Source organism: Rhodanobacter sp. sgz306013, assembly GCF_057031145.1.
Genome location: NZ_JBXCIJ010000003.1, coordinates 112,252 through 167,100 on the forward strand (window position 1 = coordinate 112,252; position 54,849 = coordinate 167,100).

The following is a 54,849-nucleotide window of genomic DNA, read 5'->3' on the forward strand; positions in this document are numbered from 1 at the left end:
GTTGTCGGCGATCAGCACGACGAAGAACACCGCGTAGGCCGGCCACACGTAGGCGGCATAGCCGCCCATGGCAAGGAAGTGCTGCAGCGCGTTCATCGTGGGACCTCGGCCTCGGCGATCCGGCGCACCCAGTCCTTGCCGCCCTCCAGCGCCAGCAGGTCGGTGCGCGCGCGGCGGCACAGGCTGGCCACGTAATAGGCCTTGGTGGCCAGCGTCATCACCAGCAGCGGCCACAGCATGTCCCAGGCCATCTTCGAATGGCCGAACACGTTCACCGTGCTGCCCTGGTGCAAGGTGTTCCACCACACCACCGAGTAGTGCACGATCGGCACGTTGATCACGCCGATGATCGCGAGGAAGCTTGCGGCGCGTGCGCCCTGCCGGCGATCCTCGAACGCGTGGTAGAGCCCGATCACGCCCAGGTACAGGAACAGCAGCACCAGCTCGGAAGTGAGCCGCGCATCCCAGGTCCACCAGGTGCCCCACATCGGCTTGCCCCACAGCGAACCGGTGGCCAGGGTGATGAAGGTGAAGGCCGCACCGATCGGCGCCGATTCCATCGCCACCACCTCGGCCAGCTTCATGCGCCATACCAGCGCCATGAAGCCGGACATGCCCATCACCGCGTAGACGAACATGCTCATCCATGCGCTGGGCACGTGGATGAAGATGATGCGGTAGGCGTCGCCCTGCTGGTAGTCCGCCGGCGCCAGCACCAGGCCGCCGTACAGGCCGATCGCGCCGGCGAGCAGCGCCAGCCCCATCGCCCACGGCCGCACCGCGCCCGCGAAGCGGTAGAACGTCGGCGGCGAGCCGAGCTTGTGCAACCAGAGCGGGATCCAGCTAGACATCGCTTTACGAGTCCAAGGCAATGCGCAGGGCCGCCGCGCAGGCCAGCGGCGCCAACACCACGCAGAGGATGAGTGCGGCACCCAGCCAGGCGACCGGGGCGAACCACGGCAGGCCCTCCTGGGCGGCCGCCACCGCGCCGGCCGCAAAGATCACCACCGGCACGCACAACGGCAGCAGCATCAGGGCCAGCAGCATACCAGAGCGCCGCGTGCCGGCCGTCAGCGCCACCAGCACCGCGCCAAGCAGGCTGAGCAGCGGCGTGGCCAGCAGCAGCGCCAGCAGCAGCGCGGGCATCGCCGCGGCCGGCAGGTGCAGCATGCCGGCCAGCAGTGGCGCGATCACGATCAGCGGCAGCGCGGTGGCGAGCCAGTGGGCGAGGATCTTCATGCCCAGCATCGGCGCCAGCGGTTGCGGCGACAGCACCAGCTGCTCCAGCGAACCATCCTCGATGTCGCTGGCGAACATCGCATCCAGCGCCAGCAGCATCGCCAGCAGCACGGTCACCAGCACCACGCCGCCCGCGATCCGCTGCAGCAATGCCAGGTCGGGCCCAAGCGCAAACGGAAACAACACCACCACGATCACCGCGTACAACACCGGCATCGCCAGGTCGCCGCGCCGTCGCCACGCCAACAGCAGGTCCCGCCGCAACATCGCGGCGCAGGCCCGCGGCAGCGGGGCGCCGCTCACGGCTTCACTCCCTGGTTCGGGAGGGAGCCCCGGCGATGGCGGGCGCCCGGACGGCCACGGCGGGTGGACAGCCGCGTGCCAGGCCCTGAAGTCTGCCGGAGGCCGCCCTGCGAGAAAAACTCACGCATGCATGCGTATCCGCTGCGGCTCGCCGCCATGGAACCCCACCGCTCCATGGCTGCTCACCAGCACCGCACCGCCAGCCGCCACATGCCGCTCCAGCAGGCGATTGACCAGCGCGATGCCGTGCCGGTCGAGGTTTGCGTACGGCTCGTCGAGCAGCCACAGCGCCGCCGGCTGCAGCAGCAGGCGCGCCAGCGCGGCGCGCTTCTTTTGCCCGGCGGAGAGTCGCCGCAGCGGCTCGTCCTCGTAGCCGGCGAGGCCCACCTCGTCGAGCGCGGCATCCATCAGTATGCCCTCGCGCCGACCGTGGACGCCGGTCGCGAAGACGAGATTCTCGCGCGGGCTCAGCTCCAGCTTCTGGCCCAGTTGGTGGCCGAGGAACAGGATCTCGCCCGCACAGGCCTCGCGTTGCCACGGCGCGCCCCGCCACAGCAGCCGGCCCTCGCTCACATGCAGCAGTCCGGCCAGCAGGCGCAACAAGGTGGTCTTGCCGCTGCCGTTGTCGCCCTCGACCAGGGCCAGCTCGCCCGCGCGCAGGCGGAAATCCAGCGGCGCGAACACCGGTTCGTCCTGGCGGTGGAAGCTCAGGCGGTGCGCTTCAAGCAACGGGGCGGAGGCGGCTGCGGTCATTGCTTCCATTTTCCGCAATGCCTCGCGGGCTTGTCCATGCGGCGCGCTGCCGCGACTCGGTTCAATCCAGCACGCGCAACGTGGCGTGGCCGCCCGCCTCGCCGTGCACGTAGGCCAGCTGGCCGTGGGAACGGGTCAGCCGGTCCAGCGCCGCGACCTCCATCCCGGTCACGAACAGGCTGGGTTCGCTCCAGCCGGAGGTGCCCACGCCGATGGCCGGGTACACGTTCACGCCAGCCTGCTGCCTGAGCGAGGCCAGCAGTTCGCGCTGCGCGGCCTCGTTCTCGGCCTGCGCGCGCCGGCGCGCCTGCGGGTTCCAGGCCGTGACGAAGGCCCAGGGCTGTGCGCCTGTCGCGGCGGCGAGCGGGGCGGGCAAGGGCAGGTCCACGCGGATGACGGCCCAGCGCACCGTATCCAGGCAGACGTGGTAGGTGGTGGTACGGAATGCTTCGAGCAGGGCTTCATCCATGGCGCAACTCCGGCAGAGGTTCCAGGGTGGACTGGAAAAGCCGGGCCGCGGCATCGAGGTCGATGGCCTCCACGTCCGCGGCGCCGCGCAGCAATTCCTCCAGCAGTGCATCCTGCCGCCGGCCGCGTTCCAGCGCGTAGGCGTAGGGCAGGTGGGTGAAGGTGACCAGCCGGTAACGCGCCATGTAGTGGCCTGGGATGCGCTCGGCCAGCTTCGCGCCCAGCGCGCGCTTGGCGAGGTAGTGCGGATCGGCCACCGAGTCGCGCATCTCCACGTAGTTTTCCAGCGCCATCGCGGCGATCGCGTTGGCGTTCGGTTGGCGGATGCGCTGGAACTCGGCGAACGCGCCGGCGCTGTCGCCGGGCGCGGCAGCGAGCAGCTCGGTCAGCGTCACCGTGTCCTCGAAGCCGCAGTTCATGCCCTGGCCGTGGAACGGCACGATGGCGTGCGCCGCGTCGCCCACCAGCAGGGCGCGGCCGTCAAGATGCCAGCGTTCCAGGTACAGCGTGGACAGCGTGCCCACCGGATGATCCGCGAAGTCCGCGTCGAAACGCGGGATCAGCGGCAGCAGGTCGGGGAAGTCCGCGGCGAAGAACCCGCGCGCCGCGGTCGCGTCGGGCAGCGTGGCGAAGCTGGGATGCGCCCCGGTGGCGGGCAGGAACAAGGTGACGGTGAAGCTGCCCTCGGCGTTCGGCAGGGCGATGCACATGTAGCCGCCGCGCGGCCAGATGTGCAGCGCGTGCGGCTCCAGCGCGAAATGGCCGTGGCCGCCGGACTGTTGCACCAGCACGGACGGCAACGTGCCGGCATCGGGTATCTCAAGCTCCTTGTAGCCGTGGCCGAGCGGCTCGATGCGCTCGCCCAGCGGCGCATAGGCATTCATCGCCGCGCGCAGCGCCGAACCCGCGCCGTCGGCGCCGATCAGCAGGCCGGCGTCGTGCTCGCGCGTGCCGCCTGCGTCGTCGGCGAGCCGGATGCGGCCCTGGTCGAAATCCGCGCCAAGCAGCGACTGGCCGAAGTGGAACCGCACGCCGGACGCCTCGGCGGCATCCAGCAGCAGCATGTTCAGCGCGCCGCGCGACACCGACCAGATCACCTCGCTGTCGTCCACGCCATAGCGCTGCAAGCCGCGGGTGCCGTCCTGCGCATGCACCATGCGCCCACGCATCATCACCGCGCGCAGCAGCACCTCGTCGGCCAGCCCTGCCTTACGCAGCGCCTGCAGGCCGCGCTCGGCCAGCGCCAGGTTGATCGAACGCCCGCCGAGGAAACCCGCGCGGCGCGGATCGGGCCGCTTTTCGAACACTTCCATCGCAAAACCGCGCTGCGCCAGCCGCCGTGCCAGCAAGGCACCGACCAGGCCGCCGCCGATCAGGGTGATGCGAGGAGCTTGCGTCATGTCGCGTACCGGAAAAGTGGTTCGCCCACTGTTCCGCAAGCGGCGTGCGACTGCAATACGCGTTGCGCTACGAGCCTCAGAAGCTCATGAAATACCCGCCATTCACCGGCAGGTTGACGCCGGTGAGGTAGTCGGCGTCGTCGGCGCTGAGGAACGCCACCGCGCGGGCGATGTCGGCAGGCTGGCCGAGCCGGCCCACCGGGATGCCGGCGACGATCTGGGCGCGGATCTCGGCGGGCACCGCGGCCACCATGGGCGTGTCGCAATAGCCGGGCGAGACGGTGTTGACGGTGACGCCCTTGCGCGCGGTCTCGCGCGCCAGCGCCATGCTGAAGCCATGCACGCCGGCCTTGGCGGCCGAGTAGTTGGTCTGGCCGAACTGGCCGGTCTGGCCGTTCACCGAGCCGATGTTGACGATGCGGCCGAAGCCGCGCGTGGCCATGCCTTCCACCACGGCATGGCAGGTGTTGAACAGGCCGTCGAGGTTCACTCGCATCAGCTCGTGCCATTGCGCGGGCGTCATCTTGCGCAGGCTGGCGTCGCGGGTGATGCCGGCGGCGTTGACCAGGATGTCCACGCCGCCGTGCTCGCGTTCGAGGCGGCCAACCAGCGCGGCGCAGGCGCCGTGGTCGCTGACGTCCATCGCTTCGTGGCTGATCGCTTCGCCGAACTCGGCAACGGCCTGGCGGAAGCCGTCGAGCCGCGCTTCGCTGGCGGGCAGGTCGGCAGCGACCACGCGCCGGCCGGCCCTGGCCAGCTGGCGGCAGATCTCGGTGCCGAGGCCGCCGAGACCGCCGGTGACGAGGGCCAGGCGGGAATGGAGGGATGCGCTCATGGTGGTTCCGTGGTCTTTGCGATCGTCCCTGGTCGCGAAGTTCACGCGGGCGGCCGTCCGTGGCCGCACTTCTGAGTTTCTTTACGACCGTCCTTGATCGCGGAAATCACGCGGGCAGCCATCCCTGGCTGCGCATTTCGATGCTTTTGCGATCGTCCTGATCGCGAAAATCAAGTGGGCGGCCATCCATGGCCGCACTCCAATGAAAAACAAAACGCGCCGCTTGGGGCAGCGCGTGATGGAAGGCGAGAGGTGGGCTTCAGCCAGTCTTTTTGTGGCCGCCGCGGCTGCCGCCCTGCGGGGTGATCTGCGCGGCCGCGTCGAGCAGGCCGCGCTGCATGGTCTTCCAGGCGTCCATGTTGCGCTCGGTCAGCTCGTTCACCATCGCCCACGGGGTCTGCCCCATCAGGCTGTTGAGCTGGGTGCGGAACTGCTGCTGCTGGTCGAGGAACACCTGCAGGCTGCGCTCCAGGTACGGCCCCATGAAGCCCTGCAGCGAGTCGCCGTAGAAGCGGATGATCTGGCTGAGCAGCTGGGGCGACAGCATCGGCTGCCCCTTTTCCTCGTGCTCGGAAATGATCTGCAGCAGCACGGAGCGGGTCAGATCCTCGCCGGTCTTGGCATCGCGGACTTCGAAGTCTTCGTTGTCCAGCACCAGCTGGCGCACCTCCTCCAGCGTGATGTAGCTGGAGATCTCGGTGTCGTACAGCCGACGGTTCGGATACTTCTTGATGGTGCGCTTGGTTTGTGCCATGCGGCGAAACTAGCAGAAGATATTGCGCCGCACCAGTAGACCAGTGGCACGCACATGCCGAAATTGGTCTGCACCGCCACGGGTTGCTGCGCGGCGATGTGCGCAAGGGTGGTCTGCAGCAAAGCCCGGTTGCTCAGTGGCCCACGGCCCCGCCCGCGCTGCCGAACGGCGGCCTGGCGAGCCACAGGATGGGGATCAGCAGCAGGAACAGCACGGCGCAGCCCCAGAACACGTCGTTCACCGCGAGGGTGAGCGCTTCGCGGTTCACCAGCTGGTCGATCAGGCCCAGGCTCTGTGCATGCGGCATGCCGCGCCGGGCCAGGTCCTGCAGGAACTGCGTGGCCGCCGGGTGGCCTGGGCTGACGAATTCGGTGAGGTTGGCGTGGTGCAGCTCGCTGCGGTGCTGCCACAGCGTCACCGTGATCGCGGTGGACATCGACGAGCCCATGGTGCGGCAGAAGTTCGACAGGCCCGAGGCGCTGGCGATCTCCGAGGCGGGCAGGCCGGCGAGGTAGATCTGGTTCAGCGGGATGAAGAAGCAGGGGATGGCCAGGCCCATCACGAAGCGCGGCAGCACCAGGGTGGAAAACGAAGCGTTGCTGTCGAAGCTGGCGAACCAGTAGGAGGTGAGCGCGAAGATCACGAACGCGAACGTCACCACCGCGCGGAGCTCCAGCCGGTGCATGTTCTTGCCCAGCACCGGCGACAGCAGGAAGGCCAGCACGCCCACCGGCGCGCTGGCCAGGCCGGCCCAGGTGGCGGTATAGCCCAGGTCGATCTGCAGCCACAGCGGGAACACTACGTTGATGCCGAAGAACGCGAACATGCCCAGCGTCAGCGCCACCACCCCCACGGTGAAGTTGCGTTGCCTGAACAGCGAGAGGTCGATCACCGGATGCTTGGCGTGGATCTCCCATACCACCAGGAAGGTGAGGCAGACCAGGGCGACGATGCCGAGTGCGAGGATCAGCGGCGAGGCGAACCAGTCGTGGTCATTGCCGTTGTCCAGCATGAACTGCAGGCAGCCCACGCCCACCACCAGCAGCACCAGGCCCACCATGTCGATCGGAGCCTTGAAGGTCCTGGTCTCGCGCTTGTGCAGGATCGTCCAGGTGATCGCCGCAGCGGCGATGCCCACCGGCAGGTTGATGTAGAAGATCCACGGCCAGGAGAAGTTGTCGGTGAGCCAGCCGCCCAGGATCGGGCCGAAGATCGGCGCCACGACCACGGTCATCGCCCAAAGAGCCAGGGCGATGCCCTGCTTCTCCTTGGGGTAGCTGGTCAGCAGCAGGGTCAGCGAGAGCGCCACCATTGGGCCGGAACCGGCGCCCTGCAGCAGGCGGCAGACCACCAGCATCGGCATGCTGGTGGCCAGTCCGCACAGCATCGAGAACACCACGAACAGCAGCACCGAGATGACGAAGGTGCGCACTTCGCCGAAGCGCCGCGCCACCCAGCCGGTGAGCGGCTGCATGATCGCGCTGGCCAGCGCGTACGAGCTGATCGTCCAGGTCCCCTCGCTGGGGCTCACGCCGAGGCTGCCGGAGATGTGCGGCACGGCCACGTTGACGATCGTCATGTCCAGCACCTCCATGAAGGTGCTGAACGCGACGGCGATGGTAAGCAGCGCCAGCGGGCCGCCGTGCAGCGGTTTCAGCGGGGCGGCGTTCTCGGGCGTGGTGGCCATGCGGTGCTCGCGCGGGTGTCTGGTGCGGGGCTCTGGGAGCTTCCGGGGTCCCCGTCATTCCCGCGAAAGCCGGGACGACGGGCAAAACTCAATGCGACCTGCCGGCGGTGCCAAGATTGGCTTCGATCACTTTCGCGGCCTCGGCGTCGGCCTGGCTGGCGATGCGGTCGTACACCGTGGTCTCGGCGGCCGGCATCGCGGGGCCGGCGGCCAGCACCTTGCCCTGGTCGTGGCTGATATCGACGGTGACGTCGGCGGACAGGCCCACGCGCAGCGGATGCTGGTCCAGCTCCTTGTCGTCCAGCGCGATGCGCACCGGCACGCGCTGCACTACCTTGATCCAGTTGCCGGTGGCGTTCTGCGCCGGCAGCAGCGAGAACACGCTGCCGGTGCCGGCGCCGAGGCCGACCACCTTGCCGTGGTATTCCACCTTGCCGCCGTAAAGGTCGGTGGTGACCTTCGCCGGCTGGCCGATGCGGATGTGGCGTAGCTGGTTCTCCTTGAAATTCGCGTCCACCCACAGGTCGTGCAGGGGCACCACGCTCATCAGCGCCTGGCCGGGCGCCACGCTGTTGCCCAGTTGCACGCTGCGCTCGGCGACGTAGCCGGACACCGGTGCCACGATGGTGTTGCGCTGCGCAGCCACCCAGGCTGCGCGGAAGTTCGCGCGCGCCTGTTGCACGGCGGGGTTGTTCGCGATGTCGGTGCCGGCGATGGCGGCGTGCGCGGCCTGGGCCTGGGCCTGGGCGGTGTCCAGCGCGGCCTGCGCACCGGCCACCGCATCGCGCAGGTGCTGCACGATCTCGGGCGATTCGGCCTGGGCGGCGACCAGCGGCAGGTGGCGCCTGAGGTCTGCCTCGGCCTTCTGCAACTCCACCTTGCGCACCGCGACCGCGGCGTCGGCGCCGCCGGCGCTGTCGGTCTGGCCGCGGACCTGGCGCACCGCCAGCGCGAGCGCGCTGCGCGCCTGGCGCAGGCGCACGTCGGCGTCGGTGGGGTCGAGGCGCACCAGCACCTGGCCGGCGTCGACGTGCTCGGTATTGTCGGCCAGCACCGCGACCACGGTGCCGGGCACCTGGGCGGAGATGCCCACCAGATTGCCGCCCACATAGGCGTTGTCCGTGCTCTCGCGGGTGGAGAACACGAAGATCCAGAGCAGGAGCCAGACCAGTGCGGCGAGCACGAACACCGCCGTCACGATGGCCAGCGCGCGCCGGCGCTTGGGCGGATCCTTGGCGGCGAAGCCGCTGTCGTTGCGGTCCTGCGGCTGGGCGGACTCGGTGGCGCTCATGGGCGGGGGCTCCGGCTGATGTTCTGGGAAGTGGGAGGCGTGCTGGCGGTGTCGGCGGGCATGCGGTAGCCACCGCCCAGCGCCTTGATCAGGGCGAGGTCGGTGGTGAGCGCCTGCGCGTGCAGGCTGACCGCCTGGTCCTGCTGCTGCAGCAGCTGCGCCTGCGCGGCCAGGCCTTCGCGGGCGTCGCGAACACCCTGGCGCAGGCGGGCCTGCGCGCTGGCGACGAGACGCTGGTCGGCGTTGACCTGTTGCGACTGCTGCTGGCGGGTCGTGGCCAGCTGCCCGGCGGCGAGGGCCTGGCTGGCGACTTCGCGGGCGGCATGGAACACGGCGGCGTCGTACTGCGCCACGGCATCGTCGAGCTGGGCGCGGCTGATGCCGTAGGCGGCTTTCAGCCGACCGCCCTCGAAGATCGGCAAGTGCAGCGCAGGGGTGAGCCCGAACACGCGGCTGCCCGCGCTGAACACGTTGCCCAGGTCACCGGAGCTGCCCCCGCCGAACAGTGCGGGGGCGCCCTGGTTGGTGCTGGACAGGCCGGCCATCGCGGTGATGCTGATGTCCGGGAAAAACTGCGCGCGGGCCACGTCGGTCTGCTTGAGTGCCGCCTCCACCTGCCAGCGGCTGGCGGCGATGTCGGGGCGGCGGGCGATCAGGTCGAGCTTGGCGTCGGCGGGGAGCATCCCGCTGGTCGCAGGCAGCGGCCGCGGCACGAGCGGCGGCAGCTGCGCCGGCGCCACGCCCAGCAGGGCGGCCAGCGCCACCTTGCGGATCTGCGCCGAGCTTTCCAGCGCGGTCTGCACCTGCTGCGCGGCGACCAGGCGCGAACGCGCCTCCTGCACGGTGTCGGGAAGGTCCACGCCTTGCCGCACGCGCAGCTCGGCGATCTGCAGCAGCCGTTGCTGCACGGCAAGCGACCGCCGTGCCAGCGCCAGCCGCGCCTCGTCGGCCAGCCAGCCGAAATAGGTGTCGGCCACCGCGTTCTGGATCGTCAGCGCCGCTGCGGCGCGCTGCGCCTCGGCGGCGTGCGCCTGGTCCAGCGCGCTCTCGATCGCCGCGCGCTTCTTGCCCCACCAGTCGAAGTCGTACTGGAACTGCAGGCCAAGGTCGGCCTGGTTGTACCAGGTGAAACCGAGCAGCTTGGGCGGCATCAGGCCGTGTTCGCTGATGCGCTGGCGGGTGAGCTGGGCATTGCCGTTGATGCTGAGTCCGGCCTGCGCGGCGGCAAGCTTCACCGACTGCTCGGCGGTATGCACGCGGCTCTGCGCTTGCACCAGGTCGGGCGATTGGCCCAGCGCCGTAGCCATCAATCCATCGAGTTGCGGGTCGCCGTAGCCGCGCCACCAGTCGGTGGCCGGCCAGCCGGCACGGGCAGGCAGGTCGAGCCCGGCCAGCGGCGCGTCGTCGCGCAGCGCGGGATGCTGCAGCTTCGGCGGCGCAAACGCGCAACCGGCGAGCGTCAGCGCGACGACGAGTGCCAGTGCCGCACGCGGGCGGGGCGGGGCGGGGGTCATCTCAGCACTCCTTCACGACGCGTCGTCCGCATCGAGCTGGTCGAGGTTGTGGGCGAGCTTGCGCAGCAGGCGGCTCAGCTGGCGCCGGTCGGTGGCGCTGAAGCCGGCGAACATCGCCTCCACGCGGGGAAACATCGGCGGCAGCAGCTTCTGCACGAAGCGACGGCCGGCGGCGGTGATGCGGATAACGACGCGGCGGCGGTCCTCGGCGCTCGCGCCGCGCGAGATCAGGCCGCGCTTGACCAGCGCGTTGCCGATGCGGGTCATGTTGGTGCTGCCCTGCGAGGTGAACTCGCACAGCTCGCCGGGGGTGGAGCTGCCGTCCGGGCGGCTGTGCAGCATCACCAGGGTGAGGAACTCACTGTGGTTCAGCTGGTGCTGCCGGATCTGCTCCCCCAGCCCGTCGTCGAGCCGGGTGCCCACCATCACCATCAACCGGCACAGCGTGACCTGTTCGGCGGGCAGCTGCGGGACGACCTCGTGCATCCGCCCGACGCCTTCGTCCATCATCGCGATGCAGTTTTCCAGGTGAGCCATTTCACCAAATCATATTTCACTGATGAAATAAATGTAGACGCAGGCTGGCGCGTGACGCAAGTGCCTTGCCGCGGTCAGCCGCATGCGGGGCCGGGCAGGCGGAACAGGCGGCGGGTGTTCGCCGTGGTGGCGGTGGCCACTTGCTGTGCCGCTTCGCCGCGCAGGGTCGCCACGCATCGCAGCACCTCGGCGACGCGCGCCGGTTCGTTGCGCTGGCCGCGGTGGTTCGCGTCGGGCTGGTCCGGCGCGTCGCTTTCCAGCAGCAGGAATTCGATCGGCATGCGAGCCACGATGCGGCGCAGGCGCTGCGCCCGTTCGTAGGTCACCGGTCCGCCGATGCCGACCAGGAAACCGAGTTGCCACAGCCGGTGCGCCTGCTCCTCGCTGCCGGAGAAGCTGTGCACCGCGCCGCGCACGCCGGGGTGGCGGCGCAGGGTGAGGATCACCTCCTCCAGCGCCTGCCGCGCATGCACGATCACCGGCAGGTCCAGCTCGCGGGCCAGTGCCAGCTGTCGCGTGAAGTAGCTGCGCTGCAGCACGGGATCCAGTTCGGCGGCATGGAAATCCAGGCCGATCTCGCCGACTGCCACGGCAGCGTTCGTGTCACACCATGACAACAAGGCATCCACATCAGCGGGCGCATGCTGCCGCAGGTACAGTGGGTGCAGGCCGTAGGCGGGAAACAGCGTGTCCCGATGCGCCGCGCAGAGGTCGCGGATGCGCGTCCAGCTGGACGCGTCGACGGCCGGCACCACCATCTGCCCGACACCGGCGTCGCGTGCCCGCTGCAGCACCTGGGCGCGGTCGGCGTCGAAAGCGCGGTCGTCAAGGTGGACATGGCTGTCGACTAGCACGGGCGTGATGCGTCTCTCGTTTTCCGATACTGGGGGGCGGTGCCGGCTGAAGCAACCTCAACGTGAAGTTAGTGTAACGGCGGCGGTCTAGGCAGTATTCAGATACGTGAAGGTTCAATGGCGCTGCAGGTCGCAGGCGGGTGCATGTCGCACCCTGTCACGGCCGGACACTGACAGAGGAGGATGGTTATGAACAAGTTGATGGTCAATGCACTCAATGTGGGGATTGCTGCCGCGCTGGCCGTTGGCTTGTCGGCCTGCAACCGCAGTGCCGATGCCGGTACCCAGGGAGCGCAGGCGGACGCTTCGGCTGCCGCCGCGCAGCAGCCGGCCGGTCCGCAGTACGCCCAGGTGGTCAGCGTGACGCCGGTGCGTTCGTCCGGTACGGCTGCGCATGAGGCCTGCCGCGACGAGGTGGTGAATCACACGGCGCCGCCGAAGGACCAGCACAACATTGCCGGCACCGCGATCGGCGCCGTCGCCGGCGGCCTGCTCGGCCACATGGTCGGCGGCGGCAAGGGCAAGACGCTGGCCACGGTGGCCGGTGCGGTGGGTGGCGGCTATGCCGGCAACCGCATCGAGAACGCGCATCACCAGCCGCAGGTGACGCAGTCGGTCGAGCGCCGCTGCAGCACGGTCGCCGGCACCAGCGGCAAGATCATCGGTTACGACGTGCAGTACGTGTACAACGGTGTCACCCGCACCACCCGCATGGATCACGACCCGGGTGATCGCGTGCAGGTGCAGGAGGGCGTGACGGCCGTTTCGGACGCACGCTGATCACCCCTCCCGCAGCCCTCGAAGGAGCAGTGCAATGAACATCCCCATGCGACGCATCGTTCCGGTGGCCGTGCTGGCGGCAGGGCTGGCGCTGGCCGGTTGCGCCACCGGTCCCGGATACGGCAACGGTGGCTACCGGCAGGGTTACGGGCAAGGCTACGGCGGCGGCTACGGCCGCTGCCAGAGCTGCGGCGTGGTGCAGGACGTGCAGCCGGTGTATGTCGACAATGGCAATGGCAACGGCGGCGTGCTGGGTGCGGTGATCGGTGCGGTGGCCGGCGGCGTGCTGGGCAGCACCATCGGCAAGGGCGACGGCCGCAAGGCCGCCACGGTGGCTGGTGCGGTGGCCGGCGGTGTGGTCGGCAACCAGATCGGCAAGCGTTCCGACGGTGGCGGTAATGCCTGGCGGATCGTGGTGCGGTTGGACAACGGCCAGTACGCCACGGTGACCCAGCGTGAGAACCCGAATGTCCGCAACGGCGATTACGTGCAGGTGCGCGACGGACAGGTCTACCCGATGTAATTCGTGCAGAGATGGCGTCCGTAGGCATGGACGTCTGGACGTCTGGACGTCCAAAAGAAAAGGCCCTCGAAAGAGGGCCTTTTTTGTGTCCGCTTCCGCGGTTTTGTCAGTTCACCGCATAGAAGGTGTGGTCGCCGATGGTGATCGACGGCTTGTTGCGTGACCATGCGGGCGCCACCGCAACGGTGGCGAAGTGGTCGGCGCGCGGCACCAGCACGCTGCGCTGGTTCGCCGGCAATTGCCAGACGTGGATCATCCGTCCGGCGATCTCCCATGCCTTGTGGAAAGCCTCGACGTTGGTGATCTCGAACGAGCCGGGAGTGGTGGTGGTGGCGAACTGGTGTGGTGCCATCACGACTTCGCACACCGTGTTGCCCCACTGGCCGCGTTCGCGGCGGCGCATCGCCACTTCGGCGACAGCCATCTGTCCCACAGTGGGTTGGCTGCGCGCTTCCAGGTACACCGTCGTGGCCAGACAGGCCTGGTTCGCGACGGGTTGTGGCATCAGGGATGTCATCCACAACAGCATGGAAAGTTTCATTGTCTGCCTCCAGCGTGCTGTACGCGCAGACCAACGAACTGTCCGGGCGCCATTGCGGTGGACGGGCTGGCAGGCCGTTCCACCTGGATTGATCGCACAGCCGAAACTTGTGGCTGGGCGAATGCCACGGGATTGTGGCTTTCGAGCGGCGGCATCTGCGCCGATCGAGGATGTTGTCGAGGCGCTGCGCGACAGTGGTGCCGTGTAGCCTGCAACTTGTTCCGCACTCGGCGGATGTTCCATCCGGTGTTGTTCAACCGGGTCGCGCCGATACGGAATCTTCCGGTTCGTCGCGTGCTTCGGCAGCCGTGGGTAGCGGATGCCGCACTGATAGGGTGGGCGGAGCCTAACGGCGGATTTTTCTCGCGGCAAGTGCCGGGTCGTTCCGATTCAACACACGCTCATGCAAAACATCGACAAACGTGAACGACTGTTCACGAAAGCGCGGCGATCCTCGCGCATCAGTTTTCCCAGCGTTGCCGCACGTACAACGCGAGCCCGTCGTCGAGCTGCAATGCGACGTCCGCCGCCAACGTCGACGTGACATCGTCGTTCAACACCGCGAGTGCATTGATCGTGTCATCGACGATGACGACATCGAGCAGCGCGCCGATCTCGTTGCCGGCGCGCCGCAGGATGTCGCCGGGTGTCGCGGCGTGCGTCAAGCGCACGTTGCACAGGTGTCGCTTGTGTCCGCCGCGCCAGTGCAGGCGCGCAACGATTTCCTGGCCTGGGTAGCAACCCTTGTCGACCGCGACGGCTTGCAGTCGGTGCAGCGACAACGCCGATGGCAGCAAGCTGTCGAGCGCGGAGGCGGGCAGCCATGGCCAGCCGAGTCGCAGTTGTGGCCGGCGCCACCCGTCGTCGCTTTCCCCTCCGCTGGCAAGGCGCAGGCTGTGCGTTTCGCAACCGAGCACGATGGCGTCTGGTGCGATGCGCACCGCATGCAGCGGCGACGCGGCATCGGTGGCGAGCACGCGCCAGGGCGAGGCCTGCAGGGTGACCCGGCTGCGGAACACGAATCGACGCAACGCTTCGCCCAGCACCGCCGCGTCGCCGCCACGCAGCAGCAGCAGCAGTCGTTGCTCGTCGAGCCGCGCGAGATGGAACAGTGCGCGCACGCGGCCTTGTGCGCTCAGCCACGCGCTGAACTGCCATGCGCCAACGGCGAGCGGTTGCAGGTTGCTGCTGAATTGCGCATGCGCGAAAGCGAGCGCGTCGGGGCCTTCGATCAGCAGGGTTTCGGCTTGGCGGGGAGTAGGCATAGAAGAGTTAAGGTGTGGTCGGCGGAGGCGGGGCGCAAGTCGGTGCCGCACGCGGCGTATGCCGTGTTCGCGCCGTTCGTCAAGGTTGTGCGGCATTGCCGCAAGTATTAACCTTCCGCGGCTTGTTAACGACCATGCCCGACACCTTGCGTCCAGCCGAATCCAAACCCGCTTCCGTTCCCGCGGAGCCCGTCGCCGTGCCCATGCAGCCGGCGGGGGAGAAGGGGGAGACGGCGACGGAGCGGCCCGCCCCCGATCCCACCCGCTACGGCGACTGGGAGAAGAACGGACGCTGCATCGACTTCTGATGCGTCGCGTGGCGGCATCTTGTCGTCGCGCGATTGCGGTTCGGCTTGGCAGACAGTTCCAGCGATTCCACTTCAGGATAGCCGCCATGGCAGACACGCGACGACCGCTCTCTCCGCACTTGCAGGTATACCGGTGGCAAGTGCAGATGGTGACTTCCATCCTGCATCGCGCCACGGGCATCGCCCTGGCCGTGGGTACGCTGATGGTGGTCTGGGGACTGCTGGCGCTGGCCGCCGGCGAGGCTGCTTTCACCCAGTTCAAGACCTGCATGGGCAGCCCGCTGGGCATCCTTCTGCTGGTCGGCTGGAGCTGGTCGCTGTTCTATCACCTGTGCAACGGCATCCGTCACCTGGTGCAGGACACCGGCGCGGGTTACGCGATTCCGCAGTTCGTGCGTTCGAGCTGGCTCTCGGTGATCGGCAGTTTCGTGCTCGTGGCCCTCGTGTGGGCCTGCGTGCTGCTTCAGGGAGGTGCGGCATGAACCTCCGCGCCGGTACCGACGACGTGCGCAGTCAGCTGCGCAATCCCTTGAAGCAGGCGCGCGGGCACGGCTCGGCCCAGGCGGGCGCGGGCCACTGGTGGACGCAGCGCAGCACCGCCGCCGCGCTGGTCCTGCTCGGCCTGTGGTTCGTGGTCACCGTGCTGTCGTTGCTGCATGCCGACTACGCCATGGCCAGGGCCACGGTGGCGAAGCCGTGGAACGCTCTGCTGCTGATCCTGTTCATCGTCACCATGTTCTGGCACGCCGTGCTGGGGCTGCAGGTGGTGGTCGAGGATTACGTGCATACCCGCTGGAAGGAAGTGGTCCTGCTGGTGGCGATCAAGTTCCTCGCGGTGCTGTGCGCGCTCGCGGGCGTGCTGGCCGTGCTGCGCATCGCATTGGGAGTGTGAGACCGTGGAAAGCTACAAGATCCAGCAGCACAAGTACGACGTGGTGGTGGTCGGCGCCGGCGGCGCCGGCCTGCGCGCTACCTTCGGCCTCGCCGAAAAGGGCCTGAAGACCGCGTGCATCACCAAGGTGTTCCCAACCCGCTCGCACACCGTGGCGGCGCAGGGCGGCATCGCCGCGGCGCTCGGCAACATGGGCGAGGACGACTGGCGCTTCCACTTCTACGACACCATCAAGGGTTCGGACTGGCTGGGTGACCAGGACGCGATCGAGTACATGTGCCGCGAGGCCATCCCCTCGATCTACGAGCTGGAACACTACGGCGTGCCGTTCTCGCGCACCGAGGATGGCCACATCTACCAGCGTCCGTTCGGCGGCATGACCACGCACTACGGCAAGGGCACCGCGCAGCGTACCTGCGCCGCCGCCGATCGCACCGGCCACGCCATCCTGCATACGCTGTACCAGCAGGCGCTGGCGCACGACGCCACGTTCTTCATCGAGTACTTCGCGATCGACCTGATCTTCGACGAAGAGGGCGTCTGCCGTGGCGTGCTGGCGCTGGACATGAACGAAGGCACGCTGCACCTGTTCCGCGGCCAGGCGGTGGTGCTGGCCACCGGCGGCTACGGCCGTGCCTACTTCAGCGCCACTTCCGCGCACACCTGCACCGGCGACGGCGGCGGCATGGTGCTGCGTGCGGGCCTGGCCCTGCAGGACATGGAGTTCGTGCAGTTCCACCCCACCGGCATCTACGGTGCGGGCTGCCTTATCACCGAAGGCGTGCGCGGCGAGGGTGGCTACCTCACCAATTCCAACGGCGAGCGCTTCATGGAGCGCTATGCGCCCAGCGCGAAAGACCTGGCCTCGCGCGACGTGGTCAGCCGCGCTATCACCATCGAGATCCGCGAGGGACGCGGCGTGGGTGAGCACAAGGACCACGCCTTCCTCAACCTGATGCACCTAGGCCCCGAGGTGATTCACGAGCGCCTGCCGGGCATCGCCGAGTCGGCGCGCATTTTTGCCGGCGTGGACGTGACCAAGGAGCCGATTCCGATCCTGCCTACCGTGCACTACAACATGGGCGGCATCCCGACCAACTACCACGGCGAGGTGGTGCAGAAGAAGGGCGACGACGTCGACGCGGTGGTACCCGGCCTGTTCGCCATCGGCGAGGCGGCCTGCGTGTCGGTGCACGGCGCCAACCGCCTGGGCTCCAATTCGCTGCTCGACCTGGTGGTGTTCGGTCGCGCGGTGTCACATCGCTGCGCCGAGCTCATCAAGCCGGGCGCGGCGCACAAGGACCTGCCGGCCAGCGCGCTGGACAAGGCGCTGGCCCGCTTCGACGGCCTGCGCCATGCCGACGGCGATCTGCCGACCGCGAAGATCCGCCTCGACATGCAGCGCACCATGCAGACGGATGCCGCGGTGTTCCGTACCGGCGAGAGCCTCAGGGAAGGCTGCGCCAAGATCGATGCCGTGCACGCCTCGTTCAAGCAGGTGCGCGTCAGCGACCGCTCCATGGTGTGGAACTCCGACCTGATCGAGACGCTGGAACTGGCCAACCTGCTCGACCAGGCGGTGGGCACCATGCACTCGGCCGAACAGCGTCCGGAAAGCCGCGGCGCCCACGCGCGCGAGGACTTCCCGGAGCGCAACGACGCCGAATGGATGAAGCACACCATGGTCAAGGTGGACGAGAACGGCAAGACCAGCTTCGACTATCGTCCGGTGCACATGTACACCCTGACCGACGAGGTCGAGATGGTGCCGCCGAAGAAGCGCGTCTATTGATCGTCCGTAGGAGCGGCTTCAAGCCGCGACCGGTATCCGTAGCAGGCAGTGATCGGGGCTGAAGCCCCTCCTACATGCAAGATTGAAGGGTTCAGCATATGGCAGAATTTTCGCTACCCAAGAATTCCAAGATCCAGCCGGGCAGGCACTATCCGGCGAAGGATGCGAAGAAGCCCCGCACCTTCCGCATCTACCGCTGGAGCCCGGACGACGGACAGAATCCGCGCATCGACACCTACGAGGTGGACATGGCCGCGTGCGGCCCGATGGTCCTGGACGCGTTGCTGAAGATCAAGAACGAGATCGATCCCACGCTGACCCTCCGCCGTTCCTGTCGCGAGGGCATCTGCGGCTCGTGCGCCATGAACATCGACGGCACCAACACGCTGGCCTGCATCTGCGCGATCGACAAGGTGGCGTCGGGCGACGTGAAGGTCTACCCGTTGCCGCACATGCCGGTGGTGAAGGACCTGGTGCCCGACCTCACCCACTTCTACGCCCAGTACGCCTCGATCAAGCCGTGGCTGCGCACGCAGAGCGCGGTGCCGGACAAGGAGCGGCTGCAGTCGCCGGAAGACCGCAAGAAACTCGATGGCCTGTACGAGTGCATTCTGTGCGCCTGCTGCTCCACCAGCTGCCCCAGCTACTGGTGGAACGGCGACAAGTACCTGGGCCCGGCGATCCTGCTGCAGTCCTACCGCTGGATCGTGGACAGCCGCGACGAGGCCACCGGTGAGCGCCTGGACGACCTGGAGGATCCGTTCAAGCTGTACCGTTGCCACACCATCATGAACTGCACGCGCACCTGCCCGAAGGGTCTCAACCCGGCCAAGGCCATCGCGGAAATCAAGAAGCTGATGGTGGAGCGGCGCTCGTAAGAAGGCGTCGCCGCGAAGCGGCGACACCGTTCTCCCTTCTCTCCTCCGGGGAGAAGCTGCCCGAAGGGCGGATGAGGGGGCGATGCTCGCGGGAACATTGATCGAGGGAAGCTTCCGATGACGACTCGACACAGGATTGGCCCCTCACCTCGAACCGTTGCTAGGCTCGTTCCTCGCCAGGCAACCCCCGGCCCTCGCGTCAGCGCTCGGGCGCTCAGCCATGCGCGAGCCAGTGGCTCGCAAGCAGCATGGCTTCGCCCCCGGTGGGGAGAGGAGACGAACGCGGCGCTGCGCGCCAGCTGCCATGGATAAGAGCGGGCGCCTGCGCTGGCGCACACGCCGCGGCACCCGCGAGCTCGACGCGCTGCTCGGGGGCTGGCTGGACGAAGCCTTCCCGCATGCCGGCGAGGCCCAAAGGCAGGCCTTCGACGAACTGCTGGACGTGCAGGATCCCGACCTGTGGGACTGGGTGATGGGCCATGCCCGGGCGCCGCGGCCGGACTGGCAGGCGATCATCGATGACATCCGCGCCCGCCATCGGCTTTGAGTACCGCCCCTCGCGCTGGCTGCCGCGCCTGCTGTCGGTGGTGACGGTGCTGGCCATGCTGGCGGTGCTGCTGTGCGGCCTGCCGTGGTCGCTGAAGGTGGTGCTGGCCGCCGCCATCGCGTTGGCCGCGTATCGCGCTTTGCGGCGCTGGTCGGCCACGCCGGTGCGGGCGGCGGGCTGGAGCGGCGAGGGCGGCTGGAGCCTGCATCTTGTCGACCACAGTGACGCACCCGCCACCCTGGTGTCGTTCCGCGTGCTGGGTGCGTGCATCCTGCTGCGGTTGTGGGCGGCTTCGCTGGGCGAGCAGGTGCTGCTGCTGGCACCGGACAACAGCGATGCGGACATCCGCCGCCGCTTGCGCATGCGGCTGGCCACGATGCAGCCGGGCGAAGCCGTGCCGCGCATCTGAACCCACGCCTCCGCCGGCACTTTGCGGTCCCTGCGCTGTCCGAGCGAATGCCGGATAATGCCGGGTCTTCCGGGCAAGCCGCCCATCAAGAGTCTGCTTATGTTCCCCAAGTACCCCGCGTTGTCATCGAGTGGCCGTCAGGCGGCAGTGCGTGGCGCAGTGCCTGACTGGTCGTCAGGTCAAGCCGCGCGCTGCCGCCTGACGGCCACCCGATGACAACCTGCAGGGCCGGGGCTGTTTGCCCGCATCCCTGCGTCATCACTCAGTCGTGGACCGACGTCCACTCCCTCGTTCTTCCTTGGCCTGCGCGCAAACAGATCCCGGCGCGGAGTGCTTGGGGAACATAAGCAGACTCTTACACTGCGACCGCCCATGTTCCGACCGCTCGAGCTTTTCATCGGCCTGCGCTACACCCGCGCCAAGCGGCGCAACCAGTTCATCTCCTTCATCTCGGCCGTCTCCATCGTCTGCATCTCGATCAGCGTGATCGCGCTGATCACGGTGATGTCGGTGATGAACGGCTTCGACTACCAGATGAAGACGCGCATCCTCGGCGCGATCTCGCACGCCACCATCTCCGGCGTCGGCCAGAGCATCGAGGACTGGCCGCGCGCGCTGCAGATCGCCCAGGCGAACCCGCACGTGAAGGGTGCCGCGCCCTACGTGGAAATCCAGGCGCTGCTGCAGGGCCGCGCGCCGGCCGCGGCGATGGTGCGCGGCATCGATCCCGCGCTGGAGCCCAAGGTGGTCGACATCGGCCGGCACATGGTGCACGGCAAGCTCGACGCGCTCACGCCGGGCAGCTGGAACATCGTGCTGGGCCAGGATCTCGCCACCCAGCTCGGCGTGGGCGTGGGCGACCAGGTGGTGCTGGCGGTGCCGGAATTCCGCGCCACGCCGTTCGGCGGCGTGCCGCGCATGCGCGGCTTCCACGTGGTCGGCACCTTCGCGATGGGCATGGAGCAGTTCGACTCCGGCCTTGCCCTGGTCAACATCCGGGACGCCGAGAAACTCAACAGCCTCAGCGGCCCCAGCGGCATCCGCCTGAAGCTGGACGACCTGTTCAACGCGCGCCCGGTGGCGCACGAACTGGCCGACCGGCTGGGCCAGATCTACCAGGTGCAGACCTGGGAGCAGACCAATGCGAACCTGTTCTCCGCGATCTCAATGGAAAAGAAGGTGATGGGCGTCATCCTGTCGCTGATCATCCTGGTGGCGGTGATCAACCTGGTCTCGATGCTGATGATGCTGGTCACCGACAAGCAGGCCGACATCGCGATCCTGCGCACGCTGGGCGCCACGCCAAAGAGCGTGATGGGCATGTTCATGGTGCAGGGCCTGCTGGTGGGTTTGGTCGGCATCGGCTTCGGCGTCAGCCTGGGCTCGCTGCTGTCCTGGAAGCTGCCGGGCATCGTGAAGGTGATCGAGCACGTCTTCCACGTGCAGTTCCTGTCTCCGGACGTGTACTACATCAGCGAGGTGCCCAGCCGGCTCGAATGGCACGACGTGGGCTGGGTGGCCCTGGTCACCTTCGCATTCTCGCTGCTGGCCACCCTGTATCCCGCGTGGCGCGCCTCGCGCACGCAGCCGGCGCAGGCGCTGCGCTATGAGTGAGACCACCCGGAAAGAGAGCGCCCCGATGGCCTCGAACGATTGCGTGCTGCGCGCCCATCGCGTGGCCAAGACCTACACCGAGAGCGGCCTCAACACCCCGGTGCTCAGCGACGTCAGCTTCGAGCTGAGGCGCGGCGAGACGATGGCCATCGTCGGTGCCTCCGGCACCGGCAAGAGCACCTTGCTCCATATCCTGGGCGGGCTGGATACGCTTTCCGCGGGCGAGGTGGAGGTGGACGGCCGCCAGTTGTCCAAACTCTCCGACGCCGAGCGTGGCCGCGTGCGCAATCGTTCGCTGGGGTTCGTCTACCAGTTCCATCATCTGCTGCCGGAGTTCACCGCGCTGGAGAACGTGTGCATGCCGCTGCTGATCCGCGGCGTCGCGATCGCCGAGGCGCAGAAGCAGGCCCGTGCCCTGCTCGAACGGGTGGGGCTGGGCGCGCGGACCCACCACAAGCCGGCCGAACTTTCCGGCGGCGAGCGCCAGCGCTGCGCAGTGGCGCGCGCGCTGGTCACCAAGCCCGCCTGCGTGCTGGGCGACGAGCCCACCGGCAACCTCGACGAGGGCAACGCGGCCCAGGTCTACGAGCTGATGATCGAGCTCAATCGCGAGGTGGGTACCAGCTTCGTCCTGGTCACCCATGACCATCGCCTTGCGGGGCGGATGGATCGCACCCTGGTGCTGCACGGGGGGGTATTGCGCGAAGCCGTCCGGTCCGTTTAGCGGGCCGGGCGGCTTCGCGCGCCCAAGCGACCGGCGCCTACACGTTTTTCGTCCTGGCCCGCTCCGGCGACGCGCTAGCCTCGACCCTCGACGGGGGCCACGGGCATGGCGCAGGCAAACCGCAAACCATTCGCTGCGACGTCGGCTGCGCCTGCGCTGCTCGTCGGCGTGCTCGCGGTGCAGTGGTTGCCGGCCCTGCCGCCACGCTGGTGCACGGCCTCGCTGCTGTGGGTCGTCGCCGTGGCGTTCTGGTGCTGGCCGCGCTGGCGCTTGCCGTCGTGCGGCTGCGTCGGTGCGCTGTGGGCGATGTGTGCCGGTGCCGGCGCGATGGATGCGCGCCTGCCGCGCGCGCTGGAAGGGCGCGACTTCGCGGTGACCGGCCGCGTGGCCGAATTGCCGCTGCTGCGCGACGACGCCACCCGCTTCGTCTTCGTTGCCGAACACGCCGAGCTGGATGGCGGACCCGTACCGCTGCGCGGCCGGATGATGGTGTCATGGTACGACGGGGCGCCGCCGCTGCAGCCCTGCGGGCGCTGGCGCCTGCTGCTGCGGCTGAAGCGCCCGCGCGGCCTGCTCAATCCGGGCGCCGCGGACGGCGAGCGCACGGCCTTGCAGCGCCGCATCGTGGCCACCGGCTATGTGCGAGAGGATCCCGGCAATGCCCTGCTTGCCGAGGGGCGGTGCGTGGACGGCGTGCGCGATGCGATCGCCCGGGGCATCGCCGCACGGGTGTCCGACCCGCACGACGCGGTGCTGCTGCAGGCATTCTCGGTGGGCGACACGCGGGGCCTCGGCCAGCACGACTGGGAGGTGGCACGGGCCAACGGCATCCCGCACCTGATCGCGATCTCCGGTTTCCACGTGGGCGTGGCGGCGGTGTTCGGCGCGTGGCTGGCAGCGGCCCTGTACCTGTTGTGGCCGGGGCTGGCCCTGCGCCTGCCGCGGGTGCAGGCGCAGGCGGCCGGCGCCCTGCTGGCGGCGGGCCTCTACAGCGCCCTGGCCGGCCTCGGCCTGCCCACCGTGCGCACCTTGCTGATGATCGCGGTGGTGGCGCTGGCGCGCTGCAGCCGCCGCGGCGGCAGCGGCGCGCAATCGCTGGCGCTGGCGATGATCGCGATCCTCGTCTTCGATCCGCTGGCGGTGCTGGCGGCGGGCTTCTGGCTGTCGTTCACCGGCGTGGCGCTGCTGATGCTGTGCCTGCAGTCGCGCGGCCGTGGCCTGCGCGCCTTCCTGCATGAACTCACCTCGGGGCAGATCCTGATGACGGTGTCGCTGCTGCCGCTGACGTTGTGGTTCTTCGGCGAAGCCTCGCTGGTGGGCGCGCTGTCCAACCTGGTGGCGGTGCCGTTCGTGAGCTTCGTGATCGTGCCATGCGCGTTGCTGGGCATGCTGTGCCTGGGGCTCTGTCCGCCGCTGGCCACGCCGGTGCTGTGGCTGGCGGCGCAGCTGGCGCATGCGCAGTGGTGGCTGCTGGAAACGATGGCGACCTGGCCCGGCGCACACTGGTATCTGCCGCCGTCGGCGCCGTGGACGCTGCTGCTGGCCATGCTGGGCGCGCTGTGGCTGTTCCTGCCGCGTGGCATGCCGTTGCGTGCGCTGGGCCTGCTGCTGTTCCTGCCGCTGCTGTGGCCGCCCCTGCCGAAGCCGGCGGCGGGGGCGTTCGAAGCCTGGGTGCTGGACGTGGGGCAGGGCCTGTCGGTGCTGCTGCGTACCCGCGGCCACGTGCTGCTGTACGACGCCGGAGCGCGCTACCCGTCCGGCTTCGACCTCGGCGAGGCGGCGGTGCTGCCGGCGATCCATGCCCTGGGCGTCGCGCGGCTGGACATGCTGATGGTGAGTCATGCTGATAACGACCATGCCGGCGGCGCGCCGGCCGTGGCCGCCGCTTTTCCGGCGGCGCGCCGCTACGCAGGCGAGCCGGAGCGCATGCGCGTGCCGATGGCAGCCTGCGCCAGCGGCCAGGCATGGGACTGGGACGGCGTGCACTTCCGGGTGCTGGGCCCGGCGCCGGGCGTGGCGGGCAAGGGCAACGACCGCTCCTGCGTGCTGCTGGTGGAGGGCGGGGGTGGCCGCCTGCTGCTCACCGGCGACATCACGGCGAAGGTCGAGCCGCAGGTGGCGGCGGCGCTGGGCGATGGGCCGGCGCCGGTGCTGCTGGTGCCGCACCATGGCAGCAAGACCTCGTCGAGCGGGGATTTCATCGACGCGGTGGCGCCGCCGCTCGCCGTCGTCTCGGCCGGCTGGCGCAATCGTTTCGGGCACCCGAAGCCCGAGGTGATGGCGCGCTATGCCGAAAGGGGAGTGGCGGTGCTGAATACGGCCGACAGCGGCGCGGTCGGCCTCGCTTTCCCCGCCGGCACGCCGGCACGCGTCAGCGGGCGCTGGCGACTGCGCGATCCACGCTACTGGCGCGAGATGCCGTGACTCGCCGGTCATGTTCTTGGACTGCCACGGCCGCCACGGAACCGGCTGGAACGGCTGCTATGATGCGGCCTCTCTGTTTTGAACGCCCGGTGGGACGAACGTGCTCGATATCCTGATGGCTGGCGGTTGGGCGATGCTGCCCATCCTGGTGTGCTCGCTGGTGGCGCTGGCGATCGTGCTGGAGCGTTGCTGGACGCTGCGGCGCAAGGCCGTGCTGCCGCCGGGACTGGGCGAGGAGGTGCGTCAGTGGGCACGCGCCGGCCAGCTCGATCCGAAGCACCTGGAAGCGCTGTCGAACGGCTCGCCGCTGGGTGAGCTGCTGGCCGCCGCGCTGGCGGTGCGCGGCCAGTCGCGCGAGCTGATCAAGGAACGCATCGAGGATACCGGCCGCCATATCGTGCACGAGATGGAGCGCTACCTCAGCACGCTGGGCACGATCGCGCTGATCGGCCCGCTGCTGGGCCTGTTCGGCACCGTGATCGGCCTGATCCGGATGTTCATGCAGGTGATGGCCGGCGGCATCGGCGATCCGGCGAAGATGGCCGGCGGCATCGGCGAGGCGCTGATCTGTACTGCCTCCGGCCTCACCGTGGCGATTCCCGCCTACGTGCTGCACCGGTACTTCCGTTCGCGCGTGGCCGGCTATTGCGTGCAGATGGAGAAGCAGGCCACCGCGCTGTTGGACGAGCTCACCCTCCATCCGCCGGCCTCGGCGCGGCCGCGCCGCGCGCCCGCGACCGTCGCGCCGGGCGCGGGCTGAGCGCATGCGCATCGGCAACGACCGTCGCGGGGACGAGTTCGAGATCAACGTGGTGCCGTTGATCGACGTGCTGCTCACCTTGCTGATGTTCTTCGTGCTCACAAGCACCTTCATCCAGCACTCGCGCATGCAGGTCACCCTGCCCAACGCCAGCGTGCAGGACCGCGACATGAACGCCCCCGCGCTCACCATCACGGTCGACCGCGACGGCAGCTACTGGGTCGGCAGCGACGCGGTGCCGGGCCGCAGCGTCGATGCGCTGAAGCAGGCGATCGCGGCCAACGCGAACGGCGACCACGACCGCCCAGTGACGATCCGCGCCGACGCGCTGTCCTCGCACCAGAGCGTGGTGACCGCGATGGACGCGCTGGGCCAGCTCGGCTTCACGCGCCTGTCGATCGCCACCACGCCCGACAAGCCGGGCGGGGTGCAATGAGCGGAGGCAAGACGGCGATCTGGGACGCGCAGACCTGGCGTGTCTACAAGCGGCTGCTCGGGTACACCAGGCGCTACTGGGCGGTTGGCGTGGTTGCGGTGGTCGGCATGATCCTCGACGGCGGCGGCCTGGCGACGTTTACCAAGTTGCTGAAGCCGATGATCGACAACCTTTTCGTGCAGAAGGATCCGTACCTGATCTTCTGGATGCCGATCTGGATCGTCGGCATTTTCTTCGTTCGCTCCTGCGGCACCTTCACCAGCAGCTACGGCGTCTCCTACATCGGCCGGCACGTGGTGCAGTCGATCCAGCGGGATGTGTTCGCGGCCTACACGAGGCTGCCGTCGACGTTCTTCGGCAGCGAACCGTCGGGCCAGCAGATATCCCGCATCACCTACACCAGCGAACAGGTGGCCGCGGCTGCCAGCGACGCGGCCAAGGTCGGCGTCACCGACGGGCTCACCGTTATCTTCATGTTCTACGTGATGCTGAGCACCAGTGCCTATCTCACGTTGTCGCTGCTGATACTGGTGCCGGCGATCGCCGTGGTGGCCACGGTGGTCAGCCGCCGCTACCGGCAGATCAGCCGACGCATCCAGGGCACCATGGGTTCGGTCGCCGGAACCGTGGAGGAATCCGTGGGCGCGAATCGCGAGGTGCGCATCTACGGGGGCCAGGCGCACGAAGTCGACCGCTTCGACGAAGTGACCCGGTATACCCGTCGGCTCAACCTGAAAATCTCCGCGACGAACGCTGCGTCCAGCTCCACCGTCCAGCTGGTGGCGGCTTTTGCGCTGGCCGCGCTGGTGTTCCTGGGCACGCGGCCGCAGGTATTGAATCAGATGTCGCCGGGCGTGTTCTTCGCCGTGCTCACCGCGATGGGCACGATGCTCCCTTCGCTGAAGCGCCTGACCAACGTGCAGTCGAACATCCAGCGCGGCATGTCCGCGGCAGAAGACCTGTTCCAGATCATCGACCTGCCGCCCGAGACCGACCACGGCACCCGCGTGCTGGAACGCACCCGCGGCGACCTGCGCTTCGAGAACGTGCAGCTCACCTATGTGCGCAACGGTTTCCCGGCGCTGCGTGGCGTGGACCTGCATTGCGCGCCGGGTACGGTCACCGCCCTGGTGGGACGCTCGGGCAGCGGCAAGAGCAGCCTGGTCAGCCTGTTGCCGCGCTTCAACGAACCCAGCGGCGGCCGCATCGTGCTGGACGGCGAGAACTACGAGGACTACACCCTGGCTTCGCTGCGCCGGCAGATCGCCTGGGTGGGCCAGAGCGTGGTGCTGTTCGACGACACCGTGGCGAACAACATCGCCTATGGCGAGCTGGCCGGCGCCAGCGAAGCGGAGATCGTGGCCGCGGCCGAGGCGGCCAACGCGATGGAATTCATCGGGCGCCTGCCCAAGGGCATCCACACCCACATCGGCGAGCACGGCAACAATTTGTCCGGCGGCCAGCGCCAGCGCATCGCGATCGCCCGCGCCATCCTCAAGAACGCGCCGATCCTGGTGCTGGACGAAGCCACCAGCGCGCTGGACACCGAATCGGAACGGCTGATCCAGCAGGCGCTGCAGCAGCTGATGCGCGACCGCACCACCCTGGTGATCGCCCACCGCCTCTCCACCATCGAGGGCGCCGACCAGATCGCGGTGATGGAGCAGGGCCGCATCGTGGAACGCGGCAGCCACGCCGAGCTGCTGGCACTGGCTGGCCACTACGCCGCACTGCACCGCATGCAGTTCCATGATGCGGGTCAGGGCGGCGACTGAGGCGCCCGTGGCGCTCGCCGACGAACTCAGCACGATCTGGTACGGCACCGGCCGCAGCCCGTGGTGGACGTGGCCGCTGGCCGGCCTGTACGGCGCGCTCGGCGCGCTGCGCCGCGTGCTCTACCGCGCCGGGTTGTTGCGCCGCGTGCGCCTGCCGGTGCCGGTGATCGTGATCGGCAACCTCACCGCGGGCGGCACCGGCAAGACGCCGTTGACCATCGCGTTGGGGGAAGCCTTGCGCGCGCGCGGCTTCCGCCCCGGCGTGGTCAGCCGCGGCCATGGCGGGCGCCAGCGAGGGCCGATGCTGCTGAAGGGGACGCCCGACCCCGCCATGGTGGGCGACGAACCCTGCCTGATCCACGCCAGCGGCGTGCCGGTGGCGGTGGGGCGCGACCGCCCCGCGGCGGCGCAACGGCTGGTGGCGGATGGCTGCGATCTGGTGATCGCCGACGATGGCCTGCAGCATTACCGCCTGGCCCGCGACGTGGAGATCTGCGTGATCGACGGTGGACGCCGCTTCGGCAACGGCCGCCTGCTGCCTGCGGGCCCCTTGCGCGAACCGCTGCGCCGGCTGTCGCGCGTGGATTTGCGCGTCTGCAACGGCGGCACGCCGCAGGCCGGCGAGTACCCCATGCGGCTCGCCGGGGGCGATGCGGCGACGCTCGATGGCGTGCGGCGGCAGCCGCTTGCGGATTTCACGGGCAGGCGCGTGCACGCCGTGGCCGGCATCGGCAACCCCGCGCGCTTCTTCGCCAGCTTGCGTGATGCAGGCATCGAAGTGGTCGGGCATGCGTTTCCCGACCATCACGCCTTCGTGGCGTCCGACCTCGCCTTCGGCGACGGGCTGCCGGTGCTGATGACCGACAAGGACGCGGTGAAGTGCTCCGGCTTCGCGCAGCCGCACTGGTGGCGGGTGCCGGTGCGTGCCGAATTGCCGATGGAATTCTTCGATGCGGTGCTGGCGCGACTCGGCACGCGTGCGTAGGAACGCACCCTGTGCGCGAATGCTCTTGCTTCGATTCGAGACCAGGGCATTCGCGCACAGGGTGCGCTCCTACACGGGCTTTCCGTTGACCCACGCCTGGCGCACCAGATTGCCGCCGATCCAGTAGCACAGCTCGGCCGGTTGCCTTGCGTGCCACGCCACGAGATCCGCGCGCTGGCCCGGGGCGAGCGTGCCGCGATCGGCAAGGCCAAGCGCGCGGCCCGCGTTGACGGTGACGCCGCGCAGCGCTTCCTCGGGCGTGAGGCGGAACAGCGTGCAGGCCATGTTCGCGGCCAGCCGCAGCGAGAGCAGCGGCGACGTGCCGGGGTTGCAGTCGGTGGCGATGGCGATCGGCACGCCGTGTCCGCGCAGCGCGGCGACCGGCGGCAGGCGGGTTTCGCGCAACGCGTAGAACGCGCCGGGCAGCAGCACGGCCACGGTGCCGGCCTTCGCCATCGCGGCGACGCCCGCATCGCCCAGGTGTTCCAGGTGGTCGGCGGAAAGGCCGCCGAAGCGTGCCACCAGCGCGGCACCGCCCTGGTCGGACAGCTGCTCGGCGTGCAGCTTCACCGGCAGGCCGAGCTGCCCGGCGCGCTCGAACAGGCGCCGCGTCTCCGCGGGCGTGAAGGCGATGCGCTCGCAGAACGCATCCACCGCGTCGACCAGACCTTCGGCCGCCAGCGCGGGCAGCATCTCGTCGCAGACCAGGGCCACGTAGTCGTCGCGGCGCTCGCTGTATTCGGGCGGCAAGGCGTGCAGGCCCAGGAAGCTGGTGCGCACGGTGATGCCGAGTTCGCGGCCGATGCGCCGCGCCACGCGCAGCATGCGGCGTTCGGCCTCCTGTTCCAGCCCGTAGCCCGACTTGACCTCCAGCGTGGTGACGCCGTCGGCGAGCAGGGCGCGGGCGCGCGGCAGCGACTGGGCGAACAGCGCGTCCTCGTCGGCCGCGCGGGTGGCGCGCACGCTGGACACGATGCCGCCGCCGGCACGGGCGATCTCCTCGTAGCCGGCGCCATTCAGGCGCATGTCGAACTCGTTGGCGCGGTCGCCGCCGAACACCAGGTGGGTATGGCAATCGACCAGGCCCGGCGTAACCAGCGCGCCGCCGAGGTCCTCGACGCACGCGGCCTGCGCGTCGGCGGGCAGCTCGCGCATCGGCCCGAGCCATGCGATGCGGCCATCGGCGCAGGCCAGCGCGGCATCCTCCACCAGGCCGAACGGCGCGTCACCAGCGAAGCACGCGAGGTTTGCGTGGGTGAGCAGCAGATCCCAGCGGGGGGCCGTCATGGGTCTTCGGTCGTCTCGTCGGACGCCGCCACGGGCTCGCCATAGGCGCCCTCGCCATAGGCGCTGGTGGCGCCGACGTGTTCGGGCTTCGGTTCATCCACCTCGCCGTCGGCCGGTGCCTGCCCCATGTGCTGTTGTTCGAAGTCGCGCACCATGCGCTCGGCGAAATCCTTGTACACCGGCGTGGGGCTGAAGATCGACGCTGCGGCGCGGGCGAGCAGGCAGGCGGCCATGATCGGTATCACCATGTCCTGGTTGTCGGTCAGTTCCATCGCGATCACCGCCGAAGTGAGCGGGGCGCCGGTGACGCCGGACAGGTAGGCGCTCATGCCCAGCAGTACCACCGCCGCCTCCGGCGCATGCGGCAGCAGATGGGCGATGTTGTGGCCCAGGCCCGCGCCCACCGCCAGTGCCGGCGAGAAGATGCCGCCAGGGATGCCGGCCCAGTACGAGACCACGTTGGCGAGCAGCTTGACGATGCCGAAGCCTTCGCCGGGCGTTACCGAGGCTTCCTGCACGAAGGCGCGCGCCTGGTCGTAGCCGGTGCCGTAGACGCTGTTGTGCGAGAGCACGCCGATGACCGCCAGCGCCAGCCCGCAGCCGGTGGCGAACAGCACCGGCCAACGCGCGCGCAACCGGCCGATCATGGCCAGGGGGCCGCTGCGGCTGAGCAGGACCAGCCGCGCGAACAGGCCGCCCAGCAGGCCGCAGACGACGCCGCACAGCAGCACCGCCAGCCAGGCGTGCCCCAGCAGCAGGTCGGCCTGCACCTCGCCGAAGTACGAGTAGTTGCCCATGATGCCCAGCGACACCACACCGCCCACGATCACCGCGGTCAGCAGCAGGCCGCTGAAGCGGTGCTCGAACGTGCCGGCCAGTTCCTCGATGGCGAACACCACGCCGGCCAGCGGCGTGTTGAAGGCCGCCGCGATGCCCGCCGCACCGCCCGCGAGGATGAAGCGCGACGCGGCCTTGGGGTCGGTGAAACCGAAGCGCCGGCCCAGCGAGTAGAACAGGCCCGCGCCCACGTGCACGGTTGGGCCCTCGCGGCCGATGGAGGCGCCCACCGCCAGCGCGATCAGGGTCAGCAGCATCTTGCAGGCCGCGATGGGCAGCGCCAGCATGCGTTGGCGGAATCCTTCGTCCTCGATGTGCATGGTGGCGATCACCTGGGGGATGCCGCTGCCGCGCGTGGCACGCAGCCGCCCCTCGGTGGCCCAGGCCAGCAGCCCGAACACCACCGGCGTGATCAACAGCGGTATCCACACGCCGTACACAAGGATCTGCTGGAACAGTGCATAGGCCCAATTGCTGGCCTTGGCGAACAGGATCGCCGCCAGCGCCACCAGGATCGCGCCGCTCCACAGCGCGATGCGCCGTTTCCACTGCATCGGGGCGAAGAACTCGTGGCCCAGCAGGGCCTGCAGACGAGGATTGGGCGATTTCGGCGCGGGCTCAGGCATCCAGCGATTATCGCAGAGCGCGGCGCATCGTCGTTAGCCCGCCTGCGGCTTGGGCAGCCAGCGCGTCTCGTACAGGTCGAAGCGGCGATCCTTGAGATTCTGCACCGCGCCGGCGTTGCGAGCACTGGCCAGGCTCTCCAGCCGCAGGTCGGCGAACAGCACGGTCTCGCTGTTCGGCGTGGAGTCGGCGGCGATGCCGTCGCGCGCGAACGGGAAGTCGCAGGGCGTGAGGATGCAGCTCTGGCCGTACTGGATGTCGAAATTGTTGACCCCGGGCAGGTTGCCCACGTTGCCGGAGAGCACCACGTAGCACTGGTTTTCCACCGCGCGTGCCTGCGCGCAGTAGCGCACGCGCAGGTAGCCTTCGCGCACGTCGGTGCAGAACGGCACGAACAGGATCAGCGCGCCCTGGTCCACCAGGTGCCGCGCCACCTCGGGGAACTCGCTGTCGTAGCAGATCATCACGCCGACCGGTCCGCAGTCGGTCAGCACCGTGGCGGCGCTCTCGCCGCCGGTGATCTTCCAGGTGATGCGCTCGCTGGGCGTGGGGTGCAGCTTTTCGCGCTCGTGGATCGAGCCGTCGCGCAGGCACACGTAGCAGACGTTGTGGATGTCGCCGTTGGCCTGCTCGGTGGGGTGGGTGCCGGCGACGATGTTGATGTTGTAGTGCACCGCCAGTCGGCCGAACAGCTCCTTCACCTGCGGCGTGTACTGGCTGAGCTTGCGGATCGTGTCGGTGGCCGGCAGCTCGGTGTTCTCGATCGAAAGCAGCTGCAGGGTGATCAACTCGGGGAACACCACGAAATCCGCGTTGTAGTCGGCGGCGATGTCGGTGAAGTACTCGACCTGGGTGGCGAATTCCTCGAACGAGGCGATGCGCCGCTGCAGGTATTGCACCGACGCCACCCGCACCATGTCGGGCAGCTGGCGCGGCGAGGGGATCGATGGGATGTCGGGCTGGTCGAGCAGCAGCGGATTGCGCCATACCAGGTGCACGGCCCAGCCCAGCGATTCGTGGTCCGAGGGCACGTAGTCGCGCAACAGGCCGATCACCTCGAAGCCGTTCGCGAGCTGGAAGCTCAGCGTGAGGTCGCGGCGCCGGCCTTCCAGCACCGTCTGCACGTAGGCCTCCGCACTGCCGTAGCGCTGCAGGTTGCGCGCCAGCCCCGGGATGCGCCCGCCGAACACGATGCCGCGCAGCTTGAGGTCCATGCACAACCGCTTGCGCGCCTGGTACAGGCGCTGGCCGATGCGCATGCGGCGGGAATCCGGATGCACCACCACCTCCATGCCGTACAGCCAGTCGCCGTCCGGCTTGTGGCGCGAGGCCATGCCGCCGCCGGTGATCTGCATCCAGCTGTGCGGCGCCAGCGCGGTGGCTTCGTCGGTGCGGAAAGTGGCACAGTAGCCCACCACCTTGCCCTCGTACTCCACCACGAACTGGCCTTGCGGAAAGTGTGTCTGCTGGGAGCGCAGCATCTCCGCCGAATGGCCCCATTCGGGCGTGTAGACGCGCGCGGTGAGCTCGACCAGCGCCGGCACGTCGGCGGGCGTGGCCAGGCGCAGGCGCAGCTTCGGGATGCGTTCACCGGTTTTCTTCGCCATGCCCCATGCTGCGGCGGTCAGGGTGAAGCGGATGCGAGCACGGCGCCAGCAGCCTGCTCGGTAACAATGCATGGCTCGCGCTGCCTTGCCGCGGCCACCATGCCGAGGCATGCAGCAAGCTCCTACAATGCGCGCATCTCGCAACGGAGCAGTCCATGAACCAGCTTGTTCGTCGCCAGCGCCGGGTGTCGCCATGAATGGCTGGAGCGGGCGCGTCGACTTGCCGGAAGGCCCCGCCACGCGGCGCTGGCACCAGTGGGTGCGCGAGCCCGTGGCCGGCGCCGCGCCCGGCGTGGCGGTGCTGGGCTTCGCCAGCGACGAGGGCGTGCGGCGCAACGGCGGCCGCACCGGTGCGGCGGAAGGCCCCGCCGCATTGCGCACGATGCTGTCCAACCTGCCGCTGCTGGACGACACGCCGCTGTACGACGCCGGCACGGTCGACGTGGTCGACGGCGACCTCGAGGGCGCGCAGCAGCGCTACGCCGAAACGCTGGCCGCGCTGCTCGACGCCGGCCACCTGCCGGTAGGCCTGGGCGGCGGCCATGAGATCGCGTTCGCCACCTATCAGGGCCTGGCGCGGCATCTCGGTGAGCGACACCCGCGCGTGGCCATCGTCAACATCGATGCGCACTTCGACCTGCGCCGGCAGGACCGGGGCAGCTCCGGCACGCCGTTCCTGCAGGCGATCGGGCACGCGGCCGCGCTGGGCCTGCCGCTGGATTACTGCGTCTACGGCATCAGCGCCTCGGCGAACACGCGCGTGCTGTTCGACACCGCCGACGAACTCGGCGTGCACTACGTGCACGACGACGAACTGGGGCTGCTCGATCTGCCCGCGCGCATCGCGGAGTTGCAGGCGAGGCTGGCGAACGTGGATGTGATCTACCAGACCATCTGCCTGGATGCGCTGCCGCATGCGATGGCTCCCGGCGTCAGCGCGCCCAGCGCGCGCGGCGTGCCGCTGGAAGTGGTCGAGCCACTGCTCGACGCGATCGCCGCTACCGGCAAGGTGAAGGTACTGGACGTGGCCGAGCTGTCGCCGCCGCATGACCGCGACAAAGTCACCGCACGCGTCGCCGCGCGGCTGATCCATCGCGTCACGCACGCCGTGAGGCGCGCCGCAAGAACCTGAGTCCGGTCCGCCCCGGCCGGGCAGATGAGGGCCGGCTGAACTGCGTGCGGGAAACGCCACGATGCCCGTCATCGTGGCGCGGGGCGAGGCGTTCTTCGCAGCACATCCCACCGCGAGGAGTGCGCCATGCGTCGTTTCCTGTCCACCTGCCTGATCGCTGCCGCGTTGATTGGCGGCAGTGCCGCGCTTACTGGCTGCGTGGTGGTGGCGCCGCGCCACGCCCGCGTGTGGGTGCCCGGTTACTGGGCACCTGGCCATGTCTGGGTCGAGGGACGCTGGCGCTATCGCTGAGCTTCGCGTCTCGTGCGGCCGGAGCCTTGTACCGCTTCGGCCGCGTGCCTGCGCTCCCGCAGGAAATCGATGAACACGCGCAGCTTCGGCGGCACCTGGAAGCGGCTGGGGTAATAGAGGTGGAAGCCGTCGAAGGGCGGCAGCCAGTCGTCGAGTACGCTTTCCAGCCGGCCGTCGGCCAGTGCGTCGCGCGCGAAGGGTTCCAGCACGCAGGCCAGCCCGGCGCCCTCGACCGCGGCGCGCACCGCCAGCGGCACGTGGTTCACGGTGAGCCGGCCATCCACCGGCAGCTCGAACCACTGGCCCCTGCGCGGGCCGCTGCGGTGCGCGAACTCCCAGCGGTACAGCGCGCGGCTGCTGAGCTGACGGAAATTGATGCAGTCGTGGGCCTCCAGTTCGCGCGGCTGCCTCGGCCGGCCATGGCTTGCGAAGTAGGCGGGCGAGCCCACCACCACCGAGCGCAGCGGACCGCTGACCGGCACGGCCACCATGTCGCGCTGCAGGCGTTCGCCGAGGCGGATGCCGGCGTCGAAACCCTCGGCGATCAGGTCGTTGAGGCCATTGTCCACGTGGATGTCCAGCTTCACGTCCGGCCAGCGCGCCATGAATTCGCCCAGCAGCGGGTCGAGCAGGGCGATCGCCACCACGTCCGGCACGGTGAGGCGCAGCAGGCCGGCGGGACGGTCGCCGTGCTGGCGCAGCGCGTCCATCGCCGCATCCAGCTCCTTCAGCGCCGGGGCGATCCGCTGCAGCAGTTCCTGGCCTGCTTCGGTGAGTCCCACGCGACGCGTGGTGCGATGGAGCAGGCGTATACCGAGCTGCCTTTCCAGCTGGCGCAAGGTCTGGCTCAGCGCCGAGGCGGTAACGTCCAGCGCCGCCGCGGCGCGGGTGAAGCTGCCGTGTTCGGCGATGGCGCGGAAGGCGCGCAAGGCGTAGTCGTCACGCATGAAGGACCTGGCTACTGATTAGTAAAACTTCATAAAGCATAAAGCGGATGGCGGTTTTTCGGTGCAATCGAGCGGCGCAGACTGGCGTCGTCCCATTCACCCACCGGAGATTCGCCATGTCGTTGGAGTACTTCACCCTCGGCCGTTCCGGCCTGCGTGTCAGCCGCCTCGCACTGGGCACCATGACCTTCGGCGAGAGCTGGGGCTGGGGTTCGGACGAGGCCACCGCACGCGCCATGTTCGACCGCTACCTGGCCGCCGGCGGCAACTTCATCGACACCGCCGACCTGTACACCGAGGGCCAGAGCGAAACCCTGCTGGGCCGCTTCGTCGCCGACAGCGGCAGCCGCGACCGCGTGGTGCTGACCACCAAGTTCAGCTACAACGCCGAGCCGGGCAACCCCAACGCCGGCGGCAACGGGCGCAAGAATATCCTGCGCGCGGTGGAGGGCTCGCTGCGCCGCCTGGGCACCGACTACATCGATCTGTACCTGCTGCACACCTGGGACCGCGTCACCCCCGCGGAGGAAGTGCTGCGCACGCTGGACGACCTGGTGCGCGCGGGCAAGATCCGCTACGCGGGCCTGTCCGACGTGCCGGCCTGGTACGCCGCGCAGATCCAGACCTTGGCGCTGGCGCATCACCTGCAGCCGCTGGTGAACCTGCAGCTGCAGTATTCGCTGGTGGAGCGCAACATCGAGCGCGAATACGCACCGCTCGCGCAGGAGCTCGGCTACGGCATCACCGCGTGGAGCCCGCTGGGCATGGGCCTGCTTTCGGGCAAGTACAAGCCCAGCGAATCGGGCCACGACGGCGCCGGCGACGGTCGCATCCAGGCGCTGAAGGGCAGCGGGCTGGCCTCGCTGCAGGACAAGTTCACTCCGCGCAACTGGGCCATCGTCCGCGCCGTGGAGCAGGTGGCGCGCGAGCACGGACTGTCGATGGCGCAGGTGGCCATCCAGTGGGCGGTGCGCCGTCCCGCGGTGGGTTCGGTGATACTCGGTGCGCGCACGATGGCGCAGTTCGAGGACAACCTCGCCGCGCTGGATCGCTCCTTGCCCGACGAAGCGCTGCGCCTGCTGGATGAGGTCTCGGCGCTGCCGCAGCAGTTCCCCTACAGCTTCTTCGAGCAGGCGCAGCAGGAGCGCCTCCACGGCGGCGCGGCGGTCGGCGACAAGCCGGACGGCTACCTTGCGCCGGTACGCGTGGCGGCTACCGAAACCAGCGCCACGCAGGTGCTGGTGGCACCGAGCCAGCGTTGACCGTGCGCGAGGAGACTTTCATGACGGTCACGACTTCATCGGTGCAGGTGGAAGGCGCCCGCCTGCATGTCCAAACAGCGGGCCAGGGCGAAGCGGTGACCCTGCTGCACGGTTTCCTCGTCGACAGCCGGCAGTGGGATCACGAGTTCGCCGCTCTGGCGCGCGACCGTCGCGTGCTGCGCTATGACGCCCGCGGCTTCGGCCAGTCGGATATCGTGCCTGGCCGCGCGTATGCGCACCACGAGGATCTCGCCGCGGTGCTCGATGCCTGCGGCATCGGGCGCACGGCCTTGCTGGCCTGCTCCGGCGGCGCGGCCACCGCACTGGACTTCGTGCTGGCGCACCCCGATCGCGTCAGCGCGCTGGTCTTCGTCGGCGCGGGCTACTGGGGCAGGTTCGCCGACCGCACGCCGGCGGCGCGCGCCTTTCTCCAGGCGTTGGGCACCTACGACGTGCCGGGCATGATCGACAGCTCGCTGCGGGCCTTCACCGACGGGCCGCGCCGCGCGGCGGCCGACGTCGATGCCGGCGTCCGCCGCCGGACCGAGGCGATGACCGCGCTGCAGTTCCGCCGCGAGCCCGGTTACTGGCGCCATGCCGCGCAGGACCAGCGTGTGCCGCAGCCCAGTGCGATGGATCGCCTGGGCGAGATTGCCGCACCAACGTTGTTGATGGTGGGCGGCGAGGACCAGCCTGAAGTGCAGGAGCTGTCCATCCAGCTCGCCGATGGCCTCCAGCGTGCGCAGCTGGTGGTGGTGCAGGGCGCCGGCCATCACGTGAACATGGAGGCGCCGGAAGCGGTGCTGGCCGAGATACGCCGCTGGCTGGCGCGCTGCGCGGGAGCGCGGCATGTGAGCGATGCGGCATGAACGTCGCAGCAGGCGGTCAGCTGCGCTGGCGGCACGCGCCGGACTCGAGACCCTGGGCCTGATCCGCGTTCCAAAGAGCCGCGCCGGCGTTGGCCGGCGCGGCTGCCTGCTGCACAGCGGGAGGAGGTGCCGTGCAGCCGGTTCTTACTGGCCGCCCTGTGACCCGCCGGTGGTCGGATGCTGCGCCTTGAACTGCTGCCACTGCTGCCTGCGGGCCTGCTGCTGTGCCTTGATCGAGGCCAGCTGTGACTGCTGCGCCGGGGTCAGCACGTTGTAGACCTGCGCGCGGATGTCAGCCATTTGCTGCACCCGAGCGGTGGTGGCGGCGCCCTCGGCCTGGGCCAGCGAAGCGGCGGCGGCCTGGTAGCCGGGGTCGGTGGGGTTCATCGCCTCGAACGCCTGCCGCTGCTGGCGCAGCGCCTGCCGCTGGCTGCGGTTCTGGTCGAAGCGGCTCTTCATGATCTGCTTGATGCTGGCCTTCTGGGCATCGCTGAGGTTGAGCTTGCCGAGCGCCATCATGGCGTGGCGGCCGCGGTGATGGCCCCAGTCGCCGCCCTGCGGGCCGGGCTGCGCCGCGATCGCGAAGCTGCCGATGGCCAGCGCCGAGCCCAGGGCCAGGCCGATGATCAGGTTCTTGCGCATGGTTGTCGCCTCTTGTCGTTGGGGAGTGGGTGGTGTGGCTATTGGACGACAGCCCCGTGTGTATGTTCTTTGCGGAAGCGTAAAGATGGGTAAAGCCGTTGCCGGCGGATGCCGCCGCGCCGCTAAATAGCGCCATGACCCGCATCCTGATCGCCGACGACGACCGCGCGCTGTGCGGCCTGCTGGCCGAGTACCTTCAACGCGAAGGTTTCGACGTGGATCTCGCCCACGACGGCGGGGCGGCGCTGGCGCGTCTGCACAACGCGGCGCAGCGGCCCGACCTGCTGATCCTCGACGTGATGATGCCGGGCCGCGATGGCCTGGAGACGCTGCGCGAGTTGCGCGTGAAATACCGCCTGCCGGTGATCATGCTGTCCGCGCGCGGGGAACCGGTGGACCGGGTGGTGGGGCTGGAGCTGGGCGCGGACGACTACCTCGCCAAGCCCTGCCTGCCGCGCGAGCTGCTGGCCCGCATCCGCGCGCAGTTGCGGCGCCACGCGCCGGCGATCGCCGCGGGCGACCTGCAGCTCGGCGCGCTGCGCCTGCTGCCCGGCGAGCGCCGCGCCCTGGTCGGTGAACGGGAACTGGCGCTCACCGGCGCCGAGTTCCAGCTGCTGCTGGCACTGGCGCAACATGCCGGCGAGCTGGTGGACAAGGCCACGCTCACCCGCCTCGCGCTGGGGCGCGAGCTGGAGCGCTATGACCGCAGCATCGACGTGCACGTGAGCCGGCTGCGCCACAAGCTGGCCGAGGCCTCGGCGCAGGCGCCGCGCATCGACGCGGTGCGCGGCGCCGGCTATGTGCTGGTGGCAGGCGCGCCATGAATCCCTTCAAGAGCTCGCTGTACTGGCGCCTGCTGCTGTGGTTCTGCGCGGTGAACCTGCTGGTGCTGGTTCTGGGCGGCTTCCTCACCCGGCGCTTCATCGAATACACCACCGAGGTGGAGATCGACTGGAGCGCGCTGGCACAGTCGGCCGACCAGGCCTGGCAGCAGGGCGGTGCGCCGGGCCTGGCAGCGTGGTCCGGGCGGCGGCGCCACGAGGGCATCGAAGCCACGCTGTTCCAGGACGGCCGGCCGCTGGCGCCGATCCGCCTGCCGTCGTCGGTCTGGCATGCGCTGCCGGGCATGCTGGCGGCCGACCGCATGCTGGTGCTGCGGCCGTGGCGGGGCCTGTACGCCTATGTGGCGGTGCAGCCGGTCGTCGGTGCCGACGGCCAGCTGCGCCAGCTGGTGGCGATGAGCCGCTCGCACACGCGGCTGCGTCCGCAGACGCGTGAACAGATCCTGTTCGGCGTGCAGCTCGCGCTGTCGCTGCTGTTCATCGGCCTGGTCGGCTGGTGGGTGGCGCGCAGCGTGGCGAGGCCGGTGCAGGCGCTGCGCGAGGCGGCGCGGCGCATGGCGGCCGGCGAATTGTCGGCGCGCGTGGGCCATCCCGGCGGCGCCACGCGCGACGAGCTGGCCCAGCTCGCCGGCGATTTCGACGCCATGGCCGAGCGCATCGAGGCGCTGGTGACGCACGACCGCCGCGTGCTGCAGGATCTCTCGCACGAGCTGCGCTCGCCGCTGGCGCGCCTGCAGCTGATCCTGGACCTGGCCCAGCGCAGCGATGACCCCGCCGCGGCGGAGCGCTATTTCCACCAGGCCGAGCAGGAGATCGAACGGCTCGACCGCATGACCGGCGACATGCTGGCGCTCTCGCGCATGGAGGGCGGACTGCCGGGCATGGAGCGCGAACGGCTGGATTTCGCCGAACTGGCCCGCGACGTCCTGCAACGGGCGACGCTGGAGGCGGACGCACGCCGCATCCGCCTGCACTGGTCCCCGGTCGACGCACCGGTCGAAGTGGTCGGCAGTCCCGTGCTGCTGGAACGCGCACTCGGCAACCTGGTGTCCAACGCGGTCAAGTACAGCCCCGAGGGCGGCAGCGTGGAGCTGGCGGTGCGTGCGGTCGCAGGGCAGGCCGAATGCATCGTGCGCGACCACGGCCCCGGCGTGCCCGAAGACGAGCTGGACTCGCTGTTCCGCCCGTTCTTCCGCGGCAGCAATGCCGTGCGTGCCGAGGGACACGGCCTGGGCCTGGCCATCGCGCAGCGGGTGGCCAGGGCGCACGGCGGCGAGATCCTCGCCCGCAACGGCGCGGGCGGCGGGCTGGAGGTGAGGCTGCAGTTGCCGCTGGCGACCGGCTGAGCGGCGGCAGGTGTGCTGGCGGTCTCGAGGAGCGCCGGGCTGTCGGCCCGGGCCGGCGGCGGCCGTGCGCGCCTTGCGCGGCGGCAGTGACGCGGGATGGCTTCAGATTATTTCGTATTAGATCGTTTACTTGCGAAAAAGAGAGTGGCGGGTTACATATCCGATCTCAACCATCTGCTACAGGGGCCGTCATGCGCCGTCCACGAACCCTTCGTCCGCGACCCCTTGGCCTGCTGGCCTGTGCGTTGCTGGCCGGCAGCATCACCGCCGCCATGGCGCAGCCGCAGACGCTGGCCGACGGCGTGCAACTGCGCTGGAACGCCGACCAGTACGGCAACCATCGCTACACCGTGGCCGTGGACCATCCTGCGGCGGCGGTGGTGGCGACGATCCCATGGCACCGGCGCGACCGCCATCCCGACCGCGTGGCCACTCTGGTCGTCGGCCCGGACGGAAAGGCGGTGGACAACGTGGTGCGCGAGCGGGTCGACCAGGCCGAAGGCGTGCTGGCGTTCGAGGCGAAGCAGGCCGGCACCTACGCGATCTACTACCAGCCCTACGTCAGCACGGGTTCGCGCAACTACCCCACGGTGACGTACCGCGCACCGACGGACAGCGCCGACGCCGCGTGGGTGAAGAAGAATCACCTCGACGATCCGGGCCACGCCGCGAAGCTGCCGCAGGCGCGCGTGGTCGGCTACCAGGCGGTGGACGATTTCGACGCCTACACCGACATGGAGCGCACCGCCACGCCGGCCGAAGTGCAGCAGCTGCTGGCGGCGAACCCTGGCCGGCCCTGGCTGCTGTTCCCGGAGACGCGCGAACACCCGATCCGCATGTTCACCCAGGTTCCCGGGCGCTGGGCCGGGCGTGGCGCAGGCGGCGATCTTGCCGACCGTGCGCTGCGCGGCGAATACCTGAGCTTCCAGGTCGGCCTGTGGACCGCGCGCGCCGCGGCGCAGGACGTGCACGTGGGCTTCGGCGACCTGCACGGTCCGGACGGCGCCACCATCCCGGCCGCGCGGCTCACCTGCTTCAACCTCGGCGGCATCGACTACGCCGGCAAACCGTTCGCCAACCGCCTCGACGTGGCGCAAGGGCGCGTGCAGCCGCTGTGGATGGGGCTGGACATTCCCGTCGACGCCAGGCCCGGCACCTACCGCGGCACGCTGACGGTCAGCGCGGATGGCGCGGCGCCGCAGCAGGTGCCGCTGGCGATCACCGTGGGCTCGGACAAGGCCGTGGCGCACGGCGACGACGATCCCTTCCAGCTCACCCGCCTGCGCTGGCTGAATTCCACGCTGGCGCAGGACGACAGCCTGGTGAAGCCGTTCACCGCGGTAACGGTGCATGGCAAGGAACTCGGCATCCTGGGCCGCACGGTGACGCTGGCGCCCAGCGGCCTGCCGGCGCAGATCGACAGCCGCTTCGACGAGCGCATGACCGGCTTCGCGAAGAAGCCGCGTGCGCTGCTCGCCGCGCCGATGCGCCTGCTGGTGCAGGACGCTGGCGGCGCGCATGCCTTGAGCTCGGCCGGCCCGCCCAAGGTCGTCGTCGACGGCCCCGGCAAGGTGCACTGGCAGGTGGCGGGGCAGGCCGGGCCGCTGCGCGGCGAGGTGACGGCGAGCCTGGAGATGGACGGCACGCTCAGCTACGCCATCGCGCTCACCGCCGCGCAGGCGGTGAAGCTGGACGACATCCGCCTGGAGATCCCGTTGAAGGGCGACGTGGCGCAGTACGAGCTGGGCCTGGGCCGCACTGGCTCGCCCGCGCCGGACAACTTCGCGTGGAAGTGGAACGTGGAGAACAACCAGGACGGCGCCTGGATCGGCGCCGTGAACGCGGGCCTGGAATTCCACCTGCGCGACGAGCACTACCGCCGCCCGCTCAACACCAACTTCTACCACCAGCAGCCGCTGTTGATGCCGGCCTCGTGGGACAACGCGGGGCAGGGCGGCATCGTGCTCAGGCGCGACGGCGCACGCTACCTGGTCAAGGCGTCCAGCGGCGCGCGCACGATGGCGCCCGGGCAGACGCTGCACTACAACCTCGTGCTGCGGGTGACGCCGTTCAAGACCATCAAGCCGGCGCAGCACTTCGCCGAGAGGTACTACCACGGCTATGCCGACCTCGACCAGGTCAAGGGCGAAGGCGCCAATGTGGTGAACATCCACCACGCCACGCCGATCAATCCGTGGATCAACTACCCGTTCCTCGCGCCGGCCAGGATGAAGGCGTTCGTCGATGCGGCGCACCAGCGCGGCATGGAAGTGAAGATCTACGACACCATCCGCGAGCTGTCCGACCGCGCGCCCGAGCTGCCGATGCTGGAAAGCCTCACCGGCTGCCGCATCGGCGACGGCGGCAAGGCCGCGTCCGGACCGTGCAGCGAGATCATCAGCGCCGGCAAGGGCGGCGGCTTTTCCTGGCTGCAGGAACACCTGGACGGGAACTACATCGCCGCCTGGCACGTGCCGGAGAACCGTGACGCGGCGGTGGTCGACGCCGGCCAGAGCCGCTGGCACAACTACTACATCGAGGGGCTGGACTGGCTGGCGCGCAACGTTGGCATCGACGGCCTGTACCTCGACGACGTGGCCTACGACCGCACCACCATGAAGCGCGTGCGCAAGGTGCTGGACGCGCACCGTCCGCATGCGCTGATCGACCTGCACTCGGCCAGCCAGTTCGATGCGCGCGACGGCTACATTAACAGCGCGCTGCTCTACATGGGCCTGTTCCCGTACATCGACCGCCTGTGGTTCGGCGAGGAGTTCGACTACGAGCACACCTCGCCGGCGTACTGGCTCACCGAGATCTCCGGCATCCCCTACGGCCTGATGGGCGAGATGCTGCAGAACGGCGGCAATCCCTGGCGCGGCATGGTGTTCGGCATGACCAACCGGCTGCCGTGGACCGGCGGCGATCCGCGCCACCTGTGGCAGCTGTGGGATGCGTTCGGCATCGAGAAGGCGGACATGATCGGCTGGTGGGTGCACGACACTCCGGTGAAGACCGGCAACCCGGACGTGCTCGCCACCAGCTACGTGCGCAAGGGCGACAAGACGCTGGTGTCCATCGCCTCGTGGGCGCCCGCCACCGCGAAGGTAAAGCTCACCATCGACTGGAAGGCACTCGGCCTGGATCCATCACGGGTTCGAATGGTGGCGCCTGCGGTGGAGGGCTTCCAGCCCGCCGCCACGTTCAGGCCGGGCGATGAAATCGCGGTGGAGCCCGGCAAGGGCTGGTTGCTGGAGCTGGAGGCGCCGCCGGGGCACGACTGACGGCCAGGGGTGACGTCCGGCACCTGCCGCGAGGTGGCCGGTGGAACTAGCGTGACGCCCACGCCGCACCGCGTCGGCATCGATGGATGCGGCATGGTGCGCGCAGGGATGTCCGTCCGCTTGTCCCCGACCTGCCGCAAGGGAGTTACGACGTGTCCGGTTCACGCTGCTGCAAGCTCTGCCTGGCCCTGGTGGCCGCCCTCGGCCTCGACACCGCCATCGCCGCCACCGCCGCACCGCCGGTGCTGGTCGCGCCGCAGGTCTTCGCGCCGGGCATCGTCTCCGGTCCCGCCAACGACGAGGCGCCCGCCTTCAGCCCCGACGGCAACACGCTGCTCTTTACCCGCAGCGGCGCCGGCGGCGGCATCATCCTGGAATCGCATCGGGTGGACGGCCATTGGTCCGCGCCGGTCATGGCTTCGTTTTCCGGCACGTGGCCGGATCTCGCGCCCGAGTTTTCGCCGGACGGCAAGTACGTGGTCTACGTGTCGATCCGCCGCACCGGCACCACGCCGGCACGCCAGCAGGTGGGCCTGTGGCGGGTGGACCGCGTGGGCGACCATGGGTGGAGCAAGCCTGTGCGGCTGCCCGCCGCGGTCAACATCAGCGACGCCGTGTGGAAGGCCAGCATGACGCGCGACGGCAGCATCTACTTCCTGTCGATCGACCCGGGCAAGGGCAAGCGGCTGTACGTGTCGCACTACGCGCACGGTGCCTACCAGCCGGCGCAGCCGCTGCCGTTCAGCCACTACGGCGACGACGACGTGGATCCGGAGATCGCGCCGGATGGTTCGTACATGGTGTTCGCCAGCGACCACCGCCTGCCGGGCGACAGCAAGGACCACCTGTTCATCGTGTTCCGCCAGGGCGACGGCTGGGGCGTGCCGCAGGCCATCCGCTACGCGGGTGACGACCGCCCGGGCTTCAGCACCGACTACCTGCCGCACCTCGGCCCGGACCAGCGCACGCTGTACTTCACCAGTGACCGGGCCATGCCGGTGGCGCACTATCCGCATACGGCGGCACAGGCAGGCGACTACCTGCGGCGCATCGAGCAATGGGACAACGGCAACCTCAACGCGTGGTCGATGTCGCTGGTGCCGCTGCTGGAAGCACAGCGGCACGCCGGCTGACGATGCAGCGCCGCGCCTTGTCGATCGTCCGGCGCGGACGCTCTATGCTCGCCGCATGACCTTCGGAAGCATGCGACGGGCGATGCACGATTTCCCTGTTCACGATGCGGCCGCGGCGGATACGCAGGAGTGGATCCGCCACGGCACGCCGGCGTTCCGCCGCACCAACCTCGCGCTGTTCGCCGCAGGCCTCGCCACCTTCGGCCTGCTGTACTGCGTGCAGCCGCTGATGCCGGAATTCAGCCGCGACTACGACGTCAGCGAGGCAGGCGCGGCGCTGTCGCTGTCGCTCACCACCGGCGTGCTCGCGTTCGCGATGCTGTTCGCGGGTGGCCTGTCCGACGCATGGGGCCGCAAGCCGGTGATGGTGGCCTCCCTGCTGTCCTCCGCGGTGCTGGTGCTGGCCAGCGCGGCGATGCCGGACTGGGGCTCGCTGCTCGCGGTGCGCACCCTGCTGGGACTCACGCTGAGCGGCCTGCCCGCGGTGGCGATGACCTACCTCGGCGAGGAGATGCACGCCGACTCGATCGGCCTCGGCATGGGCCTCTACATCAGCGGCAGCGCGGTGGGCGGCATGGGCGGGCGCCTGGTCACCGGCGTGCTCGCCGACTTCTTCGGCTGGCGCATGGGCGTCGCCGTGGTGGGCGTGATCGGCCTGGCCTGCGCGCTGGCGTTCTGGCGCACGCTGCCGCCGTCGCGACACTTCCGGCGCCAGCCTTTCTCCGTGCATGCGCTGGCCGCGCGCTTCGGCGGCATGTTCCGCGACCGCGGCCTGCCGTGGCTGTTCGTGGAAGGCTTCCTGCTGCTGGGCGCCTTCGTCACCGTCTACAACTACCTCGGCTACCGCCTGCTCGCGCCGCCGTACAGCCTCAGCCAGGCCGTGGTGGGCCTGATCTTCGGCATCTACCTGATCGGCACCTTCAGCTCGGCGTGGATGGGCCATCTCGCCGGCCGGCTGGGCCGGCGCAAGGTGCTGTGGACGGCGCTGGCGCTGATGCTGGCGGGCGTGCTGCTGACGCTGGCCGCGTCGCTGTGGTTGATCATGGTCGGCATCGTGGCGATCACCTTCGGCTTCTTCGGCGGCCACTCCATCGTCAGCAGCTGGGTGGGCCGGCGCGCCGGTGCGGCGAAGGCGCAGGCCTCGTCGATGTACCTGTTCTGCTACTACATGGGCTCCAGCGTGGCCGGCGCCAGCGGCGGCCTGTTCTATGCCGCACACGGCTGGAACGGCGTGGCCGCCTTCGTCGGCGCGCTGGTGCTGGCTGGCCTCGCGATCGCCCTGGGCCTGGTGCGGCTGCAGCCGCTGGTCAACGTGGCCACGCCGCCCACGCCGATGAGCAAGGGCGCGATGCCGTGAAGAGGAGCGAGGCCGTGAAGATCGATTCGCTGGACCACCTGGTGCTCACCGTCGCCGACGTCGACGCCAGCTGCGCGTTCTACGAACGCGTGCTGGGCATGCAGGCCGTAACGTTTGCCGCGGGCCGCAAGGCCTTGGCCTTCGGGTCGCAGAAGATCAACCTGCACCCGTACCGCCACGAGTTCGAGCCGAAGGCCGGGCGGCCCACGCCGGGCTCGGCCGATCTGTGTTTCGTCAGCGCCACGCCACTGGCCGGGGTGATCGCGCACCTGCACGCCTGCGGCGTCGAAGTGCTGGAGGGCCCGGTACCGCGCACCGGCGCGCGCGGGGCTATCGTGTCCGTGTATTTCCGCGATCCCGACCGCAACCTGATCGAAGTCAGCAACTATCTGCAGTGAGCGTGGGTACGCCACCTACGGTGATGAGCAAGGAGTGATGGATCAGCGGCATCGGCTTCCGGTAGGAGCGCACCCTGTGCGCGAATGCTCTGGCGTTCGATCGAAGCCAAAACCATCGCGCACAGGGTGCGCTCCTGCGGGTGCTTATTGCGCGGCCGGCTTCAGCATGTCCTTCACCGCATCGTAGTCGCCGTCGTTCGCGGCGGCGGGGATGCCGAGCAGGTGGGTCATCAGCGGATAGACGTTCACGTTCGGGAATTCCGGGTAGCGCAGGCCGGCCTGGAACGCCGGGCCATGCGCCACGAACAGCGCGCGCATCCGCGGATCGGCGTTGTCGTAGCCGTGGTCGCCGATGCTGATGTGGCCCTCGTGCCGGGCCAGGTGTGCGGCGGTGGTGATGCGCCAGCCGGTGTCGGCGAGGCACACCAGCTGCGGCACGCGCGGGTTGCCGCCGTAGTGGAAGCGGGCCGGGATGCGCGCCTTGTCCCAGCAGCGCATGTGCTGCTGCGGCTGTTCCAGCGTGCGCTCGATCGCGGCGAAGTCGTGGCCGGGCTTCGGGTTGAAGCCGGCGAGCACACCGAGGCTGACGGTGTTCACCGCATCCTGCGGGATCAGCCGCTCGATCAGCACGCTGTTCTGCAGCGGCACGCTGGCCATGCCGTGGTCGGCGAGCACGATCAGGTTGATCCGGTCGAACAGGCCGCGCTGCTTCAGGCCGGCCACCAGCCGCGCCAGCGCGGCGTCGGTGTCGCGCAGCGCCCGATCCACCTCGGGCGAGTCCGGGCCGTGCTCGTGGCCGGCATGGTCGACCGCGTCGAAATACAAGGTGAGGAAGGTCGGCCGCTGGTCGGCGGGCAGGTCCAGCCAGGCCAGCACCTGGTCCACGCGCCGGTCGGGCGTCACCTTGCCGTCGTAGGGCTTCCAGTAGTCCGGGTGCCTGCCGCGGATGTCGGCCTCGCTGCCGGGCCAGAACATGGTGGCGGTGCGCAGCCCGTGCGCATCGGCGGTCTCCCAGATCGGCGTGCCTTCGGCCCACCAGCGGCCGTCGGCCACCGCCGCGCGGTTGCCGATCGAGAACTTGCCGAGTGCGGGATCGAACATCGTGTTGTTGACGATGCCGTGGTGGTCCGGGTAGAGGCCGGTGACCAGGGTGTAGTGGTTGGGGAAGGTCAGCGAGGGGAACGAGGGTTGCATCGCGTCGGCGTGCACGCCGCTCTTCGCCAGCATCGCCAGGGTGGGCGTGAGGCCGCGGTCGATGTAGTCCGCGCGGAACGCGTCGATCGAGATCAGCAGCAGCGGCGCGCGACGCGCGGCGCTCGCGGCGGCGGCAGGCGCGGGCGCGGGCGGCTGCGTGGCGCAACCGGCGCTGAATGCCGCCAGTGAAGCCAGCAGCAGGCGAAACAGGAATTTCATGCAGGAGCCCATACGATGCGGATGTCTCCCCATGATCGCCCAGATGCCATGACCGTCGCACGTTCTTCCGGTGACAATACGAATCGGTTGCCGTCGCGCCTGCTGCTTGCGGGCCTGCTCGCGTTTGCCGGCGCGGCCGCGGCGCAGACGCCGCCGGCGAACGCGCAGTTCCAGCAGACGGTGCGCCAGCAGCAGGTCAGCGACCAGCTGCAGAAGGCCCAGCAGCAGGAGCAGCAGCGGCAGAACGTGGCGAACATGGCCCAGCAGCCGTTGGCGCAAGGCTCCGCCGCGCGCCGCCAGCAGGCGCAGGCCGACCAGGCGCAGCGGGACCGCGCGAACGCCAGCCAGCAGGACCTGGTCAACCAGTACCGCGACGCATCCACGCCGCCGCCACCGGCGCAAACGACGGATTCAGCGGTGAAGAAGCCGCAGGGTCACTGAGCCGACCCGGCGCGTCGGCGCAGGGCCGGGCGCGCCATGAACACCAGCACGGCCAGCAGCGCCAGGTCCAGCCATGCGAACCAGTCGCCCCAGCGCGCGTACACGGTGTGCGTGTCGCGCAGCGGCAGGTTCCCCACCCGTTCCGCGTCATGCGTCTCGCTGGAGGCTTCCGCCAGTACGCGGCCGCGGTCGTCGCTGAGGGTGAGGCGGCCGGAGCGCGCGGCGCGGGCGATCGCGAAGCCGTTTTCCACGCCGCGCATGATCGCCATCCGGCTATGCAGCCAGCCGTCGACGCCGAAGTCCCAGGCGGGCACCAGCAGCAACTGCGCGCCGCGCTGCGCATACGCCCGGCTCACGTCGTGGAAGTCCATGTCCTTGCAGACGGCCAGCCCGATGCGCGGGTCGCCGTCGAGCAGCGTGTAGTGCCTGCCGGGGGTGTACTGGCGCTCGAAGCCCGGTATCAGGTGGTGCTTGGAATACGTGGCGGGCGCGTCGGCGTCGGGCCGGAACACCATGGCCATGTTGCGCTCGGCGTGCGGATCGCCCTTGCCGTCGATGCCGATGTCCAGGGTCACGCCCTCCTGCCGCGCCAGTGCGGCGAAGGCGGGCACGGCGGCCGCCGTCGTGGCGAACGAGGTCTCGGAGGTCACGACGACCTTGGCGCCGGCGTCGGCAAGCCGCCGGATCGCCTCGATGTAGCGCGCTTCCAGCGCCGCGCCGGCCGCGCTGTCGAGCGCGGGGCGTATCGGTTTCTCCAGCGACACAAGGCCGATCCGCAGGCTGCCGGTGGCGGGCGCCGCGAGGCGCCAGGCACCGTAGCCCAGCGCGACCGCGGCCAGCAGTGCGGCGATGCCTGCGGCCACGAGGCGGCCGCGCCGCGGCGCTGTGGCGGTGAACAGGGCGGCCACGGCAGCCGGCACCAGCAGCAGGAGGAAGCTGATGCCCCACAGTCCGGTGAGCGCGGCCAGTTGGATGACCGGCAACGCATCCATCTGGCCGTAGGCGATGCTGCCCCAGGTGCCGTGCGGCGAAACCAGGTTGCTGGCGTACTCGACGGCGACCCACAGCGCCGGCACCGCCAGCGTTGCCGGCAGCACGTGGCCCGAGCGCAGCAGCCGGCGGTAGAGCAGCGCGCACAGCGCGAACACCAGCGCAGGTGCGGCGACCGCATAGAGGTCGAACAGCAGCGGCAGGCGGATCACGCCGTGCAGGTAATGCCACTGGCTCATGCCGCCGACGGCGTAGGCGGCGAACGCCGCCAGCGCCGCCCGGCGCGCACCCAGGCGCGGCACCAGCCACAGCACCGGCAACGGCGCCAGCCACGCCAGCCACCACCAGGGATGCATGCCGCCGCCGAACCACCACGCCGCGGCGGACAGCAGCAGCGCCGCCGGCGTGGCCATCGTTGCCGCACGATCAAGCCTGGATGCCATCGAGCAATCTCCTCGCGGATTCGAAGTAGAACTGGCGGAACCGTGCCTCGTCGTAGCTGAAGCGCCCGGCGCGGTACAAGGCGATCAGGCCGTGCGCATGCGCCCACAGCGACATCGCCACGTCCCACGGGTCGTCCGGCTTCAGCACGCCCAGCCGCATGCCTTCGGCGACCGCGTCGGCGACGACGTTCAAGGTGGGCGAGCGGCGCGCGTGGAAATCCTCGGGAAAGCGCCGGGCGTCGTCGCGGCGCGCCGAGAACGCGTGGTCGAACAGATGCGGATGTTGCAGCGCATAATCCAGGTACGGCACCAGCAGCGCGAGCAGGCGTTCGCGGACGTCCGGCTGCGCGGCCCGCGCTTCCCACTCCCGGGCGGCGCTGTCGAAGCTGTCGTCGGAGAGCTTCTTCAGCAGCGCCTCGCGGTTGGGGAAGTGGCGGTAGATCGCCATCGGCGTGATGCCGACCGCGTCGGCCACGCGCCGCATGCTCACCGCGTCGGCACCGCCGCGCTCGAACAGCTTGTGCGCGGCGCGCAGGATCTTCTCGGGCGTGGTCAGGCGTTTCATGTATACAGTGTATACATGACCGGGCCGGCATCGCCATGGGCCATCCGGCAGGGGCGGAGGCGCGCGGGCCGTGTCGCGGAAGCGGGGATCAGGGCATCGCGAACAGGTCGCCGTGCGCGACGCGCTGCTCCATCGCGAGCAGGAATCGCTTGGTCGGCAGGCCGCCGCCGAAGCCGGTGAGGCTGCCGTCCGCACCGATCACGCGGTGGCAGGGCAGCACGATCGGCAGCGGGTTGCGGCCGTTCGCGGCGCCCACCGCGCGCACTGCCTGCGGCTGGCCGATGCGCTGCGCCACTGCGCCGTAGCTGGTGGTGGTGCCGTAGGGAATGCGCGCCAGCTCCTGCCACACGGCGAGCTGGAACGGCGTGCCGATCGGGTGCAGCGGCAGCGCGAACGCCTGCCGCGTGCCGGCGAAGTATTCCTCCAGCTGCACGCTGGCGAACGCGAGCCGGCCCACATCGCGCGTCCAGTGCGGATCGGGCGCCTTCTGGTGGCGTCCGCCGTCGAACCACACCTCGCGCAGGCCTTGCGTGTCGGCGACCAGGCGCAGTTCGCCAATCGGCGTGGGCAACTCGTCGTACCAGATCGTTTCCTGCGCGCTCATGCGGCGACTCGCCTGCGCGTCGTGCGCGGCGCCGGCGCGGCGTCGGCGCTGCCGCGCCACAGGTGGATCACTGCATATGCGCGCCACGGGCGCCATGCCTCGGCCAGCGCGGTCAGCGCCTTCGTGCCCAGCGCCTCGCCCCCGCGTGCGGCGGCACGGCGCAGGATCAGGTCCGCCGCGGGGAACGCGTCGGGGTGGCTCAGCGCGCGCATCGCCATGTAGTGCGCAGTCCATTCGCCAATGCCGGGCAGCGCGACCCAGCGCGCCACGAAGTCATCCAGCGACTGCTCCGCGCGGAAATCGACGCGGCCGTCCAGCAGCGCGCGCGCCATGCCGCGTATTGATTCCGCGCGCGCGCCGGTCACGCCGAGTTCGCGCAGGTCCGCGTCCGCCAGCACTTCGGGCGTGGGGAACAAGCGGTCCAGCCCCGGCAGCGGCGCCTGGTGCAGCGCCACGCCGTGGCGCTGCACCAGGCGCGTGGCCAGCGTGCGCGCCGCGGCCACGCTCACCTGCTGGCCGAGGATCGCGCGCACCGCGATCTCGAAGCCGTCCCAGCTGCCCGGCAGGCGTAGGCCGGGGCGCTTGCGCAGCAGCGGGCGCAACGTGGCCTCGCCGCGCAGAGCATCGCTGATCGCGCGCGGATCGGCATCGAGGTCGAACAGGCGGCGCACGCGCGCCACCACGTCCAGCATCCGCGCCGGCTGCGGGCAATGCAGCTCCAGCTTCAGCGCATGCTCACCGCCGGGCCACGCGGAGACTCGCAGCCAGCCTGGCGCGTCGGCCGGCCCGAACACGCGCGCATACGCGGTGTCGTCCACCTGCTCGATGCCCGGCAGCGCGCGGCCGCCGAGGAACGCGAGCAGCGACGCGAAATCGAACGGCGGCCGATACGCCAGCCGCAACACCAGCGCATCGCCTTGCGCCGCGCGCGGCTGGCGGCGCAGCTCGCGCGGCGCGATGCGGTTCGCCTGCGCGAACGCGGCGTTGAAGCGGCGCAGGCTGCGGAAGCCGGACGCCAGCGCGACCTCCGTCACCGGCAGCGCCGTCTCGGTCAGCAGCTGCTTCGCGAACAGCAGCCGGCGCGTGGTGTGCACGCTCAGCGGCGGCGCGCCCAGCCGTTCCACGAACAGCCGGCGCAGCTGCCGCGTACCCAGCCCGACCCGCGCAGCCAGCTGGTCCAGCGAACCGTCGTCCAGCGCGCCGTGTTCGATCAGTTTCAGCGCGCGCGCCACCACGTGGTCGCCGCGCTGCCACACGTCGTTGCCCGGCGACAGCTCCGGGCGGCAGCGCAGGCAGGGCCGGAAACCGGCCGCCTCCGCCGCCGCCGCGCTGGCGTAATAGCGCACGTTCTCCCGCTTCGGCGACGGCGCGGGGCATACCGGCCGGCAATAGATGCCGGTGCTGCGGACGGCGGTGAAGAACAGGCCGTCGAAGCGCGCGTCGCGGCTGAGGCGGGCCTGTTCGCAGCTGCGCGGGTCGGGCAGGGCAGTGGCATGGGGATCGTTCATGCCCGCAGGCTAGCACCGCGCCCAGGGCAAGACTCGCCGCTTTCGGACATCAATGGCGCGGCCCCGCTGCGCTCAGTGCACGGGCACCATCAGGTGCTGGTAGGGCGTGCCGGCCCACATCACGTACGGCACCGAGGTGTCCGGCATCGCGTCCTTCGGGTAGGCGTCGTAGAACGCCGCATTCGCGCCGAAGATCATCAGGTGTGGTCCGGTGCGGACCCAGTGTTGGCCCGCCGCGGGTTTCGTCGCGAAGGGATTGGTGTTGCTCGCGTCGACGCCGCCCTGCAGCATGTACGCCATGCCGACTCCCGCCGGCGGTGGCTTGTGCGCCATGTACGCGCCCAGCCACGCCCACGCGTTCTTGTCCGCGCACATCGGGTCCGGCCCCGGCGTGGCCGGGTCGTCCGGCATGCAGGTGAATGCGTTCGTGCCCTTGCGCAACGTGCGCATCGCGCCGTCCGCGCCCGGTACGACGACCGTGGCGTGTTTCGCGATGCTCGCCGGCGCCGCGCGCATCGCGCTCGCGATCAGTTCGGCATCCGTCGGCGCCTTCCTGTCGGCGGCCTGCAGGCCGCCCATGGCGAGCAGCAAGGTGGTGGCGATCGTGAAGCGGTACATCGGTTCTTTCGCAAGCATGGCAGCCTCCCCCGCGATGACGCGCGATGGCCATGCCCGGATTCCCCGGCCCGGCAGTCTCCGCCGCCGTCCGATGTCCGTCAATTGGCGCGGCAAGGATGCTCCGGCCGAGGACGGGACGCCCCGGATAAGCGTGGCGGCGGGATTGCCGTCGGCCGGTCCGGCGCGTTGACACTGGGATGCGGATTGCCGAACGATCCAGGGCACCATCCTTCCATTTGCCGGGCACGCACGCATGAGATACCCACGTTGCAACACGCAGGGGCGGTCCGCCATCGCGTTGGCCGCCTGGCTGTCCGGGTGCCTGCTGCTGCCGGCCTGCGCGACCGCCGCGGAGCCGGCCGCGCAGAAATGGGTCGCCACGTGGGGCCAGGCGATGACCTCGAACTACCAGCAGGTCGCCGGCCGCGACGGCAAACCGCTGCGCGACGCCTACGGACAGCCGGTCGAGCGCGCGCCCACGGTCGATCACCTCACCTTGCGCCAGAGCGTGAACCTCAGCGCCGGCGGCGAGCGCGTGCGCATCCGGCTGTCGAACTACTACGGCCGCGCGCCGCTCACCGTGAGCGCCGCTCGCATCGCGCGCGGCGCCGGCCATGCCGGCGACCTGTCGGCGATCGATCCCGGCAGCGACCGGCGGTTGCGCTTCCACGGCAAGCCGTCGATCACCCTCGCGCCCGGCAGCGAGGCGGTCAGCGATCCGGTCGAGTTGCACCTGCCGGCGCTGTCGGACGCGGTCGTCAGCCTGTACTTCGACGGGCCGGCGCCGCTCGCCGATGTCCACCCGATGGAACTGGCGCACACCACCTGGGCGGTCGACGGCGACGCCACGCGGCAGCCGTCGCTGGCGCGGATGCCGGCCGCGAAGGCGCTGCCGCGCACGCGCGACGACCACATCTATCTGCTGGCCGGCGTCGAAGTCGAGGCGCCGGCCAGCACCCGCGGCATCGTCGCGTTCGGCGACTCGATCACCGATGGCGCGCTCGCCAGTGCACCCACCGCCTCCTGGCCAGCGGTGCTGGCCCGCGTGGCCCAGCGCCACGGCGACGCGGCGGCGGTGGTGAACGCCGGCATCAGCGCCGACGAGCTGAGCACTGACCAGATCGGCGCGCCTGGCGCCGGCGCCTCCGGCCTGAAGCGTTACCTGCGCGACGTGGTCGACCGTCCCGGCGTCACCGACGTGGTGGTGCTGTTCGGCGCCAACGACATCGACCGCGGCATCGATGCCGCCGGTTACCCGAACGGCGCATCGGCCGGCGACCTGATCGCGTCGATGCGCATGCTGGCCGACGTCGCCCACCAGCACCACCTGCGCATCTACGCCGGCACGGTCACGCCGTTCGCCGGGGTCGCGGACTGGTACAGCCCGCAGCGGGAAGCGGTGCGGCTGCAATTCAACCAGTGGATACGCAGCTCGGGCGCGTTCGACGGCGTGGTCGATTTCTCCGACGCCGTGGCCGGCGCGTACACGCCGCCGCCGCTGGCCGCGCAACAGTCGCCGCGGCCGGTCGGCATGGCCAGTGTCTGCGCCGGTGACGCCGGCCTGCACCCGAACGACCGCGGCTACGCCGTCATGGGCACGCTGGCCTACGACGTGCTGTTCCACGCGACGCTGCAGCCGCCGCAGGGCTGCCACTGAGATCCCGCCGCCGCGGCTGCGTCACGGCGCGCGCCTTCCGCCCAGCATGCTGGCCAGCACGCCATCGCGCCGGATCAGCCCGTGGTACAGCGCCGCGGCCAGGTGGGCGAGGAAGGTGAGCAACAGCAGCAGTGCCAGCCCGGTGTGCAGGTGGCGCAGGATCGCGAACGCCGTGGGGCCCGCCGGGAAGATCGGCGGCAGGCGCAGCGCGTCGCTGAGCATCACCGGGTAGCCGCCGGCCGAGAGCATCGCCCAGCCGACCAGCGGCATCGCGATCATCAGCGCATAGAGCAGCCAGTGCGAGGCATGCGCGGCCAGCTTCTGCAACGCGGGCAGGTCGGCCGGCAACGGCGGTGGCGGGTGGCGCAGGCGTACGGCGAGGCGTAGCACGGCGAGCACGAGGATCGCGATGCCCAGCGGCTTGTGGATGCGGATGAGCCACTCGTGGCGTTCGGATACCGTGG

At 69.7% G+C, this 54,849-nt stretch carries 55 protein-coding genes (2 of these 55 cut by a window edge); 28 read left to right on the plus strand and 27 right to left on the minus strand.

Annotated elements, in window-relative coordinates:
* The 13 genes from ccmD to AC2EWF_RS10055 form a co-directional block, all read right to left on the minus strand.
* A protein-coding gene (ccmD, locus tag AC2EWF_RS09995) for a heme exporter protein CcmD (RefSeq protein WP_483639227.1) crosses the window boundary here: on the minus strand, positions 1-96 show its 5' portion. It extends 114 nt beyond the left edge of the window; 96 of the gene's 210 nt are visible here — the first part of the coding sequence; it begins with the start codon at positions 94-96; the stop codon falls past the left edge of the window.
* Complete coding sequence (locus AC2EWF_RS10000; RefSeq protein ID WP_483639228.1) at positions 93-851, minus strand: heme ABC transporter permease; 759 nt, start codon at positions 849-851, stop codon at positions 93-95. Before AC2EWF_RS10000 ends, ccmD begins: the two co-directional genes overlap by 4 nt.
* Positions 852-855: 4 nt before the next feature.
* On the minus strand, positions 856-1,542 hold the full coding sequence (ccmB, locus tag AC2EWF_RS10005; RefSeq protein ID WP_483639229.1) for a heme exporter protein CcmB: 687 nt from the start codon (positions 1,540-1,542) through the stop codon (positions 856-858).
* A 120-nt stretch (positions 1,543-1,662) separates the two neighbouring features.
* Positions 1,663-2,295, minus strand: coding sequence for a cytochrome c biogenesis heme-transporting ATPase CcmA (gene ccmA, locus AC2EWF_RS10010; RefSeq protein WP_483639230.1), 633 nt, complete (start codon positions 2,293-2,295; stop codon positions 1,663-1,665).
* A 61-nt stretch (positions 2,296-2,356) separates the two neighbouring features.
* Positions 2,357-2,764 carry a DUF3293 domain-containing protein gene (locus tag AC2EWF_RS10015; RefSeq protein ID WP_483639231.1) on the minus strand — a complete coding sequence of 136 codons (408 nt, stop codon included), beginning with the start codon at positions 2,762-2,764 and terminating at the stop codon, positions 2,357-2,359.
* On the minus strand, positions 2,757-4,163 hold the full coding sequence (locus AC2EWF_RS10020; protein WP_483639232.1) for an FAD-dependent oxidoreductase: 1,407 nt from the start codon (positions 4,161-4,163) through the stop codon (positions 2,757-2,759). Before AC2EWF_RS10020 ends, AC2EWF_RS10015 begins: the two co-directional genes overlap by 8 nt.
* 76 nt (positions 4,164-4,239) lie before the next feature.
* Positions 4,240-4,998, minus strand: a complete 759-nt coding sequence (gene phbB / locus AC2EWF_RS10025; protein ID WP_483639233.1) for an acetoacetyl-CoA reductase — start codon at positions 4,996-4,998, stop codon at positions 4,240-4,242.
* 259 nt (positions 4,999-5,257) lie between these two features.
* The gene (gene phaR, locus AC2EWF_RS10030) at positions 5,258-5,752 is read right to left on the minus strand and encodes a polyhydroxyalkanoate synthesis repressor PhaR (RefSeq protein WP_077484303.1); all 495 of its coding nucleotides are present in this window, start codon (positions 5,750-5,752) and stop codon (positions 5,258-5,260) included.
* A 133-nt stretch (positions 5,753-5,885) separates the two neighbouring features.
* On the minus strand, positions 5,886-7,439 hold the full coding sequence (locus tag AC2EWF_RS10035) for a DHA2 family efflux MFS transporter permease subunit (protein WP_483639234.1): 1,554 nt from the start codon (positions 7,437-7,439) through the stop codon (positions 5,886-5,888).
* 88 nt (positions 7,440-7,527) lie between these two features.
* A complete protein-coding gene (locus AC2EWF_RS10040; protein ID WP_483639235.1) occupies positions 7,528-8,730 on the minus strand; it encodes an EmrA/EmrK family multidrug efflux transporter periplasmic adaptor subunit in 1,203 nt (400 codons plus the stop codon).
* Positions 8,727-10,244: an efflux transporter outer membrane subunit gene (locus AC2EWF_RS10045; protein WP_483639236.1), complete on the minus strand. Its 1,518-nt coding sequence runs from the start codon at positions 10,242-10,244 to the stop codon at positions 8,727-8,729. The genes AC2EWF_RS10040 and AC2EWF_RS10045 overlap by 4 nt, the downstream gene beginning before the upstream one ends.
* 12 nt (positions 10,245-10,256) lie before the next feature.
* Positions 10,257-10,781: a MarR family winged helix-turn-helix transcriptional regulator gene (locus AC2EWF_RS10050; RefSeq protein WP_483639237.1), complete on the minus strand. Its 525-nt coding sequence runs from the start codon at positions 10,779-10,781 to the stop codon at positions 10,257-10,259.
* A gap of 74 nt (positions 10,782-10,855) precedes the next feature.
* Positions 10,856-11,635 (minus strand): TatD family hydrolase, encoded by a 780-nt coding sequence (locus AC2EWF_RS10055; protein WP_483639238.1) that lies wholly within the window; start codon positions 11,633-11,635, stop codon positions 10,856-10,858.
* Positions 11,636-11,824: 189 nt separating this feature from the next.
* Here AC2EWF_RS10055 and AC2EWF_RS10060 point away from each other — a divergent pair, with 189 nt between their 5' ends.
* Together AC2EWF_RS10060 and AC2EWF_RS10065 are read left to right on the plus strand one after the other, a co-directional pair.
* Entirely contained in the window at positions 11,825-12,415 is a 591-nt protein-coding gene (locus tag AC2EWF_RS10060; RefSeq protein ID WP_483639239.1) for a glycine zipper 2TM domain-containing protein, read from the plus strand.
* 34 nt (positions 12,416-12,449) lie between these two features.
* Positions 12,450-12,938, plus strand: coding sequence for an outer membrane lipoprotein (locus tag AC2EWF_RS10065; protein WP_483639240.1), 489 nt, complete (start codon positions 12,450-12,452; stop codon positions 12,936-12,938).
* A 106-nt stretch (positions 12,939-13,044) separates the two neighbouring features.
* On the opposite strand, the gene AC2EWF_RS10070 is transcribed toward AC2EWF_RS10065, so the two are convergent.
* On the minus strand, positions 13,045-13,479 hold the full coding sequence (locus AC2EWF_RS10070) for a cell wall hydrolase (protein ID WP_483639241.1): 435 nt from the start codon (positions 13,477-13,479) through the stop codon (positions 13,045-13,047).
* A gap of 461 nt (positions 13,480-13,940) precedes the next feature.
* Entirely contained in the window at positions 13,941-14,600 is a 660-nt protein-coding gene (ygfZ, locus tag AC2EWF_RS10075; RefSeq protein WP_483639242.1) for a CAF17-like 4Fe-4S cluster assembly/insertion protein YgfZ, read from the minus strand.
* Between the two features lie 278 nt (positions 14,601-14,878).
* Here ygfZ and AC2EWF_RS10080 point away from each other — a divergent pair, with 278 nt between their 5' ends.
* The 14 genes from AC2EWF_RS10080 to lpxK all read left to right on the plus strand — a co-directional run bounded on the left by AC2EWF_RS10080 (position 14,879) and on the right by lpxK (position 28,288).
* Entirely contained in the window at positions 14,879-15,052 is a 174-nt protein-coding gene (locus AC2EWF_RS10080; protein ID WP_483639243.1) for a DUF1674 domain-containing protein, read from the plus strand.
* A gap of 86 nt (positions 15,053-15,138) precedes the next feature.
* Entirely contained in the window at positions 15,139-15,534 is a 396-nt protein-coding gene (gene sdhC, locus AC2EWF_RS10085) for a succinate dehydrogenase, cytochrome b556 subunit (protein WP_483639244.1), read from the plus strand.
* Entirely contained in the window at positions 15,531-15,944 is a 414-nt protein-coding gene (gene sdhD / locus AC2EWF_RS10090; RefSeq protein WP_483639245.1) for a succinate dehydrogenase, hydrophobic membrane anchor protein, read from the plus strand. The genes sdhC and sdhD overlap by 4 nt, the downstream gene beginning before the upstream one ends.
* Before the next feature lie 4 nt (positions 15,945-15,948).
* Positions 15,949-17,736, plus strand: a complete 1,788-nt coding sequence (sdhA, locus tag AC2EWF_RS10095) for a succinate dehydrogenase flavoprotein subunit (RefSeq protein WP_483639246.1) — start codon at positions 15,949-15,951, stop codon at positions 17,734-17,736.
* Between the two features lie 98 nt (positions 17,737-17,834).
* Positions 17,835-18,614 carry a succinate dehydrogenase iron-sulfur subunit gene (locus tag AC2EWF_RS10100; protein WP_483639247.1) on the plus strand — a complete coding sequence of 260 codons (780 nt, stop codon included), beginning with the start codon at positions 17,835-17,837 and terminating at the stop codon, positions 18,612-18,614.
* Between the two features lie 304 nt (positions 18,615-18,918).
* Entirely contained in the window at positions 18,919-19,161 is a 243-nt protein-coding gene (locus tag AC2EWF_RS10105; RefSeq protein WP_483639248.1) for an FAD assembly factor SdhE, read from the plus strand.
* Positions 19,133-19,570 carry a protein YgfX gene (locus AC2EWF_RS10110; protein ID WP_483639249.1) on the plus strand — a complete coding sequence of 146 codons (438 nt, stop codon included), beginning with the start codon at positions 19,133-19,135 and terminating at the stop codon, positions 19,568-19,570. The genes AC2EWF_RS10105 and AC2EWF_RS10110 overlap by 29 nt, the downstream gene beginning before the upstream one ends.
* A 372-nt stretch (positions 19,571-19,942) precedes the next feature.
* Positions 19,943-21,184, plus strand: coding sequence for a lipoprotein-releasing ABC transporter permease subunit (locus AC2EWF_RS10115; RefSeq protein WP_483639250.1), 1,242 nt, complete (start codon positions 19,943-19,945; stop codon positions 21,182-21,184).
* Positions 21,177-21,908, plus strand: a complete 732-nt coding sequence (lolD, locus tag AC2EWF_RS10120) for a lipoprotein-releasing ABC transporter ATP-binding protein LolD (RefSeq protein WP_483639251.1) — start codon at positions 21,177-21,179, stop codon at positions 21,906-21,908. The genes AC2EWF_RS10115 and lolD overlap by 8 nt, the downstream gene beginning before the upstream one ends.
* 105 nt (positions 21,909-22,013) lie before the next feature.
* Positions 22,014-24,332 (plus strand): DNA internalization-related competence protein ComEC/Rec2, encoded by a 2,319-nt coding sequence (locus AC2EWF_RS10125; RefSeq protein ID WP_483639252.1) that lies wholly within the window; start codon positions 22,014-22,016, stop codon positions 24,330-24,332.
* A 115-nt stretch (positions 24,333-24,447) separates the two neighbouring features.
* Positions 24,448-25,092: a MotA/TolQ/ExbB proton channel family protein gene (locus tag AC2EWF_RS10130; protein ID WP_483639799.1), complete on the plus strand. Its 645-nt coding sequence runs from the start codon at positions 24,448-24,450 to the stop codon at positions 25,090-25,092.
* 4 nt (positions 25,093-25,096) lie between these two features.
* Positions 25,097-25,528 carry an ExbD/TolR family protein gene (locus tag AC2EWF_RS10135; protein ID WP_483639253.1) on the plus strand — a complete coding sequence of 144 codons (432 nt, stop codon included), beginning with the start codon at positions 25,097-25,099 and terminating at the stop codon, positions 25,526-25,528.
* Entirely contained in the window at positions 25,525-27,303 is a 1,779-nt protein-coding gene (gene msbA / locus AC2EWF_RS10140; protein ID WP_483639254.1) for a lipid A export permease/ATP-binding protein MsbA, read from the plus strand. Before AC2EWF_RS10135 ends, msbA begins: the two co-directional genes overlap by 4 nt.
* Before the next feature lie 7 nt (positions 27,304-27,310).
* Complete coding sequence (gene lpxK / locus AC2EWF_RS10145; protein ID WP_483639255.1) at positions 27,311-28,288, plus strand: tetraacyldisaccharide 4'-kinase; 978 nt, start codon at positions 27,311-27,313, stop codon at positions 28,286-28,288.
* A gap of 69 nt (positions 28,289-28,357) precedes the next feature.
* Here lpxK and hutI read toward each other — a convergent pair whose 3' ends face one another.
* The 3 genes from hutI to AC2EWF_RS10160 all read right to left on the minus strand — a co-directional run bounded on the left by hutI (position 28,358) and on the right by AC2EWF_RS10160 (position 32,643).
* The gene (hutI, locus tag AC2EWF_RS10150) at positions 28,358-29,575 is read right to left on the minus strand and encodes an imidazolonepropionase (protein WP_483639256.1); all 1,218 of its coding nucleotides are present in this window, start codon (positions 29,573-29,575) and stop codon (positions 28,358-28,360) included.
* A complete protein-coding gene (locus tag AC2EWF_RS10155) occupies positions 29,572-30,966 on the minus strand; it encodes a chloride channel protein (protein WP_483639800.1) in 1,395 nt (464 codons plus the stop codon). Before AC2EWF_RS10155 ends, hutI begins: the two co-directional genes overlap by 4 nt.
* Before the next feature lie 105 nt (positions 30,967-31,071).
* Entirely contained in the window at positions 31,072-32,643 is a 1,572-nt protein-coding gene (locus AC2EWF_RS10160; protein WP_483639257.1) for a GNAT family N-acetyltransferase, read from the minus strand.
* 193 nt (positions 32,644-32,836) lie between these two features.
* On the opposite strand from AC2EWF_RS10160, the gene hutG reads away from it, so the two are divergent.
* Positions 32,837-33,775, plus strand: a complete 939-nt coding sequence (gene hutG / locus AC2EWF_RS10165; protein WP_483639258.1) for a formimidoylglutamase — start codon at positions 32,837-32,839, stop codon at positions 33,773-33,775.
* 126 nt (positions 33,776-33,901) lie between these two features.
* Positions 33,902-34,066, plus strand: coding sequence for a hypothetical protein (locus AC2EWF_RS10170; RefSeq protein WP_483639259.1), 165 nt, complete (start codon positions 33,902-33,904; stop codon positions 34,064-34,066).
* On the opposite strand, the gene AC2EWF_RS10175 is transcribed toward AC2EWF_RS10170, so the two are convergent.
* Entirely contained in the window at positions 34,057-35,013 is a 957-nt protein-coding gene (locus AC2EWF_RS10175; protein WP_483639260.1) for a LysR family transcriptional regulator, read from the minus strand. The genes AC2EWF_RS10170 and AC2EWF_RS10175 overlap by 10 nt on opposite strands.
* Before the next feature lie 116 nt (positions 35,014-35,129).
* Here AC2EWF_RS10175 and AC2EWF_RS10180 point away from each other — a divergent pair, with 116 nt between their 5' ends.
* Positions 35,130-36,275 carry an aldo/keto reductase gene (locus AC2EWF_RS10180; protein WP_483639261.1) on the plus strand — a complete coding sequence of 382 codons (1,146 nt, stop codon included), beginning with the start codon at positions 35,130-35,132 and terminating at the stop codon, positions 36,273-36,275.
* A 20-nt stretch (positions 36,276-36,295) separates the two neighbouring features.
* Positions 36,296-37,144, plus strand: a complete 849-nt coding sequence (locus tag AC2EWF_RS10185) for an alpha/beta fold hydrolase (RefSeq protein ID WP_483639262.1) — start codon at positions 36,296-36,298, stop codon at positions 37,142-37,144.
* A 144-nt stretch (positions 37,145-37,288) separates the two neighbouring features.
* Here AC2EWF_RS10185 and AC2EWF_RS10190 read toward each other — a convergent pair whose 3' ends face one another.
* The gene (locus AC2EWF_RS10190; RefSeq protein ID WP_483639263.1) at positions 37,289-37,786 is read right to left on the minus strand and encodes a Spy/CpxP family protein refolding chaperone; all 498 of its coding nucleotides are present in this window, start codon (positions 37,784-37,786) and stop codon (positions 37,289-37,291) included.
* 134 nt (positions 37,787-37,920) lie between these two features.
* On the opposite strand from AC2EWF_RS10190, the gene AC2EWF_RS10195 reads away from it, so the two are divergent.
* The 6 genes from AC2EWF_RS10195 to AC2EWF_RS10220 all read left to right on the plus strand — a co-directional run bounded on the left by AC2EWF_RS10195 (position 37,921) and on the right by AC2EWF_RS10220 (position 46,146).
* Positions 37,921-38,610: a response regulator gene (locus AC2EWF_RS10195; RefSeq protein ID WP_483639264.1), complete on the plus strand. Its 690-nt coding sequence runs from the start codon at positions 37,921-37,923 to the stop codon at positions 38,608-38,610.
* Positions 38,607-39,974: a sensor histidine kinase gene (locus AC2EWF_RS10200; protein ID WP_483639265.1), complete on the plus strand. Its 1,368-nt coding sequence runs from the start codon at positions 38,607-38,609 to the stop codon at positions 39,972-39,974. The genes AC2EWF_RS10195 and AC2EWF_RS10200 overlap by 4 nt, the downstream gene beginning before the upstream one ends.
* Positions 39,975-40,165: 191 nt before the next feature.
* Complete coding sequence (locus AC2EWF_RS10205; protein ID WP_483639266.1) at positions 40,166-43,258, plus strand: glycoside hydrolase domain-containing protein; 3,093 nt, start codon at positions 40,166-40,168, stop codon at positions 43,256-43,258.
* A gap of 152 nt (positions 43,259-43,410) precedes the next feature.
* A complete protein-coding gene (locus tag AC2EWF_RS10210; RefSeq protein ID WP_483639267.1) occupies positions 43,411-44,391 on the plus strand; it encodes a hypothetical protein in 981 nt (326 codons plus the stop codon).
* Between the two features lie 82 nt (positions 44,392-44,473).
* The gene (locus AC2EWF_RS10215) at positions 44,474-45,748 is read left to right on the plus strand and encodes an MFS transporter (protein WP_483639268.1); all 1,275 of its coding nucleotides are present in this window, start codon (positions 44,474-44,476) and stop codon (positions 45,746-45,748) included.
* Positions 45,749-45,762: 14 nt separating this feature from the next.
* Entirely contained in the window at positions 45,763-46,146 is a 384-nt protein-coding gene (locus AC2EWF_RS10220) for a VOC family protein (protein ID WP_483639269.1), read from the plus strand.
* A 144-nt stretch (positions 46,147-46,290) separates the two neighbouring features.
* Here AC2EWF_RS10220 and AC2EWF_RS10225 read toward each other — a convergent pair whose 3' ends face one another.
* Entirely contained in the window at positions 46,291-47,559 is a 1,269-nt protein-coding gene (locus AC2EWF_RS10225) for an alkaline phosphatase family protein (RefSeq protein ID WP_483639270.1), read from the minus strand.
* Positions 47,560-47,607: 48 nt separating this feature from the next.
* Here AC2EWF_RS10225 and AC2EWF_RS10230 point away from each other — a divergent pair, with 48 nt between their 5' ends.
* Positions 47,608-48,000 carry a hypothetical protein gene (locus AC2EWF_RS10230; protein ID WP_483639271.1) on the plus strand — a complete coding sequence of 131 codons (393 nt, stop codon included), beginning with the start codon at positions 47,608-47,610 and terminating at the stop codon, positions 47,998-48,000.
* On the opposite strand, the gene AC2EWF_RS10235 is transcribed toward AC2EWF_RS10230, so the two are convergent.
* From AC2EWF_RS10235 to AC2EWF_RS10255, 5 genes are all read right to left on the minus strand, one after another.
* The gene (locus AC2EWF_RS10235) at positions 47,994-49,433 is read right to left on the minus strand and encodes an apolipoprotein N-acyltransferase (RefSeq protein WP_483639272.1); all 1,440 of its coding nucleotides are present in this window, start codon (positions 49,431-49,433) and stop codon (positions 47,994-47,996) included. The two genes, AC2EWF_RS10230 and AC2EWF_RS10235, sit on opposite strands and share 7 nt — an antisense overlap.
* The gene (locus AC2EWF_RS10240; protein ID WP_483639273.1) at positions 49,417-49,998 is read right to left on the minus strand and encodes a TetR/AcrR family transcriptional regulator; all 582 of its coding nucleotides are present in this window, start codon (positions 49,996-49,998) and stop codon (positions 49,417-49,419) included. The genes AC2EWF_RS10235 and AC2EWF_RS10240 overlap by 17 nt, the downstream gene beginning before the upstream one ends.
* Before the next feature lie 88 nt (positions 49,999-50,086).
* Positions 50,087-50,602 carry a methylated-DNA--[protein]-cysteine S-methyltransferase gene (locus AC2EWF_RS10245; protein ID WP_483639274.1) on the minus strand — a complete coding sequence of 172 codons (516 nt, stop codon included), beginning with the start codon at positions 50,600-50,602 and terminating at the stop codon, positions 50,087-50,089.
* On the minus strand, positions 50,599-52,110 hold the full coding sequence (locus AC2EWF_RS10250; protein WP_483639275.1) for a DNA-3-methyladenine glycosylase 2 family protein: 1,512 nt from the start codon (positions 52,108-52,110) through the stop codon (positions 50,599-50,601). The genes AC2EWF_RS10245 and AC2EWF_RS10250 overlap by 4 nt, the downstream gene beginning before the upstream one ends.
* A 72-nt stretch (positions 52,111-52,182) precedes the next feature.
* A complete protein-coding gene (locus tag AC2EWF_RS10255; RefSeq protein ID WP_483639276.1) occupies positions 52,183-52,746 on the minus strand; it encodes a hypothetical protein in 564 nt (187 codons plus the stop codon).
* Between the two features lie 235 nt (positions 52,747-52,981).
* Between AC2EWF_RS10255 and AC2EWF_RS10260 the strand changes: the two genes are divergently transcribed.
* Complete coding sequence (locus tag AC2EWF_RS10260) at positions 52,982-54,385, plus strand: GDSL-type esterase/lipase family protein (protein ID WP_483639277.1); 1,404 nt, start codon at positions 52,982-52,984, stop codon at positions 54,383-54,385.
* A 21-nt stretch (positions 54,386-54,406) separates the two neighbouring features.
* On the opposite strand, the gene AC2EWF_RS10265 is transcribed toward AC2EWF_RS10260, so the two are convergent.
* Positions 54,407-54,849, minus strand: partial view of a cytochrome b gene (locus AC2EWF_RS10265; protein WP_483639278.1) — the 3' portion only. It continues 103 nt past the right edge of the window; only the last 443 of its 546 coding nucleotides appear in the window; the start codon falls outside the window, past its right edge — the gene reads right to left on this strand; its stop codon occupies positions 54,407-54,409.

Excerpts from the sequence above, each read along its gene's own strand:
- AC2EWF_RS10000 (WP_483639228.1), bottom strand. The coding sequence starts at position 851 with ATGTCTAGCTGGATCCCGCTCTGGTTGCACAAGCTCGGCTCGCCGCCG.
- ccmA (WP_483639230.1), bottom strand. The coding sequence starts at position 2,295 with ATGACCGCAGCCGCCTCCGCCCCGTTGCTTGAAGCGCACCGCCTGAGC.
- AC2EWF_RS10015 (WP_483639231.1), bottom strand. The coding sequence starts at position 2,764 with ATGGATGAAGCCCTGCTCGAAGCATTCCGTACCACCACCTACCACGTC.
- AC2EWF_RS10020 (WP_483639232.1), bottom strand. The coding sequence starts at position 4,163 with ATGACGCAAGCTCCTCGCATCACCCTGATCGGCGGCGGCCTGGTCGGT.
- phbB (WP_483639233.1), bottom strand. The coding sequence starts at position 4,998 with ATGAGCGCATCCCTCCATTCCCGCCTGGCCCTCGTCACCGGCGGTCTC.
- phaR (WP_077484303.1), bottom strand. The coding sequence starts at position 5,752 with ATGGCACAAACCAAGCGCACCATCAAGAAGTATCCGAACCGTCGGCTG.
- AC2EWF_RS10035 (WP_483639234.1), bottom strand. The coding sequence starts at position 7,439 with ATGGCCACCACGCCCGAGAACGCCGCCCCGCTGAAACCGCTGCACGGC.
- AC2EWF_RS10040 (WP_483639235.1), bottom strand. The coding sequence starts at position 8,730 with ATGAGCGCCACCGAGTCCGCCCAGCCGCAGGACCGCAACGACAGCGGC.
- AC2EWF_RS10045 (WP_483639236.1), bottom strand. The coding sequence starts at position 10,244 with ATGACCCCCGCCCCGCCCCGCCCGCGTGCGGCACTGGCACTCGTCGTC.
- AC2EWF_RS10050 (WP_483639237.1), bottom strand. The coding sequence starts at position 10,781 with ATGGCTCACCTGGAAAACTGCATCGCGATGATGGACGAAGGCGTCGGG.
- AC2EWF_RS10060 (WP_483639239.1), top strand. The coding sequence starts at position 11,825 with ATGAACAAGTTGATGGTCAATGCACTCAATGTGGGGATTGCTGCCGCG.
- AC2EWF_RS10065 (WP_483639240.1), top strand. The coding sequence starts at position 12,450 with ATGAACATCCCCATGCGACGCATCGTTCCGGTGGCCGTGCTGGCGGCA.
- AC2EWF_RS10070 (WP_483639241.1), bottom strand. The coding sequence starts at position 13,479 with ATGAAACTTTCCATGCTGTTGTGGATGACATCCCTGATGCCACAACCC.
- AC2EWF_RS10080 (WP_483639243.1), top strand. The coding sequence starts at position 14,879 with ATGCCCGACACCTTGCGTCCAGCCGAATCCAAACCCGCTTCCGTTCCC.
- sdhC (WP_483639244.1), top strand. The coding sequence starts at position 15,139 with ATGGCAGACACGCGACGACCGCTCTCTCCGCACTTGCAGGTATACCGG.
- sdhD (WP_483639245.1), top strand. The coding sequence starts at position 15,531 with ATGAACCTCCGCGCCGGTACCGACGACGTGCGCAGTCAGCTGCGCAAT.
- AC2EWF_RS10100 (WP_483639247.1), top strand. The coding sequence starts at position 17,835 with ATGGCAGAATTTTCGCTACCCAAGAATTCCAAGATCCAGCCGGGCAGG.
- AC2EWF_RS10105 (WP_483639248.1), top strand. The coding sequence starts at position 18,919 with ATGGATAAGAGCGGGCGCCTGCGCTGGCGCACACGCCGCGGCACCCGC.
- AC2EWF_RS10110 (WP_483639249.1), top strand. The coding sequence starts at position 19,133 with ATGACATCCGCGCCCGCCATCGGCTTTGAGTACCGCCCCTCGCGCTGG.
- AC2EWF_RS10115 (WP_483639250.1), top strand. The coding sequence starts at position 19,943 with ATGTTCCGACCGCTCGAGCTTTTCATCGGCCTGCGCTACACCCGCGCC.
- lolD (WP_483639251.1), top strand. The coding sequence starts at position 21,177 with ATGAGTGAGACCACCCGGAAAGAGAGCGCCCCGATGGCCTCGAACGAT.
- AC2EWF_RS10125 (WP_483639252.1), top strand. The coding sequence starts at position 22,014 with ATGGCGCAGGCAAACCGCAAACCATTCGCTGCGACGTCGGCTGCGCCT.
- AC2EWF_RS10130 (WP_483639799.1), top strand. The coding sequence starts at position 24,448 with ATGGCTGGCGGTTGGGCGATGCTGCCCATCCTGGTGTGCTCGCTGGTG.
- AC2EWF_RS10135 (WP_483639253.1), top strand. The coding sequence starts at position 25,097 with ATGCGCATCGGCAACGACCGTCGCGGGGACGAGTTCGAGATCAACGTG.
- msbA (WP_483639254.1), top strand. The coding sequence starts at position 25,525 with ATGAGCGGAGGCAAGACGGCGATCTGGGACGCGCAGACCTGGCGTGTC.
- hutI (WP_483639256.1), bottom strand. The coding sequence starts at position 29,575 with ATGACGGCCCCCCGCTGGGATCTGCTGCTCACCCACGCAAACCTCGCG.
- AC2EWF_RS10155 (WP_483639800.1), bottom strand. The coding sequence starts at position 30,966 with ATGCAGTGGAAACGGCGCATCGCGCTGTGGAGCGGCGCGATCCTGGTG.
- AC2EWF_RS10160 (WP_483639257.1), bottom strand. The coding sequence starts at position 32,643 with ATGGCGAAGAAAACCGGTGAACGCATCCCGAAGCTGCGCCTGCGCCTG.
- hutG (WP_483639258.1), top strand. The coding sequence starts at position 32,837 with ATGAATGGCTGGAGCGGGCGCGTCGACTTGCCGGAAGGCCCCGCCACG.
- AC2EWF_RS10170 (WP_483639259.1), top strand. The coding sequence starts at position 33,902 with ATGCGTCGTTTCCTGTCCACCTGCCTGATCGCTGCCGCGTTGATTGGC.
- AC2EWF_RS10175 (WP_483639260.1), bottom strand. The coding sequence starts at position 35,013 with ATGCGTGACGACTACGCCTTGCGCGCCTTCCGCGCCATCGCCGAACAC.
- AC2EWF_RS10180 (WP_483639261.1), top strand. The coding sequence starts at position 35,130 with ATGTCGTTGGAGTACTTCACCCTCGGCCGTTCCGGCCTGCGTGTCAGC.
- AC2EWF_RS10185 (WP_483639262.1), top strand. The coding sequence starts at position 36,296 with ATGACGGTCACGACTTCATCGGTGCAGGTGGAAGGCGCCCGCCTGCAT.
- AC2EWF_RS10190 (WP_483639263.1), bottom strand. The coding sequence starts at position 37,786 with ATGCGCAAGAACCTGATCATCGGCCTGGCCCTGGGCTCGGCGCTGGCC.
- AC2EWF_RS10195 (WP_483639264.1), top strand. The coding sequence starts at position 37,921 with ATGACCCGCATCCTGATCGCCGACGACGACCGCGCGCTGTGCGGCCTG.
- AC2EWF_RS10200 (WP_483639265.1), top strand. The coding sequence starts at position 38,607 with ATGAATCCCTTCAAGAGCTCGCTGTACTGGCGCCTGCTGCTGTGGTTC.
- AC2EWF_RS10205 (WP_483639266.1), top strand. The coding sequence starts at position 40,166 with ATGCGCCGTCCACGAACCCTTCGTCCGCGACCCCTTGGCCTGCTGGCC.
- AC2EWF_RS10215 (WP_483639268.1), top strand. The coding sequence starts at position 44,474 with ATGCACGATTTCCCTGTTCACGATGCGGCCGCGGCGGATACGCAGGAG.
- AC2EWF_RS10225 (WP_483639270.1), bottom strand. The coding sequence starts at position 47,559 with ATGAAATTCCTGTTTCGCCTGCTGCTGGCTTCACTGGCGGCATTCAGC.
- AC2EWF_RS10230 (WP_483639271.1), top strand. The coding sequence starts at position 47,608 with ATGACCGTCGCACGTTCTTCCGGTGACAATACGAATCGGTTGCCGTCG.
- AC2EWF_RS10235 (WP_483639272.1), bottom strand. The coding sequence starts at position 49,433 with ATGGCATCCAGGCTTGATCGTGCGGCAACGATGGCCACGCCGGCGGCG.
- AC2EWF_RS10240 (WP_483639273.1), bottom strand. The coding sequence starts at position 49,998 with ATGAAACGCCTGACCACGCCCGAGAAGATCCTGCGCGCCGCGCACAAG.
- AC2EWF_RS10245 (WP_483639274.1), bottom strand. The coding sequence starts at position 50,602 with ATGAGCGCGCAGGAAACGATCTGGTACGACGAGTTGCCCACGCCGATT.
- AC2EWF_RS10250 (WP_483639275.1), bottom strand. The coding sequence starts at position 52,110 with ATGAACGATCCCCATGCCACTGCCCTGCCCGACCCGCGCAGCTGCGAA.
- AC2EWF_RS10255 (WP_483639276.1), bottom strand. The coding sequence starts at position 52,746 with ATGCTTGCGAAAGAACCGATGTACCGCTTCACGATCGCCACCACCTTG.
- AC2EWF_RS10260 (WP_483639277.1), top strand. The coding sequence starts at position 52,982 with ATGAGATACCCACGTTGCAACACGCAGGGGCGGTCCGCCATCGCGTTG.